This window comes from Mesorhizobium sp. WSM3224 (genome assembly GCF_000427725.1).
Classification (GTDB): Bacteria; Pseudomonadota; Alphaproteobacteria; order Rhizobiales; family Rhizobiaceae; genus Mesorhizobium.
In genome coordinates, this window is record NZ_ATYO01000034.1 from 1 (window position 1) to 56,991 (window position 56,991).

The window sequence follows — 56,991 nt, forward strand, 5'->3', positions numbered from 1 at the left end:
CCTGCAAACGCAAAGCGGTTCTTGATCTTGCAGAGTTGGTCCGGCGATGGGGGCCGGACCAGCCGTGCCTTCACTGGGATCTGGTGAAGGTGATCTTCTGCCATGAATGCCGCGGCGCCGGCCGAGACGACCGCAATCCACGGTTCGCCAGGCCGGCGCTCGCTTCAGGCAATCTCCCCAACGAGAGGCGCCGGCCACCTTAGCCCGCTGCGCGTGTGGGGGCACATCCGCAGCGGGCTATCGGACCGCTGAACTCGGGAGATGCATCATTGCTCCCGAAAATCCTTCAATGACGCGTGCCGAAGCTTTTCCTCGCCTTTGAGGAACTTCACCCGGCCGACAAGTCCAGGCTTCAGCCATTCCGTCTTTTCTTTCGCCAGGCCTTTCGGCGGCGGCGCGCCGGTCTTACCTTGGACGCGATGAGCCACTTCATCCCAGGTACTAATTAGGGTGTACTAATACACGCATGATTTGTCCGACGTACCTCATTGTGCAAGCGTATGAATGGCCATGGCGGGAGTAACAATAGCCTTCAGCCGGCGCCATATGTCGTGAGCCCCCCGCCGCCGGTCAGGCCCGGTTCGTGCTACCCCCCGCAGCCGGCCGGGCCGCTGCATTATGGGCGGCATTCGTATGGTGGTTTGGAGCGGGGTCCAAGTAGGTTCCCGGCGAGCACGTAAGACTGAAGCAATGGGAGAGGTGTCAAGGTTCGCGGACATCGAAGGCCACGAACAGTGCCGCTCCGGTGGCCTCCTCAACGATCATCTCAACCAGTTCACAGTTGGTGGCAGACAGGTCCGGGTAGAGTTCGCGAACCGCCGCAATGGTTGCCTTCACAGACACTATGTCGCCGGGTTGGAAGCCCGTGAGGGCCCCACAAACCAGCTCCCTGGCCGTGCTTTCCGGGCCAAGTAGGTGCTTGAATGTTCATCTCAAGCCTCCCCGAGACAGAACCCCAAGGGCCAATCTTGTGTCGCACTTTCTGGAAAAATCAAGAGGTCGGAAACGTGCGATAGTGGGTCGGTTTGAAATTCAGCGGCTTCGGATTAGCAATCTAGCTTCTCGCAAGAGCGACGCCCAATGGAAGCTGCCCAAAAGGCTGACAAGCTCCCGAGCCTGCTCGTAGGTGACGCCGGTTTCTCTGACCAAGCGTTGAATCACCGGGCCATCCATCGATTGTGGCTTATGAGGCTCGTCGGACATACATGAGTCTCCCCGGCCGGCAACGCCTCTATCTCAGAAAGGGTTCCGGCCCTAGGCTCTTCTGTCCGATCTCGTACAAATCAAACTATCACCGCGCGGCGGAGGCGGGAAACAGGCCTGCCCGGCGTGGGTCAACCGGACAGGCCCGTCTCGGAGTTGGAATGGAGCGAACTCCGATAGCGGTCGGTGAATGCTAAGAACCGTGCCGCGCAGCGAATCAAGGCGCGACTTATAACTTGGTTCCGGAACATTTTAGCCAAAGTGAATGTTTAATTCGTTATGGCGACGGTCGATATCCAAGAGTGCCGAGCAGCGCTCATGCTGATAAGGCGCACGATCGAAGAAAATTGCCCGCCGGGCGTGCTTCCAACCGAAGAAATGGTCAACGGGCTTTATGGGCCGGAGTTGATTCATGAGGCCGAAGCGTTGGCAACGGCGATTGTCGCGACGGTCGACAAGCTCTCTCGCCAAATACCCTCGGCAAGCAGCATCACATAGAGCCTGTCCCACTTCGGGACCAAAATGATGGCATCCGCCTTGCTTCTAATAAATCGCCGGTACTTCTCCACCGGGCTCCTGATGGGGATCGGGAGTAACTTCCGCCGGGCTTGAGGTCTGGGGTTCCTCGCCCGGCGGTCCCGCTCCCAGGAGTCGCTAAAAAAGAACCGGTGTCTTCGCACCAGCCCGGAGATCCGATCTAGAATCGGTCCCATGGAAGCGATCTTCGACGACCTTTCCAGTGCTCTGAGAGCCCCACCAGCACGCTTGCGGGCTCGCTACGGCGCGATTGTGCTGCGCTTGGCTGAAAGCCTCGCTACCGGCCTTGCAATCGGCGTTGGCTTCGCCATCGTCCACGCCTTCGCGGGCTAAACTGCCTTGGCGACGGCCGAGGCCAACAAGCGAACGACAATGTCTGGCAGGGCATCACGCCAGGCCTCTGCATCCTTCGCCAAAATCAAGGTGCGGCGGCCGACCTTGCGGCACTTCAATCGACCGGCCGCAATCTCTTCATAGACCAGCGACCGCCCGATGCCGTGCGAGGCACCGAATTCCAAGATTGTGTGGGCTGCCTTTTCGGCTCCTACTTCTGCGCTTCCGACCTCGTTCATCATTCGCTCCTTTCCGAACTTCGAGGCATAAAAAAAGACCGCGCCGAACCCCCACTTTGACAGGGAATCCGGCACGGTCTTCGGATCTGTTACGAATTCGAATTGTTGCCTCCGCCCCACGGAAAAAGCAGCCTCAGGTCCGTGCAAACCGTATTGGCTCAGCTCAAAGTCGTTATCTAGCGATAGACAGGTTCGGAAGGGGGACGGCTGATCGAAGCTCTAATGAATATACACCCGCGGATGCGCAAACGCGTATCGGCGCTGATCGCCACATTGGGAGAGGAATTGGCAGCTCTCGACGGCAGACCACAGCTAAGAGGACGCTAGCCCGACGCTGGCCTAACAATGCAGGCGGTGATGCATGGCTCTCACTACCGACGCAAAGCTGCTGACAATCTGCCCAAAACGATGACCGTCAAAAAAATACTGACCGAGACATATGCCCATCCGAGCCCGCCCCCCAGCCGCGCCCTTGACGTTGTACTATGCTAAATTAGTTCTGGCTCACGTTTGCAGATTGTTCCCTCTCCGGGCTTTGCTGCAGAGGCGCAGCTTCCATTAGCGGGACGCTGAGCGCCTCCAAAGTGTGGCTATGTTGAGTTCACGCCGTCATCAAAATCAGCTGCATGGCCGCCCTAGGCGTGAAATCGACGGCAAAGGGCGGTGAATAGGCTATTCCGAATTTGCAGGGAAACAACGAAACTTGGCGAATGTCCAAGAAACGCAGCCACCATATTATTGTTTGCCGAGGAGGTGTCCGGCCCGACGAGCTTTGTCCGCATGCCAATCGCCTCGAAGCCGTCCTGCAGCGGTCTGGCCGTAAACTGCGGCTTCAACAAGCGGATACCGTGACCAACTACACTCGCGAACTTATCACAGAATTGCTGGCCGGATGCGCATGGACGAAACGCGGCTCAGAGGTTCGTTCGCTGAGTCGTTCAGAACAGACATTTGACATGAGAAGGAGGTGTCCACGATGACGGACCGTCCACTTCCTAATGGGGCGCACGTCGCCCTCTGCCTCCGCGAACTTCGGAGTCGATTGGGAATCACCCAAAAAGATCTGGCGAAGGATATGGGAACGACCCGGCAAACTGTCTCCCGATGGGAGACAGGAAAGGAACCGCTGAATGTTGAGCAGGTCGAGGGTCTCTGTATGGCTTTGAAATGCACGAGAGATGAATTTCTGGGGTCCAATAGTGACTTTCAGGAGATGCCGAATAATTCATCGAATACTGCAGCAGAAGTCCGATATGGCACTTTCAAGGTAAAGATGACGTCCGGAACACGTAAATATCCAATTGGTGAACAGACGCGCGCCTCTATTTTACATCAACTTAGATTGCTTAGTGCTATTCGGTCGAATCACATCAGCAGGCGCTGGATCCATTTCGCAACGTTCAACAATAAATTGGCGCTTCTCAACTTGAGATACATCCTTTCCGTTGAGTTGATTGGAGATGATGTGGAGGCGATGCCACAATATTATCGTCCAGAGGTATATCAGGCTCTCGACGATTTGGATTCAAACGAGGTGTCTGAAACACTGCAGAACGAATGTGAGATTATCATCGCAGAAATTGGCGAGGAAAAAGCGATGCGGATGGTCTCCTGTGTTCGTGTCACATACGAGAACGGGGAGGATGAGTGGAACTTGCTGGATAATGGATGCGCCGACACTTTCTTCGGATTGGAAGCCGCGAGCTTTGACATTCCCCAATGTACTTTCGCTGAAACTGAGGAGGAGGGCTACTACCGGGCGCGCTACGCCAACTTGGATCATGTCGCAGTGATGGAGGTTCCGAGCGACCGCTACCACAGACTTACCCGTAATAGACCGAGTGCACGTCGGAGAAGGACGATGCCGCTGTGCGGCCATTTTCAACCCAACGCATCAACGGGATAGGCTGGTGCTGCGAGAGAGGATTGAACTCTAAATAGCTCTAATAAAATCAACGGCTTAAGTCATAATTTGTAACATTGTAACTCATAGTTGAGCGTATGAATCCCGTGGCGGTCGCCGAAAATCGCAGCGCCGGGCTCCGCTGGCAATCCGTGGAATGGGAGGATGTCATGGCCGAAGTTGCAATCAGTGCATCCTGTGCGCCAATCCCTCCGCGCCTCATGGCTGCAGCAGAGCGCCACCATATTGCGCCCACAGATGTTCGCAGTCCCATGTCCGTAAGCTTGGCGTTCCAGGCTCCCCATAGAAGACCATTGCACCGCGAACGTCGTATCCAAGCACCGACGCGTTGGCGACGAACTGGATGGCGTGCCCCAAGCTGATGGTGCCTATCCGGGCCTCAGTCTTAATGGTGAGATCGATCACCCCATGGATTTCCGCGTCCGCGCCTCTGCCGGCCAAAACAGCGGTCGAGATCGCATCGTTCAGAGCAAGAAGCATCGCGGAGTCCACGTAAGCAGCGCTTGGTAACTGCGAAACGCGAAATTTGTTCCGCCTCCGTGAAGTGATCTGAGATCAGCTATCCAGTTCAAGCGGCTCATGGTCCGGCTGCCATGCCAAATGACCTGCCGGAGATCGCGCCGGTCAATCGGCGGGCCGCATTTCCTGCAACGGTAAAGCTATCCTGTTCGCGGGGAAGATCTCTCCCATGTCGGCGCCCGATAATGGGTGGCCCAAGCTCCGCAGGCTTCAGCCTCGAATCCTCGCGCTCAAGCGTTTTGCGGTCGTTGCAGTGCTGGTTGCTGACGGCCAACAACGGCCGCTACATGGGCGGCGCGTTCGTCACCTTCAAAGCTGACAAGCGGCAGGCGCTCTGGGACCGTGTGCAAGGCAAGGCAGGAGCACCGCTGCCGAAGGGCTTGGCCAACGAGAAGGCAGAATGGCTGAAGCCGGGTCTGATCGGACGGGTGAAGTTCCTCAAAGGGAGGAGAAGCTGCGGCATGCGTCGCTGAAGGAATTTTCGCGAGGAGGGTTAGGGTTAGGTTCAAAACTCACTCTTTAGGCCGCTGCCAGTGACTGAGTTGCGGAAATAATCTCCCATTGTCAGTGACCCCAATATGCGCGACAATTTCTCCCTCCGAAGGCCGATGATATAGAGCCGGCCGAGAGGCGAAGCTATGTGCCGACTGAGCCTTCCGTTCGCTGTTGTCGTTTGGCTGGTGAGCGTCTTTTCACCCGTGTTCGCCGCAGATTTCACGAAGCCGGGGCCGTTTGCGATTGGTCTCCAGAAGTTCACCATCCCTGACACTTCTGGCAAACATCCCATGGCTACTATGGTCTGGTATCCTGCCGCCGGTCCCGCACCCGATCCCAACGGCGCAATCTTGAAGGTGTCGATAGATGCACCTGCGGCAACAACCGGTCCCTATCCTTTGGTGATCTTGATCCACGGGCTCGACGGTAACGGCAGCTTATACGGCGCGTTGGGTCGGCAACTCGCATCCTACGGTTTCGTCGTCGCCGCCGCGGACTATGACACCGGACTGCGCGGTCCGCTGGATGAAGGAGTTAGCCGAGAAGATCAATGGGCGATCTGGCTGCTTTACGATCACCCTGCCGACGTGATCCGGGTGATTGGGTATGCCGATTTATTGACCGCCCCAGGCGGCAGGCTGGCCGGGCTAATCGACACCTCACGCATCGGTGTTTGGGGACATTCGAGCGGAGGGACCACTGTGTTCCAGGCGGGAGGCGCCAGGGTCAACTTCAAAGAACTCGATGCGTGGTGCGCTGTAAATAAAAATGAGCCATCTGCCAACGATACGTGCCAATTCGTGGGCCACGAGCAATCGGTCGCGACGCAGTATGGTGTCGCTGATCCGTTTGCGGCCCCGATGCCGCCCATCTGGGATAAACGCGTAGCCGCTCTTGTCGCCGGAGCTCCAGGCGGCGACCTGCATGCCCTTGGCGAGACAGGCATAGCCGAGGTCAACGTGCCGACGCTGATTATGTTCGCTACCGACGATGCCTCTGTTTTGCCTAAACACAACGCTCTGTGGGCGTATGATCAAATCAGCAGTCAAGACAAGGCGTTGGCCGTATTCGATAGTGGCGGGCACATGATGTTTATGAACTCCAAGCAAGCGAACGCGCTGACCACGGCGTTTCTTCTCGACATCCTCAAGGGCCGCCCGGCTGGAGGGCACGCGCTGTTGCCCGACGCTGTTTCATTTCCCGGGCTAAGCTATCAAACGACTGTCCGCTAGACCGTTGGCCGTCCAGAGATGGCCGCGCGGCCCGAGGCGCATCGACATTCCTGCGACGAAGAGCAGACTCACACCATCCGCTACAGGCGTCTCGTGGAAATCCGGTGGGAGAACGGGTGATCTGGCGGGATGAGTGACGGTGGTTACGGCTGGACCTGGTCGCCCTCATGAGGAGTTGCTAAAGTAAATCGAGGGGCAAAGGAGGGTAGCATGTCAATCCATGATGAGCTGCTGGAACTTTGGGAGACATATGTCTCGGCATATCGCGCCGGTGATGCTGCCGGTTGCGCGGCCATATTCACAGACGACGCGGAAGTGCATTCCTCCTATGCACCACCAGCCCGCGGGCGCGCCGCAATCGAGACGCTCCATGGCAGTTGGACCGAACACGCCGGTCCTGACAAAACACTTAAGGTAATTGAGGCAGGCAGCTCCGGCGATCTCGCCTGGACTCTCGCAGCCTATTCAGAAGGAGAGCCGACCGTAAACGGAACTTCGCTCAGCGTCCTTTGCGCCAAGCTGGCGGAGGCTGGTTGATCCGCATGTGCAGTCTCAACAGCAGCGACGTGACCGAATAACCGCGACGAGGTTTCTGCTTTTTAGCCATCAGCCTTTTTGACAGATCGAGAGCCGACCGGATGCCAGCGCCGACCGTTGGCCGCGTAGTTCGGCGCCACTATGGGATAAGTCTGCCTGGTGTTCGTGAAAGCCCTGAATCAAGGCGCGCTATCGGGCAATGCGCTTCCCATTTCGAATCGAAATGGCAGATCACCACTTGCAAATCGCCCGCCGCTGCCTTTTGCTCGCGCGACAGTCAGTCCTCCCTTGACGTTGAATGCTTGGCGAACGGATGAACAAGATCGATCGGCGACGGCCAGAATCCGAAATGGGCGGCACCGTGAACGCGGCGCGGCTTGGAACGCGGTTGCGCCTCGCCCGCCAAACGCGTGGCATGACGTTGAAGACGCTGGCCACTGCTGCGAACTGCTCTGAAAGCCTTTTGTCCAAGATCGAGAACGGCAAAGCTTCGCCATCTCTGCCCATGCTGCACCGCCTGGTCGAGGTCCTGGAAACCAATATCGGCTGGATGTTCGAGCAGGTCGATGACGACGAGGCGATCGTATTCCGAGCTGGCGCGCGACCGTTGATCACACTGGACGCGTTGAGACGAGGTGATGGCATCTCGCTGGAACGCGTCATTCCGTATTCGTCCGGTCACCTGCTGCAGTGCAATATCCATCACATCGAACCGGACGGCGAGAGCGAAGGTCCGATCCAGCATGTCGGCGAGGAAGTCGGCTATGTGCTCGCGGGCCGGATCGAGCTGATCGTCGACGGGAAGAACCATGATCTCACTGCCGGCGACGCGTTTGTGTTCCGGTCGGAGCTGCCGCATCACTACCGCAACATCGGCAAGGAGCGAGCAAGCATTTTCTGGGTTAATACGCCGGCGACTTTCTGAGCGATATTCGATCGTTCAAACTCATTGACAAGCATTCAAGTCTCTTGAATTGTTGCCTCGTGCCTGTAGCACCAATGGGCTAGCCAAATGAGGTTTGGTCCGCAAGCAAGGGGAACCGCAAATGCGTCTGTTCAAACTTCTCGTCGGTTGCGCCGCCTTCGTTGCCATCGGCTCGACGGCCGTGGGATCGGCTCTCGCCGACACGTTCGCTCTCGTCAACATCAACCAGCAGGCCCTGTTCTTCAACCAGATCAACGAGGGCGCGCAGAAGGCAGCCGATGCCGCTGGCGCCAAGCTGGTCATCTTCAATGCCAACAACGTCCCGAGCGCGCAAAATGACGCGATCGAGACCTACATCACACAAAAAGTCGACGGCATCATTCTGGTCGCCATCGACGTGAATGGCGTCAAACCGGCAATCACTGCCGCCAAGGCGGCTGGCATTCCCGTGGTCGCTATCGACGCGCAGATTCCTAACGGCGACAACGTTTCGTTCATCGGTGTCGACAACACCAAGGCCGGCGCGGATATCGGCAAATTCTACACCGATTATGTAAAGAGCGAGATGGGCGGCAAAGCCAAGATCGGCATCATCGGCGCGCTCAATTCCTTCATCCAGAACCAGCGGCTCGACGGGTTCAAGAAGGCCGTCACCGACAGCGGCGAGGCGATCACCTTCCTCGACACCGTCGACGGTCAGAACGTTCAGGAGACCGCGCTGAGCGCTTCGGAGAATTTGATGACCGCCAACCCGGACATGACGACGCTCTATGCGACCGGCGAGCCGGCGCTGCTGGGTGCTGTCTCGGCCGTGACCAGCCAGGGCCGCACCGGCGACGTCAAGGTGTTCGGCTGGGACCTGACCAAACAGGCGGTTCAGGGCATCGACGATGGTTGGGTGGTGGCGGTTGTCCAGCAGGATCCGGCCGGCGAGGGCAAGGCCGCGGTCGAAGCCCTGACCAAGCTCAAGAAGGGCGAAAAGGTTGACCCGATCATCAACATTCCGGTGACGATCGTGACCAAGAAGAACGTCGACCAATACCGCGCGATGTTCAAGTAAGCTGCACCGAAGACCAATCCGCGGCGGTGCTCAAGGCACCGCCGCGGTCCCCTTGCCAATTCCGTGGATCCAAGATGAGCAGTGGCGAGACCTATCGGGTGCGGATGAGCGGTATCTCCAAGCGCTACAACGCCATCCAGACGCTCGACGACGTGTCCCTGACACTGAAGCCGGGCGAGGTCCTGGGCCTGGTCGGCGACAATGGCGCGGGAAAATCGACGTTGAGCAAGGTGCTGTCGGGAGCGGTTATCCCCGACTCCGGCACGATCGAGATCGACGGGATCCCGGTGACCTTCAGTTCGCCGGCGGACTCGCGTGCGGCACGGGTCGAGATGGTCTATCAGGACCTGTCGCTCTGCGACACCATCGACGTCGCCGGCAACCTCTTTCTTGGCCGCGAGCCGCGCCGGCACGTCGCCTGCATCTCCTTTCTCGACAAGAAGCGCATGCATGAGCAAACGCGTCAGATGCTCGACCGCCTCGGCATTGTTATCGCCGACACGCGGCTTAAGGTCGAAAACCTGTCCGGCGGACAACGACAGTCGATCGCGATCGGCCGCGCGGCGTCGTTCGAGCCTTCGGTGCTGATCATGGATGAGCCGACGGCAGCGCTTGCCGTCGCCGAGGTCGAGGCCGTGCTGGACCTGATCCGCACCGTGAGCGCCCGCGGCGTCAGCGTCATTCTGATCACCCATCGGCTCCAGGATCTGTTCCTCGTCTGCGACCGCATCCAGGTCATGTATGAAGGACGCAATGTGGCCGAGCGGCTGATCGGCGAAACCAATATCGAGGACGTGGTCAATCTGATCGTTGGCCGCAAGTTCAATGCTCGTTCCGCTGCCAGTCGATTTCGCGATGGAGCGCCAACATGAGCGAAGCGACCCACTCCGCTCAGTCGCGAAGGGTGCGCGAAGCCACATGGCGAGAAGCGATGCTCGCCAATGGCAGTGTCGTGTCGATTGCGCTGTTCTTTGTTGCCGTCTGCATCGTCTTCTCAGTGGCGACAAACGCCTTCCTGACATCGCCCAATCTGTTGAACATCCTGCGGCAGTCGGCGCCGCTGCTGATCGTCGCCGCGGCGATGACCTTCGTCATCACCACAGGCGGTATCGACCTTTCAGTCGGCTCCGTGCTGGCGCTGGTGGCAACGCTGTCGGCGACACTTCTGCAGTTCGACTTGCCTTGGCCGGCCGTCATCCTCGCCATGCTCGCGCTGGGAGCCCTGCTTGGCGCGGTGCAGGGTTATTTCGTGGCTTATGAGGGTATCCCGGCCTTCATCGTCACGCTTGCAGGGCTTTCGGTGATCCGGGGCGTGGCGCTGCTCATCACGGGCGGCTACTCCATCCCCGTCGACCCGGGAAGCTCTTTCACAGTCATAGGCCGCGCCTGGTTCGTCGGTGTGCCGGTGCCGGCGCTAATCGCAGTCGCGATCCTCGCGATCGCCTATCTGGCCTTCAACGAGACGCCGTTCGGCCGCTATGTGACCGGCATCGGGGCCAACGCCGAAGCGGTGAGACGAGCCGGTGTGAACACACGGCTGATGACGCTTTTCGTTTATGTGATTTCCGCCACCGCGGCGGCGCTTGCAGGGATCATCATTGCTGCCCGGCTCGGATCCGGGTCCTCGAATGCCGGGCAAGGCTTCGAGCTTGAGGTGATCGCGGCCGTCGTGCTTGGCGGCACCAGTCTCTTCGGCGGCCGCGGAACGATCATCGGCACGGTGCTCGGCGCACTCACCGTGGCCGTCATCGGCAACGGCCTGATCCTGGCGCATCTGTCGCCTTTCCTGACGCCGATCGTAACCGGAACGATTATCCTGATCGCCATTTGGCTGAATTTCCGCCTGTTCCGCGGCGCTGTGCGAAGCCGTTAAGCTATGAACAGTCTCTTCGACAACGCGCCACCCAAGCAACGGCTGGAGATCGGGATCGAGACCGGCCATGTGATGACCGTGCTCGGCGTCGTTCCTGTCGACGAGATGGGGATTACCCTAATGCACGAGCACATCTTGCTCGACGGCGCGCGCACTTGGAAATGTCCTTGTCATCCCGACGACATGGCGCTCGCCGAGCAGCCGGTGAACATCGAAATCATCGGCGAACTGCGCATGAACCCTTACGTGAACCGCGACAACGTCTCGCTCGACGACAGTGACCTAGCTCTGTCGGAGTTGCAGCGGTATCGCGCGCTGGGGGGCCACACCGTCGTCGACGCGACCAATATCGGTATCGGGCGAGAGCCGGAAAAGCTTGCCCGCATCAGCCGCATGTCCGGCCTGAAGATCGTCATGGGCACCGGCTTCTATCTCGAGCACACCCATCCCGAATGGCTGAAGGCGATGGACGTCGACGCAGTGACCGAGTTCATCGTCAACGATGTCGGCGGCGGCGAGACGCAGCCACCAATCATGGCGGGCCTGATCGGCGAGGTCGGCGTCAGCAAGGATTTCACCACCGAAGAGCGAAAGTCGCTCAGGGCTGCCGCCAGAGCCTCGCGCATCACCGGCGTGCCGCTGTCGATCCATCTGCCAGGCTGGGAGCGCCTGGCGCACGACGTGCTCGACATCGTGGAAGCCGAGGGCGCCGATCTTCGCCACACCGTGCTCTGTCACATGAATCCCAGCCACAATGATCCGGCCTATCAGACAAGCCTTGCCCGGCGCGGCGCGTTCCTCGAATACGACATGATCGGCATGGATTACTACTATGCCGATCAGGACGCGCAGTCGCCCTCCGATGAAGAGAATGCGCGAGCGATCGCGGCACTTGTCGAAGCGGGCTTCGGCGACCGCCTGCTGCTCTCGCAGGATGTGTTCCTCAAGATCATGCTGACCCGCTTCGGCGGCTTCGGCTACGGCTATATCCTGAAGCATTTCATACCGCGTCTGAAACGGCATGGCGTCGAGCAGCCAGCGATCGACCGGATGCTGATCGCCAATCCCAAGGCCGTGTTCGCGCGGCAGAGCGGAGCTGCCTAGACCTGCGGCAGCCAAGACCTACCACGGAGTCCAAATGTCCAAGAAGAAAGTCCTGCTTGCCGGTGAATCATGGGTCTCGACGGCAACCCATATCAAGGGTTTCGACCAGTTTCCGACGGTCACTTACCATACTGGCGCGGACGAATTGCTGACAGCGCTGAAGGCGACCGACTTCGACGTCACCTTTATGCCAGCGCATGAGGCGCAGCGCAGCTTTCCGCAAACGATGGAAACCCTCTTCGCATATGACGCGGTGGTGCTCTCCGACATCGGCGCCAACACGCTGCTTCTGCATCCCGACACCTGGGTTCACTCGAAGAGAACGCCGAACCGCCTGCGCCTGCTGCGCGACTATGTGAGCGCAGGCGGCGGGCTTTTGATGTTCGGCGGCTATTACAGCTTCCAGGGCATCAATGGCGGCGCGCGCTACCGCAAGACGCCGGTCGAGGACGTGCTGCCGGTGAACTGCCTCGCAGTCGACGACCGCATCGAGGTCCCGGAGGGCTTTGCGCCAGTGATAAAAGGTCCGTCGAGCCATCCAATCCTGAAGGGTCTTGGACCGGACTGGCCGGTGCTGCTCGGCTTCAACGAGGTGACGCTGAAAGACGGGGCGGAGGTTCTGGCCACCGTGTCGTCGGAATATGAATCACTGCCGCTGCTCGTCACCGGCCACTACGGCAAGGGCCGCACCGTGGCCTGGACGTCAGATGTCGGGCCGCATTGGCTGCCACCAGAGTTCATTGCCTGGAAAGGCTACAAGACCCTGTTCGAACAGATGCTTGGCTGGGCAACCGGCGGGAATTGAGCGATGCATGTCCACGTCGTGGGCAACGCCTGTGTCGACACGACGTTTCGCCTTGGCCGGTTCCCCGCCGCAGGCGAGACGTTGAACGCCGCTGCCTATGCCGATGGCCTCGGCGGCAAGGGTGCAAACCAGGCGGTCGCAGCAGCGCGCACAGGCACGGCGGTGACGCTGTGGACGGCGCTCGGCAAGGACCCGCTAGGCGCATGGATCAGGAGCCGACTCGACATGGAGCTGTCGGACGTGCAGGTAAGCGATTTCGACCTGCCCAGCGACCGCTCGACCATTGTCATTGATGGTGGCGGGGAGAATTTCATCGTCAGCGGCGTCGCCTGCTGCGAAGCATTCGATCCGATCGCGCAAACGGCGCTTGCGCGCCGGATTACGCCGGGCGACATCCTTGTCTGCCAGGGAAACCTGCGAGGTGCGGCGACAAATGCCTGCCTGAGAGCGGCGCGGGAAATTGGCGCGCGCACCATTTTGAACGCCAGCCCTATCGATGAGGCGGCTTTTCCTGACATCAGCCTGGCGGACATTTTGGTGGTGAATCAATCCGAGGCGAAGGCACTGACCGGTCAGGCGGACATGACGGCGGCGGCCGGCGAGCTCGCGGCAAGAGGCGCCGGGACAGTTGTCATCACGCTCGGCGCCAAGGGATGCCTTATGCTTTGCCGGGACCAGCCTGCAACACTTCCTTTGCCTGCCCCGCACGTCGAGGCGCTCGACACCAGTGGTGCCGGCGACGTGTTCTGCGGCTGTCTGGCTGGCGGGCTCGCCAGGGGCATGCCGGTTATCTCAGCGGTGAGGTTGGCGCTAGCGGCCGCAGCAATCGCGGTGACACGGCCGGGCACTTTGTTATCCTGCCCTTCCGCATCTGAAATAGCGGCGCTCGTCGATCAAATGGAGTTCTCATGACCCAGTCCTCAGGTCCGATCGGACAGTCAGGCGGCGACGCGCTCGTCCAGCTTTTCGGCCGCAGCAAGGTGGTGATTGGCGTCGTTCATCTTGCGCCGCTTCCTGGCGCGCCACGCTATGACGGAGAGGCTATAGAGGCGATCTATCAGCGAGGACTCGATGATGCGCGCTCCTATCTCGATGGCGGATGCGACGGCGTGATCGTCGAGAACCATGGCGACATTCCCTTCGCGAAACCTGACGATATCGGACCGGAGACAGCAGCCTATATGGCTGTGGTCTCCGACCGTATTCGTCGCGAGCTCGGCAAGCCGATCGGCATCAATGTGCTAGCCAATGCTGCGATCCCGGCGCTTGCGATCGCCAGCGCTGCTGGCGCTGGCTTCATTCGAATCAATCAATGGGCCAATGCCTATGTCGCCAATGAGGGCTTTGTAGAGGGCGAGTCGGGCCGCGCAGCACGCTACCGCGCCCGGCTGCGCGCCAACGGCATCCACATTTTCGCCGATGCTCATGTCAAGCATGGCGCGCACGCCATCGTTGCCGACCGCCCGGTGGAGGAATTGGTCAAGGATCTGGTCTTCTTCGACGCCGACGTCATCATCGCGACGGGTCAGCGCACGGGGCACGCCGCGGATCTAACCTACATCCGCATGATCAAGAACGCCGCCGGCCTCCCTACCCTAGTCGGCAGCGGCGTTACGCCTGACAACGCCAACGACATCCTTGGCATCGTCGACGGTGTCATCATCGCAAGCGCGCTGAAGCACGACGGCGTCTGGTGGAACCAGGTCGACCTGGCACGGGTGAAGACTTTCATGGCCGGGCTGAGGCGATGACTGAGCCGCAATCAATGCCGGCCGGAGCCGGACGAGTGCCGTATTGTGAGTCGAGCGATCGACGCTCCGCGCTCTCGCCGCCCTGATCCGCCTCAGCTTGCAACTGCGAGCGGCGTTTTCTTGGCAGGGGGTGGCCGGCGGCGCGTGCGGCGTTTTGTGAAGAGCTTGAGCACAACCGGCGGATCGTTCGACAACGCGCCCAGCAAGGCGTCGACCATGCCGTGCGCCACGAAATCGGCGTCGAGGTCATTGGCCAACTTGGTGGCTGCATCCTTGTCGCCGTTGCCGTCCTCCGACCAGAAAACAATGCCTACCCGTAGAGCCGGCTTGGCGCGCTTAAGCCGACGAACCAGGAAACGGGCGTGCTTTACGGAGTCCCGGTTGAGGAATCCGACCACGACGGTGTCGACAGCGTCGAACTTCAGTCGGCGAATGAGCGCCGGTTCCAGGTCGGCAAAGCTTAGTCTTGATACTGTCGCGCCCTGGACTTCGAGCACCTGCGCCAGCATGGCGGCCGCGGCATCGTCAAGTTCGCCACGCCCGCCGGCGCAAAGCACCGACATGCCAGTGCCGTCAGGCAGTTCCGGCTCGTTCTCGTCCTCTCCTTCCACCTCTTTTGCAGCTTCCGCACTTTTTCCCGCGTCGGCGCTAGCGTCCCCGACCGCGGCCGGGCCATCCTCGTCGGCGGCCTCCTCCTGCGCGCTGTCCTCAAGATTTGCCACCAGCGTCTGGGCGCTGGCGGCCACTTGTCGCCTTTGTGGTTCGCCCATCACGCCGCGAACACGATCCTGTTCGCCGAGCAGAAGGGCCGGGATGGCGACCTTGTCGTAGAATTCAAACAGATACTTCTCCTCAAGGATCTCTTCAGCATGATCGGTGGCTTCCTCCGGATCGCCGGCCAGCAGCCGCTGGTAGAGCCTAGCATGGGGCTCAAGCACGGGCTCGTTTCCGAACAGCACGTCGAGGAACTCGAACTGCGGCACGTGCCTGCCAAGCACCACGAGACAGACCGTGAGCGGCGTCGACAGAACCAGACCCAGCGGTCCCCACAGCCAGGTCCAGAAGATGGCCGCCACAATGATGGCCAGCGGCGAGAGCCCCGTGCGCGAACCGTAAAGCCACGGTTCTATGACGTTGCCGGTGACCAGTTCCATCACCACAAACAGCGCGGCGGTCCAAAGCAGCAAGGACCAGCCAGGCGCCACCGCCAGCGCCAGGAACAAGGGCAGCAGCATGCCGATGACCGGGCCAATATAGGGGACGAAGCGCAGGGCAAGCGCCAACAATCCCCACAGCAGTGCATTGGGTATGCCCAGAACCCAGAGTCCGACCGTAATCGGTATGGCGTAGACGATGTTCACGACGAGCTGCATGAGCAGGTATTGGCCGACCCGCTTGCCGGCATCCTGGAGCGCCTCGGTGGTTCGATGAAGGTCGCCGTAGCCGACAAGGCGTATAAAGCGATCGCGCAGGTCCTCCCGCTCGAGCAGCATGAAGATGACAACGATGACGACCAGGCCCGCTGATGCCAGGGGGCTGATCAGCGGCCCGATCAGATTCTGGAGAACCTGGAGCGGCCTTTCGCGCGCGATGATCTCGACCGGCACCGGCTCGCGCTTCCGGGTTTCGGCGGCGGGCGGCGGCGGTTCCTGCAAGTCGACCTCCTGGCCGACGCGCTCGATCACTTGGCTCATTCTAGCAATGATCCCTCCCCCTACCCCGGTTTCCTTGAGCGAGCGGATCTTGGTCAGGATGTTTGTTTGGTAAGTGGGGATGTTCTGCGCCAGTTCGCTGACCTGCGATGCGGCAATGAAGGAGAACAAAGCGAGCGCCGCGAAGGCGCCGAACACGCTGACCATGACGGCGGGCAGGCGGGGAATGCCGACACGCTTCAACGCCGACACGGCGGGAGCCAGCGCGAAGGTCAAAAGCAGCGCGATGGCGATCGGCAGGAAAACCTCGCGCCCGAAATACAACGCCGCCACCGTCGTCACGATAGTGGCGACAGTGGGCAATGAGGTGTGCGGATGGACGTTGGCGGCGGACAAAATGCCCGCCAGCCCTGGCTCCGACGGCTGAATGCCCTTTCGACGATTTGCCGCCACCCGATGTCTCCCTGCCACCTGCCATGATCGGGTATATTTAGTTGGCGTGCAACGTGCGCCGGTTCGATTCAATTCGCGACAGGTGCCTGGCAAACCGGTAGAAAGAATCAAGGGGAAACGGTCCCTGGATTGGCCTCGAAGCCTATGTTCTACCCAATTGCGAATATCGAAGACGCGCAGACGCTGGCGCAGGCCATCGTCAATACGATCGTCGAACCCTTCCTCGTGCTCGATGAGAACTTTCGCGTGCTGGCGGCCAACCGATCCTTTTATCAGACCTTTAGGGTCGATCCACAGCAGACGCACGGCTCGCTGCTCTATGCGCTGGGCGACGGCCAGTGGGACATTCCAGCGCTTCATCAACTCCTGGAGACGATCATTCCCGAGAAGACCGCCATGGACGGCTTCGAGGTCGAGCATGATTTCCCCGATATTGGCAGGCGCACGATGCTGCTCAACGCGCGAAAGGTGCTTTACGATCACAGTTCCGCCGCGACCATCCTGCTCGCCTTCAACGACATCACGGCCCGCCGTGCCATCGAAAGGGAAAAGGAAGAGCTTCTTGGCCGCACCGAAGACCTGCTGCGGCAAAAGGAAGTGCTGCTGCGGGAAATGGAGCACCGGGTCGCCAACAGCCTGCAGATCATTGCCAGCATCCTTTTGTTGAAGGCCCGCTCCGTCACATCAGAGCAAACTCGTCAGCATTTGAAGGATGCCCACCAGCGGGTTCTGTCGGTCGCCGAAGTGCAGCGCCACCTCCACACCACGACCGGCGTCGAGGAGATCGACGTCGTATCCTATCTGTCGAAGCTGTGCAGCAGCCTTGCCGTCTCGATGGTTGGTGAAGACCAGCCGATCGCGGTTAACGTCACGGCACATGGCGGCAGGATAGACTCGCAGAAGGCGGTGAGCCTCGGGCTGATCGTCACCGAGCTCGTTCTCAACGCGATCAAATATGCCTTTCCGATAGAGAAGGCCAAGGCGCTGATCCAGGTGGCTTACGAAACCGACGGCGGCGGCTGGAAGCTGACGGTCTCGGACAATGGCGCCGGCAAGCCTGCCGGGGCGCCGAATGCGGGCCTTGGGACGGCTATCGTCGAGGCTCTCGTGAAACAACTCGATGCGCGGATGGATATCATCAGCGACAGGCACGGCACCAGCGTGTCGGTGACCAGGGCGACATTCACGTCGCGCATACCGCGGGCGGCCTGAGGAAGCTCCCTTGGCAAACCAGCATTTTGGAGGCTTCCGTGGTTCGTGCCATTCCGCCGTCTGCCGAATTCAAGACCGATAAGTAACTCGTCGGGCTCGTTCGTCCCACTCTGGAACAGTTCTAGGATCCGGCGGCCAAGACGCTCCCTGGCTTGATGGCCAGCCGCTATGCCGGCCTGGCAGCAATAATCGTCGAGCACTTTGGCACGTAAAAAAGCTACTGAATCCGCTGACCTGTTGAAGGTTCATCTCGCTTCTCCCACAATATTGTGGAAGATCGTGGTAAACTCTTTCAAAATGCCAGCTTTCTGGGAAGATATGGTGACCCTAAATACATAGTAATGTCTCTTTCGTATACGATTCTTCACTCACTAATTTTTTACGTGCATGGTTGTGCCGATCGCAGAAATATCGCTATCGTCGCTCTAACGACGAGACAATAGTTAATCGTCCGGAGATCTATTCAAAGGTCTATTGATTCTTCTTGAACGTTTCGCAAGCACGAACGGAACAAAAGTTCGGTTAAATCGTTTTATATTTCTAAGGGACGTCAACCCCTTGAGGAGAAGATTATGAACAATATCGTGTCGGGTTTGCTGGCGGCCACATTGTCAGTGTCGTTCGCGGCCGCCGCCGCGCCCGCCGGCGCTGCCGGGATAATGCTACCCCGAGTGCCATCCGCTTCTTTGGATGTGCAAGCGGCCGATTACAAACCATGGATGAAGCACCAGAGCGTCAATCGCAATCGCAATTTTTCGCAAAATGATGGCACCTACTGGAATGGCCATCGCGGCTCTCGTGACTACCATCGCGGATATCGCCGGCACGGCGACTACTGGTTCCCGCTGGCGGCCTTCGCCACCGGCGCTTTGATCACCAGCGCGATCATCAACAGCAATCAGAACCGTGTCCATCGAGGCGATTCCCATGTGGAGTGGTGCTACGACCGATACCGCAGCTATCGCGCTTCAGACAACACGTTTCAGCCCAACTACGGCCCTCGTCGGCAGTGCAATTCGCCCTACTGATAAAGTCTGAGCCCGCGCTGGCGACGGCGCGGGCTGATCCATGTGGATTAGGAGTCCGTGATCGCATCACGGAAACCCGCCTTCGAGCGGGTTTTTCGTTGGTGATCTGCGATCGGACGCGTCTGACTTTGCGCCCAGTCCACCATCTTTTCTGTAAGTTGGTCCACAAAACCCGCCATCGGCAGGAACCGTTTGCCGTCGGAATTTATGGAAATGTCTGCAAGTGTCCTACACGCCGCCAGTGAAGTTGCCCGCCAGCCGCGTTCGCCGTCGCCCGCACTGGTGACGATCCAAGCCCTTGTCACCACACAGTGCCGAACCTTTGGCAGCAATGTTGCTGATCGGCCTGGCGAAGAATAACACGATCAAGTCAGCACGCCGGAGCCGGTTTTGATTCACGAGCCCTTATTGCAGATGACGGTCTAGGTTCGCATGGAATCCTACGCCCTTCTCCTCGCGGCCTTCGGAGCAGTCGTCCTCCTAACGGCATGGCTGCCCATGGTTCTGAAGAAGCTTCCTATTTCGCTGCCGATGGTCTGCATTGGGATCGGGATTCTCCTGGTCTGGTCGCCATTCTCTCCATTCTCGGGAGTAAACCCGTTTGAGAACCGTTATCTCATCGAGCGCGCCACCGAGTTCGTTGTCATCGTCGCGCTTATGGGGGCCGGTCTGAAGCTGGACCGGCCGGTGAGTTGGCGAGGGTGGGAAACCTCGTGGCGGCTGGTGGGCATCGCGATGCCTCTGACCATTATCGGAACCGCACTTCTCGGCTGGTCAATTCTCGGGCTGGGCGTTGCTGCCGCACTTCTGCTTGGGGCTGCTCTCGCGCCAACTGATCCCGTTTTGGCAAGCGACATACAGGTGGGTCCTCCTCAATCCGGTAAGGAGGACGAGGTGCGTTTTGCACTTACCTCCGAGGCTGGCCTCAACGATGGAGCCGCTTTTCCGTTCGTCTATCTAGCCATCGCCGTTGCGCTGTCGACCGCGTCGGGAGAACCGTTCTTCACCCACTGGCTTCTTGTTGATGTCGTATGGAAAATTGCCACGGGTTTGGGCATCGGATGGCTGGGCGGCAAGGTTATGGGCTACCTAACCTTTCGCTTGCCGAAACGGGCCGGGTTGTCAGAGACCAAGGACGGCTTTGTCGCACTTGGAATCACCTGCCTCGCCTATGGCTCGACCGAAATGATACATGGCTACGGCTTTCTCGCCGTGTTCGTGGCAGCCGTGGCTCTACGATCGGTCGAGCGGCAGCATCACTATCATGAGAGCCTGCACAATTTCGCTGAGCAAATCGAGAGATTGCTAATGATGGTGCTCCTGGTCTGTTTTGGCGTGGCCATTGCTAAAGGCTCAATCTTCGGCGCTTTGAACTGGGAGGTGATCGCCACCACCGTCCTGATGCTGTTTGTAGTGCGACCGCTCTCCGCGTGGGTGGGACTAATTGGATTTCCAGCGCCCTCATATGAAAAGGGCGCTATTGCTTTTTTCGGAATTCGCGGCCTCGGATCGTTTTACTATCTCGCATTTGCGCTGGGCCAAGCGCGGTTTGAGGGTGAGACAATTCTTTGGGTCACCGTCTGCTTCGCCGTCTTGAGTTCAATAGTCATGCACGGTGTGGCGGTCACTCCGATCATGCGACGGCTGGACCGCCATCGACGCGCAGGGATTCGGCACTGATCTGCCAGAACCCTCGCGCCTCAACGACCTAGATGGTTTCGATGGGATAGGCTGGGGCTTGAACTCTCAGTAAATCTAATAAAATCAATGTCTTGCATAATGTTCTGTAACGTAGTGACGGCCGCCGAAACGACCTCCCTATCACTCGAAGCCAAGGCTCCTGAGCATATCTCCCCCGCCTTGGCCTCTGACACTTCGTGCGTTAGCATAGCCGCAAATTAGCTATGCCTGACGAATCGGATTTCGCTGAGGGGGCGAAAATTCATGGAAATGCAGCAGGTCCGCTATTTCCTGGCCCTGTCCAGCACTCTGAACTTCACCAGGGCCGCCGAAGAGTGCAACGTCACGCAACCTGCATTGACGCGCGCGATCAAGACACTTGAAGACGAGTTGGGCGGCGAGCTCCTTCGGCGCGAGCGCCAGCATTCCCACCTGACAGAACTCGGCCGGCGCATGCTGCCTTTGCTGCAGCAATGCTACGATGCCGCCACTTCCGCCAAGTCGCTCGCCAAGGCCGTGCAGAGCAGCGACGTGGCCCCCCTCAACGTCACCATCTCGAACAGCGTCAACATCGCGCTGCTGGTTTCGCCGTTCACGGAGCTTTTCCGGGCCTATCCCGGGGTTCATCTCAAGATCAGTCGCGGTTCGCCAAACGCTGTCGTCGATGCTCTCAAGAACGGCGAGGTCGAGCTGGCCGTTGCCGGCCCGCTGGGACAGGCCTGGGATCGGCTCGACACCTGGCCGCTCTTCCAGGAGAGCATAGAACTCGTCGTAAGTTCCGATCATCCGCTTGCCCGCCGCAACGAGGCCGACGTCGCGTTAAGCCAGTTGGCTGCGGAACCCGTGCTCAGCAGGATTGATTGGGAAACCAGCGAGGAGCTGACGCGCTGCCTTGCTGCGAAGGGTCTGGCGCCGCGGACCGCGCATGAGGTGGAGACCGACCATGATCTTCTGGCGTTGCTGGAAGCCAATGCCGGAGTTGGGTTTGTCTCAGTGACCGCTCCGCGTTCGCCTAACGTCCGCAGGCTCAAGCTGCGTGACTTGGACATTGCGCGGATCGTCGCCGTCTACGCAGTCGCCGGTCGACATCGCTCGCCGGTAGCGATGACCCTTCTGAACTTGCTGCGGTCGACGGACTGGTCGACGTTCGGCGTCAGCGAGCCCGCCTGAGCGCCGCGACCAAGTCATCGATATCCATGCGCCGACGGTAGTCGGGATCGACGAAGCGATCCGTGATCACTCCGTTCGTGTCGACGACGAAAGTCGCGGGGATCGGCAGAAACCAGCTGGCGTTGCCTTGGTAGTTTGGCAGATCATACGCGACGCCCATCAACCGTTCCATCTCGGTCCCGATCCAGATCGCTAGATTGAGCGAGAGGGCATAGCCATTGTCCATGTCGGTCAGGAACGGAAAGTCGGCACCTACCGCCGCCTTCATGGCCTTCGCAAATCTGCGCCGCTCCGGCATGATCGCCACGACCTGGCCGCCCAGCGCGGCAATTTCCTGCTGAGCTTCGACGATGCCGATCGCGTTCAACCGACAATAGGGACACCAATGGCCGCGCTGAAAAGTGATCACGGCAGGACCTCGCAGGAGGATGTCGCCAAGGCCAACCAGCCTGCCTTCATCGTCGGGCAACAGAAATGCCGGCATGATATCGCCAGGCGCCGGCGCCATTGCTCCGGCCTCTTGTTGTTCCAGGCGCGCAACCAGGCGGTCCACCGCATCGGCGAAGCCCGGATTGAGGCGACGCACCGCCGCGGCGATCACCGCCAGCCGCTCGTTCAGGGGGGCATCGAGTTCTATGGCAGCCTGGACAGACTGTTCAAATGTCATTGGCTGGTCGTCGACGGCCATTTCAGTGCTTTCATAGGTCGCATGCAGCCTATCATTGAAGCCCCACCGCCCCGGCCATGTTTTTCTTGCATGGTTTCGATGCCCAACGTGCACCGAATCTCGCAAGACCCGTATTCCATTCGCTACCTCTGCGCGGTTCGTTACATCATGTTCCTGATGTCCGAGGCAAAGGTCGGGAAGCCGTAGACCGTTTCGGACAGCTGCGATGCGGTGATGCCATGTTTCATGGCAAGCGCGAAAATATGGATCAGCTCCTCGCCGGCATGGCCCACCATGTGGGCGCCAACGATCCTGTCGGTGCTCTCCTCTACAATGACCTTCGACCAGGCCACCGTCTCGGCATAGGTTTTCGCTGACAACCAACCCAGCATGTCGTTGACATGGGCCTTTATGCCAAGTCCTTGCTCCTTGGCTTTGGCCTCCGTCAGCCCGACGCCGGCCAGGGCCGGGACCGTATAGAGACAAGCCGGTATCTGGCCATAATCCGGCCGGTGTCTCGGTCCATCGACAATGTTGCGGCCGACGATACCGCCCTCATAGGTCGCCACCGGCGAAAGCTGCGGAGAATTCCACACGGCGTCGCCGCAGACATAGACGTCAGGATTGGAGCGCGAACGTAGCTGATCGTCGATCTCAATGCGGCCTTCGCGATGCACGATGACGCCGGCGCCGAGATCGAGCCCGTCGACATTGGCCACGCGCCCAGCGCAATTGATAACCCTATCCGCATCAACGGCACACTCGACGCCTTCCACCGCAAAGGTGACGCGCAACCGTCCGCCGAATTTGTCGATCCTGCGGACCCAGGCGGTGGTGCGAACGCGAATGCCTATGCGTTCGCTCTCGCCACGGATTCGGGCGACGGCATCGCCGTCGAAACCTCCAAGGAGATGCGGCAGTGCTTCGAGGATCGTCACTTCGACCCCGGCGCGCGCGTAGACGTGGCCCAGTTCGAAGGCGATGACACCGCCGCCGACGAATACCACTGCGCTTGGCAGCACCGGGTCGCTCAGGACATCATCGGAAATGGTCATATGCTCGGCGCCCGGAATCGGCAGTGGACGCGGCTTCGAGCCCGTTGCTATGACGATGTTCCTTGCTTCGAGTTCGCGGCCGCCGACGCTGATGGTATTGCTGCCGACGAACGCGGCCTCGCCGACGATGACATCGACGCCGCGCCTGGCCATCAAGTCGGACAAGCGGGACGGAATGTCCCTGATCATGTCCTTTTCCCGTTCGATGAGGGCCCGCCAGTCCAGGCTCGGCCTATCGACCATGATCCCGTGCCGGTCGGCCCGTTCGATCTCATGAAGCGCATGCGCTGCCGCGACGAGGACCTTCTTGGGCGTGCAGCCACGATTGGGGCAGGTGCCGCCGAGATCGCGAGCCTCTATCATCGCCACCGACAGGCCGGCAGCACGCGTAGCGACCGTCACCGCCATTCCGGCATTGCCGCCGCCGAGGATCACGACATCATACTTTTCCACCGCCCTGCCCTCCCGGGATTCAATGCAGTTTGACTCGCGGTTTGGTGCGTTGCGCCAGGATCCCGGCGACCGTATCCAGCGCGGTCTTGAAGGTCCCTTGCACCGCCTTGAGATGCATCTTGTGGAGCGAGCGATACATCAGTCGGGCCAGCAGACCTTCGATCTTCAGCCCGCCGATCAGGCTGCCGAACGAACCGTAGTCGGCCAATGAAACAAGGGAGCCGAAGTCGCGATAGCGCAACGCCGGCGCGGCCCGCCCCGCCAGACGCGCGACAATCACCTTGACCAGGTGATCCGCCTGCTGATGGGCTGTCTGGGCACGCGGCGGCAAGGCGTTTTCTTCGCCAGGCAGCATGCAGTTCGCGCAGTCGCCGATCGCAAACACGTGTTCGTCCCCCCTCGCCCGCAGCGTCTCATCCACGACCAAGCGGTTGATGCGGTCTGTCTCCAGGCCATCGAGCTTTTTCAGAAAATCCGGAGCCTTGATTCCGGCGGACCAGACGACGAGCTCCGCCGGCACGAACAGCTTCTCGCCAAGCCTGATGCCGTCCTCGGTCACCTCGGTGACCTTGATCCCGCAACGGATCTGAACACCCAGATCGATCAGCAGGCGCGCCGAATCGCGTGCGAGGTGTTCAGGCAAGGCCGGCAGGATGCGCGGGCCCGCCTCGACGATCGTGATACGGATCAGTCTTCCGAAATCGATGTTGTCGAGATTGTGCGACGCGATTTCCCGCATCGACTTGTGCAACTCGGCCGCCAGCTCGACGCCGGTGGCTCCGGCACCGACGATGACGCAATGGAGCTGCCCCGGCGACAGCTGCTCGTATTGCGCATTGGCGCGCAGGCATGCGTCGATCATGCGCCTGTTGAAGCGGGCGGCCTGGCCGGCGGTATCGAGCGCGATGGCGTGACGCGCGGCGCCCGGCGTGCCGAAATCATTGCTGATGCTGCCTACGGCCATGACCAGAGTGTCGTAGCCCAGAACGCGCGGCGGGATGACCTGCCTGCCGTCATCGTCAAAACTGGGCGCGACAAAGACCTGGCGTTTGGCTCGGTCGATGCCGACGACCTCACCGATGCGGTATCGATAGTGGTGGCGGCTGGCATGGGCAATGTATTCCACCGCATCGTTCGACGGGTTCAACGTCCCGGACGCTACCTCGTGCAGAAGAGGTTTCCAGACATGGGTGCGATTGCGGTCGACGAGCGTTATAGACAGCCGCCGCTTGCCGAATTTTCTGCCGAGCCGCGTTGCCAACTCGAGTCCACCGGCACCTCCGCCGACGATGACGACGCGGTGCCGTGAACTGTCGGGATGGGATGGCGTCTCCGGTATCGCACGGAAAATCGCGGCGTTGTTGGCGAGCACGGCTTCCGGAACCAGCCGCATTCCCGGCGTGATGATCTGCATCGGTATTCTCCGTCTTACTTCTGGGCGTCGCGCTCGAACCGGTCATTCTTGCGATTCGTGGATGACGATGCCCTGCAGCATGTCGACGTCGCATTCCCACGGCTTTTCCGAGAGGACGCGCTGCCCGTGCTCGTATCCGGCCTGCCAGCGCGTGCGGATGCCTGCGCGGGTGAAGTCGATGTCCTTGGTGTGGTCCTCGCCGTCGAGGCGCGGTGAAAGCAGCCGCACAAGGTGCATGACCGACGGGCAGCCATAGGAAGCAAGTTCCTTGAACATAGGATCCTCACGCCGCTCCTCGGGAACCAGCCTTCCCATTTCACGCACGACGTGCCGCAGACGGTGCAGTTGCTCCTGCCTGGCAACATGGCTCCGACCCCGGCTGGCGTATTGAAGGTCCTTTTGCCGGCCCATGACCTGCCAGATCGATTTCGGCTCAGTGGCGCGAGGCTGCCACATGTTGACGGCAAAGATCAGCGCGTCGCGCCGCGGGCGCGCGTCGAGCACGACCTCGATGGGAGTGTTCGAATAGATGCCGCCATCCCAGTAGGGCTCGCCATCGATACAGACCGCCGGAAACGCCGGCGGCAAGGCGCCCGACGCCATGATATGCGCCGCCGACAGGGTCATCTCTCGGGTGTCGAAGTATTTGAGTTCACTGGTGTTGACGTTGACCGCGCCAACCGTCAGGCGGGTATGGTGGCGGTTGAGATAATCGAAGTCGATCAGGTCATTCAGCGTCCTCTTGAGCGGATCGGTCGTGTAGTAGGAGGCGTTCTCGACACCCACTTCGCGGTTCACTGCGAACATGGCGCTTGGATTCGGTTCGAAGAATCCCGGTATGCCGCGCATCACAGTGCCCATATTGGCAAAGACATTGCTTGGCATCATCATCCGGAAAAACTCATCGAGTGGGCTGATACGGCTGACGCCTTCCCAGAATTCCTGAAGTCGGGCCAGCCGAACCGTTGGTTCGTTTCCGGCAATCAACGCCGCGTTGATGGCGCCGATCGAAGTGCCGATGACCCAATCCGGCTCGATCCCGCCTTCGACGAGCGCCTGGTAAACACCGGCCTGATAGGCGCCTAGAGCGCCGCCGCCTTGCAATACCAACACTGTTTGCCGCTGGACGGCAGCATCGGCCGCGTGGGCGTCCTCAGACAAAGGTTCAGCGGTCGGAGGATGTCGGGTGATCTTGTTCATGGTCTTTGCTCCTCGTTGCCGGTTCAATGAGCGGTCCAGCCGCCTTCGATCGGGATGATGGCGCCGGTGATCGAGGCCGCGTCGTTCGAGGCCAGGAACAGGCATAGCGCCGCGACCTCGGCGACGGTCACGAACTGCTTGGTTGGCTGGGCCGCCAGAAGCACATCCTTGATGACCTGCTCCTCGGTGATACCGCGGGCCTTGGCCGTGTCCGGTATCTGCTTTTCGACCAGCGGGGTGAGCACGTATCCCGGGCAAACCGCATTGACGGTGATGCCCTGTTCGGCAACCTCCAGCGCAACCGTCTTGGTCAGGCCGGCAACCCCGTGCTTGGCCGCGACATAGGCGGATTTGTATGGTGAGGCGACAAGGGCATGGGCGGAGGCAACATTGATGATGCGGCCCCATTTGCGCTCCTTCATCGCCCGCAGCGCGCGCCGGATCGTGTAGAACGACGACATCAAGTCGATCGCCACGACCGCTTCCCATTTCTCGATCGGGAAGTCGTCGATCGGCGCGACGTGCTGGATGCCGGCATTGTTGACCAGGATGTCGATCGCGCCGAACTCGGCAATCGCCTTGTCCATCATAGCGGTGATCGCACTCCCCTTGCTCATGTCCGCATTGTCGTAGCGGACGATCACCCCGTGGTCGGCGGCAAGCTTCGCCCGCAGCAGTTCGATCTCGTTGGCATCGCCGAAGCCGTTCAGAACAATGTTGCAGCCCTTGGCCGCGAAGGCTTCGGCGATGCCTTGGCCGATGCCGCTGGTCGAGCCTGTGATGAGTGCCGTCTTTCCTCTGAGCATCGTCGTTTCCTTCGGTTGGAGCCGTGGCCGGAAGGCTGGCATTGGCTGCGAGCAACGGGTTTGCGTGCCCAGGTCTGGATTTCTGAGGCAAGTATGGCGAGCGGCTCCACGCAGTGGAAATGCCGTTGAGACATGGAATTGATAGCCGACGGTCAGATCGCCGCCTCCGCGCCAGCGACGACGCCATCGACGGCGGCGCCTTGGCTTGTTTGACGTTGGGGCAGCTAGTAAGATCGCCCGCAATACGGCCATGCCGTACGCCAGCCGCTGGGGGAGCGTGCAGTGGAGATCAGCCAGGTCAGATATTTCTTGGCCGTCGCCAAGGAATTGAATTTCACCAGGGCGGCCGAGCAGTGCAACGTCACCCAGCCGGCGCTTTCGCGTGCGATCAAGCTGCTTGAGGATGAATTCGGCGGCGCGCTTTTTCATCGTGAGCGCCGCTTCACCCATCTCACGGAACTCGGCCGCATGGTCGAAACCTATCTCGAAGGTGTTTTCGAGAACTCTCGCCAGGCAAAACAGATTGCCGAGCAATATGTGCACCTGAAGAAGACGCCGCTCAGGGTCGGCATCATGAGCACGATCGCACCGGACGAGATCATCGAGCTCATTTCGTCAGTCCGCTCCCATCACCCGGGTGTGGAGCTCCACCTTTGCGATGCCGATGCGCCGAGCTTGCGCAGGCGGCTGCTCGAAGGCGACCTCGAGGCAGCAATCTATGCATTGCCATCGAACGTGGCTGACGACGAAGTGCACTCGTTGCCGCTTTTTCAGGAACAGATGGTGATGGCTGTTCACCTCGCTCATCGTCTCGCCAACCAGCGCTTCGTGCGGGTGACGGATATGAGCAATGAAAGTTACATTCATCGCAACAACTGCGAATTCGCCGGCTATGCGGATGCGATACTGGCCGAGAAAGGCGTCACGGTCAGCCCCGTTTACTGGAGCGATCGTGACGATTGGACACTCGCGATGATCGCCGCCGGGCTTGGCTTCGGCTTCATGCCTGAGCATACCGCCAAGCACCCAGGCGTGGTGCCGTTGCCGATCACCGATCCGGAATTCTGGCGTGAGGTCAATCTGGTCACCGTGCGCGGCCGCAGGCATTCGCCGGCGGTTGGCGCGCTTGTGCGCGAGGCCACGCAGAAGAAGTGGTTCGGCGAGCGGGCGAAGGCGTTGTCCGCTGCCGAGTAGCCCGGCGCCACCAGACAACCTGCCTCGCATGCCCGGGCGGCGGATCTCCGGCACATGTGTGCGGGCTCAGTTCTTTTTGATCGTCGAGGTCACGGACTGGATCACCTCGGTCGCCATCTTGAATTGGGCCTCGCGGTCGGTGATGCCATGCCGCTTGGCGATCCAGTCGAAATCGCTGTAAGCGGCATAAACCGCGCCATCCGCTGTCTGGTAGACCAGCACGCGCACCGGCCAGTCGAGGCCGGCCTCGGGATTGGAGGTGATGAAGGTCGTGCCGAGTGCCGGGTTGCCGAACATCACCAGCCGCGACGGCCTGACGTCGTTGCCAGCGTTGTTGCCAAGCTTTGCCTGGTCGATAACGCCGAAGAACTTGATGCCCTTCTTGAGGACATCCTTCTTGATGCGGGCGACGGTTTCGGCGACCGAATAGTCGCTCTTAACGGTGACGACGCCATCCGAAGCGGCAGCCGGGACGACGACCGCAATAAGCATGGCGGCGCCGGCGATCATGGTTTTCAGGTAATTGGTCATGTCAGTCTCCTTTTTTGGATAGCCAAGTTTTCTTTAGTTTCAGGTCTTTGGCGTCTGCAGCACGCGCGCGACAGCGATCGCGCCGGCGAGAACCACGGCGAGCACGGCCACGCATGCGGTCCAGCCGACCCGGTCGTAGATCTGTCCGATGACGAAGCTGCCGGCGAGCCCACCCGCATAGTAGGAGGCGAGATAAATGCCGCTTGCAGCGGCCCGGTCGCGCGAGGCGGTCCGGCTGACGTGTCCCGTGGCTATCGCCTGCGCCAAAAACGTGCCTATGGCGACCAGCGCCATCCCGGCAAGAACGATCGGAAGGCTGGTCGCGAGCAGCAGCAACAAACCCAAGATCGCAAGCGCAAGCGTTGCGCCGATACCCATCCTTGGGCCAAGGCTCGCTGCGACACGCCCCGCGAGAGGCGTGGTGAGCATCGATGGCAGAAAGACAAAATAGACCAGTCCAAGCGCCATCGGTGACAGTGATACCGGTGCGGCGACGAGCTGGAAGTTCACATAGGTGAAGGTGCCGATGAAAACGAAGAGGATGAGGAAGCCGATCGCGAAACAGGCGCGCAACTCGGCGTTTTGCAGCGGACCCTTCCAGGCCGCTCGGGCAGGCCCGCCTGTCGCATCGGCTCGCATCATTGCGGATGTCTTCTGCAGCGTGAACCAGACAAGAGCTGCGCCGACCAGATTGAGGGCGGCGAAAGTCAGGAAGTTGGTCGAGATGCCAAAGCTGTCAGCTACGGCGGCCGACATCAGCCGGCCGAAGAAATTGCTGGCGACATTGCCCGTCACATAGGCCGCGAGCGCACTCGTCGTCTGCCGTGCGGAGAAATGTTCGGCCAGATAAGCCATCGTCAGCGTGAAGGCGGTCGACATGCACAGGCCTTGCGCTACGCGCAGGAAGGCAAAGACGACTATGCTGTCGGTCTGCGAAAGCAGTGTCGTCGGGATCGCCAATATGGCCAGGCTGATCCAGATGCCGTTGCGGCGATCGATACCGCGCCCGAACAGGGCTACAGCAATACCTGCCACCGCCATGCCGAACGTGCTGGCATTGACGGCGAAGCCCATGGTCGCGCGGCTGACACCGAATTTTATCACCAGCGAGGGCAGGATTGCCTGGGTGGCGAATAGATCGACAAGCGTGAGAAACGCGATCAGGGCAATGAGGCTGAAGCGCCAGCTGTCCGCGGCCACCATGCGCAGCCGCGTCGGTTCGGTGTGTTCATTGGTGGTCATGACGAGGCTCCGTGGCCAGAGGTCCCCAGGCGATCGCCTGAGGACGCAACTTCAGTTGCTGGGTGCTGATCTGCTCGCCGCGATCAGCGGCTCACATCATGTGGTCGTCGTGCATCGCCGGCGGCAGGACGTCGGCCGAGTAGAGTACCGCAGGCACCTTGCCGTTGTTCTTCCACCAATGGGCGAGCTGGCCGAACTCGGCGGTCACGTCGCCGGCCGGATGCTCGATGCCCACCTTGCAGGTGCTCGCGTATTCAGTGATCGATCCCTCGACGACGATGATGTTGGCCGGGCGAACATTGTGCTCATGCCACGGCACGACGCCGCCCGGCTGAACTACGAGCTTGCGAAGGCGCAACATGTTGCCTTTCCAGGCCTCGCCCTTACTGCTCAGATCGATCGCCGAGAGAACCGTGTCGGTCACGCCGACAGGCTTGCTGGGATGTTCCTGGATGTCGGTCGTGGCAGCCTGGCCGGCCGGGCAGTCACCAGCGAATGCCGGAGCAGCGGAAAATGCCGCGGTTGCGGAAAGCAGGCCCAGCGCAAACGCCAGATTGAGACTTTTGGTAGCCATATCGTATTTCTCCTTTGTCGGTGCCCAAACGCGGGAGGCGGGGCATGAGCAGGAGAGTGACCGGCCCAACGACGAAAGAGAAATGCTGCCTGGCTCTCAATTCGATACCTGAAAACTATCATCGACTATCGCAACTGCACAAAAAAACGCGTGACAGGACTTGCCACGCGCCGCTAGAGTTTTCAGTCTTTGCTTCAGGCTGCGGTCTTTCGGATCGCTTGAACTATGGGGCTTTCCGGCCAGCCATGCGCCTTGACGCTGTTGACGAAGGCCGATGCCGCGGGCGAGAACCTGCGTCCCGCGACGACTACCAGGGACACCTCCCGCCAGACTTCTGGGTCGATGACGGGGCGGACCTGCAAGCCAGGGATCACCGCGCTGAACTCGGGGATGAAGCAGATGCCGAGCCCTCCGGAAACCATGTTCTGGATCCAATCCTCGCGCTCGCTGGCGTAGGAGATCCTGAGCTTCACGCCGCGATCCGTGCACAATCCGGCGAGGTGATCGCGATACTCGCAGTTGAGCCGCCTGAGATAGTTTTCGCCGTCGAGTTCGGAGATGGCGACATTGTCGTTGCGGGCCAGGCGATGGCCGTTTGGAAAGGCAAGGACAAAGCGTTCGCGATACAGTGGAGTCACGTCGAAGCGATCCGGGAAGCTGTCGCTGGACGCCATGATGGCGACGTCGATTTCACCAGATTCGAGCAGCTGGGAGAGCGATGCGGGCACGCCCTCGACCAGTTGCAGCTGGATGCCCTGCTGGCGCCGGTTGAAATCGGTCAGCAGACCGGTGAAGCGACGGGGGCCGATTGTGCACATGACCCCGACCTTGAGGTTGGCATTTTCCAGGCACAGGAATCTCGAAGCCTCCTGCCGAACACCCGTCAGCTCGTCGAGGATCTGCTGGAAGCGCGGTCGCAGCAGCACTCCCAAATCGGTAAGGTGGGTGAGATTTCGTTCGCGGCGAAACAGCAGGCCACCGACCTCGTCCTCCAACTGCTGGATGGCGCGCGAAAGCGCTGGCTGGGTGACATTGCACTTTTCACCGGCGCGCGTGAAGTTTCGCGTCTCGCTCACCGCAAGAAAATAGCGGATGTGATGAATGTCCATGCCGATTTGTCCCGATTGCAAACGAGGCTTTTCGTAGCCTCGGAGCCTGCCGCAAAGCTTGTCTCGGCGCCAATGCACTGCGGCTATAAAGTCGATAGCGGTCCGTCATGGCGCGGCGATCGCGCGTGGCACATCGTGTGCGGCGCGACGGCTGGATCCCGCCGAAAAGATGATGGCGAGCAAGCCGCTCGCCATCATGTCGGTTCCGGTGTTGCCCGGGACGGTCGGCGCAGGTCAGTTGGCGCCGCCAAGCGCCTGCAGGTTCGCGCAGAATTCGGCGTGAGGCTTGCTCATCGCGGCATCCTGACATTCCTTCATCATCGCGCCCTGCTTGTCCTTCGCCATTGCGTCCCAGGCGGCCTTGAACTCGGCCTTGGGCTTCATCGTCTTCATGCTGGCGTCGGTGAAGAAGGGCTGCATGTTGGACGGCTCGTCGAGCGCGCCGGCGAACGAAACGCCGCTCAGAACGGAAAGTGCAAAAGCGCCGAGGCAGATAGCTTTGATATTCATGGTGTGATCCTTCTCTGAGGTTGAGCAATCGTCCCATCGACGACTGCGGTAATGATCGGCAGCAATTTAGAGCTCTGCGGTTCCTCCTTGCCGAGATGGACTTTGCTGCAATCGGCCGCCTACTTGCCAATGCCATCTACGTATGGAGTTTATGCCGGTTCTGCATCCTGCGGTTGCTTGGCTGCATAAGGGCTAATTAGCGCCACCCAAAGCCAGCACGTTGGCGCAGAATTCAGCATGAGGCTTGCTCATTGCCGGGTCGTTGCATGCCTTGGTCATCGTGACGCGATCATGCTTCGGCATGGCGAACCAGGCCTTCTTGAACCCAGCCATCAGCTTCATCGTCTTCATCCCGGCGTCCGTATAGAAGGTGGGCAAAGCCGCCAGGTCGCTGAACGGATCGGCGCAGGCCGCCCCGGCAAGAAGACCCAGGGCAAGCGCCCCCAAACAGACAGTTCGTATTTTCATGACACGCTCCTCTTTTGTGCCGAAGACTTGCCGGCGACCGTCGTGGTGCTGGTTCTAAGCAAAAATCGCGGGATCCGTGCCCGCCTGGCAAACCTTGCGATGCGCGATGCATTGCAGCCAATGCAATCTGCCTATGGACTCCATGCCACCTTGGCATTTCGCCAGCAGGAGATGATGCGGCAGTCTCTCCATCAACGCCCCACCTGGCGTTTTGGGATGGAGACTGAAAGATGCATGTCCAGACCGGAACCGAAATCGACCATGCCGTCATTGCAAGACCTGCGGTGGAAGCGCGGCAGCGCGTCGACATTGTCCTGGCAAGCGACGCTCGCGGCGCCTTTGTCTGGGGCGTGCTTGACAGGTTGCTGGATGAGCCCGGCCTTTCCTTCGGCACCGTCACCGCATCCGGCTTTGGAGCGGTGGAAGCAGCGGTCTTTGCCTATGGGCTGGGCCTGGGCGGCCGGCGCGGAGCGCGGACAGCACTCGCCAATTTCTGGCGACGCGTCAGCCACGCCTCGATTTTCGTCATCGACAGAGCCAGCCTGCTTCGATCGATACTGGAACAGTCAATCGATATCGAGCAAATCCGCGACGAACGCTGCCCGGTGAAACTCGGTGTCCTGGCCGCTAACGCCCGCACCGACGCCGTGAAGATTTTCACCGGTGAACAGTTGTCGATCAACGCGATCGTGGCGGCAGCCACTGTCCCCTTCCTCTCCTCGCCTGTCGAAATCGACGGCGATACCTATTGGGGTGGCGAGTTCTCGCACTTGCCGCCTATCCGATCAACTGACGTTCGCCATCGCCTGATCATCGCCGGCAGACCTTCAGTGTTCGCGACACCATGTCCGGATCGCACCTTCGCAGCCAACCATTGCGCGACCAAATGCGCGCCGGTTCACACCATATTCGACAGTCGACACCGTGCCGGGGCTCCGCTGCTTATGAGGCCCTGGATCGACTGGGGTGAGTTGACAGACATGCGCGACAGGGGGCGGCAGGGTGCGGCAGACTGGCTTGCGGCCGATCCTCTCCGCACTGACGAGCTTCCGGTCATCAACTGCGAAAAACGATACATCTAGGCGCCTCCCTCCCGCCTAGCCGCGCCTGTTTCGCATACTCCCGAACGCAGGCGCCAAGCCCTCCGGTTCCCCGCCGGAGGGCTTTTTGCGTATGGATCCGTCAACATAGTGACCGCGTATCAAATCCATGCCGAGACAGCATTTCAGCTCGGCCGCCGGATCGGGGACACTGCTTGTAGACAGGCCGCAAGGTCAGTCTTTCCCTCGAAACGCAAACAGGAGACACGACCGTGATCAACACCAAGACCCTCATCGGATCGGCCCTCGCGGCTGCCACCACGCTCGCCGCGACGGCGGCATACAGCGGCCCGGCCGCCAAGCCCGGCTTCGCCTTCGAGAAATGCTACGGCGTCGTGAAGGCCGGCCAGAACGATTGTCAGACCGCGACGCATTCCTGCGCCGGCACCTCGACAACCGACAACCAGCCGGATTCCTGGCTCTACGTGCCTGCCGGCAGCTGCGCCAAGATTACCGGCGGCAGCGACAAGTCGAAAGCCTGACCGACCCAGACTTCGAGCCAACCACCTTGGAAAGGAGCAGACCGATGTCCCGTGCATTCCAGCCCCTCACGATCCCGGCATCAGCGGGTATCGGTCTGCGCTCTCCTCACATCAGCGAAATGCTGAGCCGCAGGCCCTCCGCTGGCTGGCTCGAAGTGCATGCCGAGAACTACATGGGAGACGGCGCCGGCGTCGAGGCGCTGGAACGGCTGCGCCAAATCTATCCGTTATCGGTGCACGGCGTTGGCCTGTCGCTGGGCAGCGCCCGAGGAGTGGACCGCGATCATCTGGAGAGGCTGCGCAAGGTCTGCGAGCGCTTCCAGCCCGATCTGGTCTCCGAGCATCTCGCCTGGAGTGTTGCCGACGGCGCCTATCTCAACGATCTGTTGCCGCTGCGCTATGACGAAGAGGCGCTGGCGAAAGTGGCGCGCAATGTCGAGACTGTCCAGGACACGCTGAAGCGGCAGGTGCTGATCGAAAATCTGTCGGCCTATATCGCCTTTGCGGACTCCTCGATGAACGAGGCTGAGTTCCTGGTCGAACTCGTGGCGCGGACTGGTTGTGGCCTGCTGCTCGACGTCAACAACGTCCAGGTCTCGGCGCACAATTTGCAATTTAATGCGAAGACTTTCATCGATGCGCTGCCGGCCGCCTCCATCGGCGAGATCCATCTTGCCGGCCATGCGATCAATCAGGTCGGGGCCGACACCGTGCTCATCGACGATCATGGCTCACGCGTGCCGCCGGTCGTCTGGGCGCTCTACCAGCATGCCATAGAGCGGCTCGGACCGCGCCCGACGCTGATCGAGTGGGACACCGATGTTCCCGTTCTCGACGTGCTGCTTGGCGAAGCGATGTGGGCCGACATGCTCACCGCTTCGATCATGTTCAGCCGCAAGCAAGCAGCGCGAGGCCAACAAACGACCCACGCCCGAGCGACGCCGATCTGCCTTTCTGTCGAAGGCGAAACGACGACCAGCATGCCAGTCCTTGCGGCGTTTGCGGCTGCCAGGGCCGCGAGACCATCCACCCCCTTGGCGCTGCCCTCGCTCGAGGAGGAATACCATGCTGCCGCTTGAGCACCTGCAGACCTCCTTGGCGCGGTCGGTGCTGGCCATGGAACCACCGATCGCCGCGACATTGCTGACCGCGGGCAAGGCCGATCCGTTGGCCCGCCTGCGCATTTACCAGAACAACACCCGCAGCTCGCTGACCGCGGTGCTGATGGCGGTTTTTCCGGTCACGGTTCGCCTGGTAGACGAGCGCTTCTTCCGCTACGCAGCGAGCGAGTTCATTCGACGCCATCCGCCGGCGGAATCGCGGCTGGCGCGCTATGGCGCCGGCTTTCCACGCTTTCTCAAATCGATCGACACGCTATCCGACATGCCGATAGTTGCCGAAACGGCGCGGCTCGAATGGGCCATCGCCGAAGCGCTCGACGCGGCTTGGTTGCCACCCCGCAGTCTTGGGGACTACGAAAATATTGAGCTGGGCACTTCTCCCGATGTCCTGGTGCAGCCATCGCTCAGGCTGATCGTTTCGCACTGGTCGATCCTGTCCGTATGGTCGGCGCATCAGCAGGGTGCTGAGGCCGACCGGCACAGCGCTTGGGCAAGGCGAGCGGAACGCGTGGCGCTGTGGCGAGCGGGAGACAGCATCCGCCTCGTTCAGCTCGATCGTGCAAACTTCGCGTTCCTGCACTCGCTAAAGCACGGGCTCGGGCTGGAACACGCCATAAGCCGCGCCCTTGCTCTCGACCCGTCGTTCGACCTCGTGTCCGCGCTCGTGCGTCTATTCGGCGACGGGCTCGTCACTGATGTGCGGATCCCGATACATCCCCTTGCAAACTGATGGAGACAATCATGACTGCGATACCTGAATATGCTTCGCCTGCCCCGACCGGCCTTGTCGGCCTCTACAGGCGGCTTATCAAGCTGCCCGAACGCGTACCGTTTTCAATCATCCAACTCGCGGCCCGCGTGGCGGTGGCGCATGTCTTCTGGCAGTCGGCGCAATCGAAGCTGGCATCCTGGCCGGTGACGCTGCAGCTGTTCGCCAGCGAATACAATCTGCCGTTCATCGACCCGTCGATCGCCGCGCCTTTGGCGACCACCGCCGAAATCACCGGCTCGGTGTTGATCTTCTTTGGACTATTCTCGCGCCTTGCGGCCTTGATGCTGCTCGGCGTCGTCTCCGTGATCCAGATCTTCGTCTATCCGGAAAACTGGGCCGAGCACCTGCTCTGGGCCTCGTTGCTGCTTATCGTGTTGACACGCGGCGCCGGCGTCTTCTCGCTCGATCGTTTGGCAGACAGGGTCTTGAGACCATGAGCTGACGCGACGGAGCGGCAGCTGACCTTTGGTCACGCGCACGAGTGGCCATCCGCAGATATGCCCTAGTTGCCGCATGAAGGCCCGAACGCCATCAGAAGAATAGCGATTTCAATGGGATAGGCTGGTGCTGCGAGAGAGGATTGAACTCTCGACCTCTCCCTTACCAAGGGAGTGCTCTACCACTGAGCTACCGCAGCCTGCGATGGCGGCTTCTGCCATATCGAACCGGCAAGCGCAAGGCCAAGAAAAACCCAAAGCGTCGCATGTGATTCTCGCCGGCAATTATGCGGTTTGAGGCGCCATGCGCGGCTGATACACACGCGAAACCGGCTCTCGGTCTGCTTTCATGACATGGCCGCTCTAAAATGCTAGAGCGTTTCACCGTTTCATGGAAACGGCGAACCGCTCTATCTTTTGTTTTGACGCAATTCCGGACGGAAGGCTGCGGCAAAGGCGCCGAGGCCAACCGTTTCACACTTTTCCTGGAATTGCCCGGGCCATTGCGGAATCGCGGCCGGCTGACCGCTGGTCGGGGACTGATGATGAACGACAAGGCAAATCGACCGAAAAAAGGCGACGGCGAGCGCAAGGACCGGCTGGCCGAGGCGCTGCGCGCCAATCTGCAGAAGCGCAAGGCGCAGGCCCGTTCGCGGCGGGTTGGCGACGCTGACGATCAGCGCGCCCGCAATGCTGACGATCAGCCGGAGGGATTGCCCGCTGCTGGAAAAATGCACAAGGACTAACCGAAATCAGCCACACTGGCCGCCCACAGTCGGTCGGGGTTCGGGGGAAATCCTATTTCTTGAACCAAGCCGGCCAATGAGCTAAGCCGGGCGCATCAACCGATTGAAACCGGCCTGTTCTGGCCGAGGGGACGTTTTCTTATGGATCGCATCAGAATTGTCGGCGGCAACCAGCTTGCCGGTACCATTCCGATCTCGGGCGCCAAGAACGCGGCATTGCCGCTGATGATCGCCTCGCTGCTCACCGACGACACGCTGACGCTCGAAAACGTGCCGCATCTGGCCGATGTCGAGCAGCTGATCCGTATCCTCGGCAACCACGGCGTCGACTATTCGGTCAATGGCCGCCGCGAGAAGCAGCAGGAAGGCTATTCGCGCACCATCAATTTCTCCGCCCGCAACATCGTCGACACCACCGCGCCCTATGAGCTGGTGTCGAAGATGCGCGCCTCATTCTGGGTCATCGGGCCGCTGCTTGCCCGCATGGGCGAAGCCAAGGTGTCGCTGCCCGGCGGCTGCGCCATCGGCACGCGCCCGGTCGACCTGTTCCTCGAGGGCCTGCAGGTGCTGGGCGCCGAGCTTGATGTCGACAATGGCTATGTCATCGCCAAAACCAAGAACGGCCGCCTCATCGGCAACCGCTATGTCTTCCCAAAGGTCTCGGTCGGCGCCACCCATGTGCTGATGATGGCGGCCTCGCTCGCCAAGGGCGAGACGGTGCTGGAGAACGCCGCATGCGAGCCGGAAATCGTCAATCTCGCCGAATGCCTGATCGCCATGGGCGCCAAGATCCATGGCGCCGGCACCTCGACCATCACCATCCACGGCGTCGAGGCGCTCTCCGGCGCCCGCGTGCGCGTCATCCCCGACCGCATCGAGACCGGCACCTACGCCATGGCCGTCGCCATGACCGGCGGCGACGTGATGCTAGCCGGCGCCCGGCCCGATCTGTTGCAGACCGCGCTCGATGTGCTGGTTCAGACTGGCGCCGAGATCACGCCGACCAATGAAGGCATCCGCGTCAAGCGCAACGGCGCCGGCATTGCGCCGGTCGACGTCACGACAGCCCCCTTCCCTGCCTTCCCGACCGACCTGCAGGCCCAGTTCATGGGCCTGATGACGATGGCCGGGGGCAAGTCGCGCATCACCGAGACAATCTTCGAGAACCGCTTCATGCATGTGCAGGAGCTCGCCCGCCTCGGCGCCCACATCACGCTTTCCGGCCAGACGGCGATCGTCGACGGCGTCGCCAAGCTGAAGGGCGCGCCTGTCATGGCGACCGACCTGCGCGCCTCGGTGTCGCTTGTGATCGCCGGCCTTGCCGCCGAAGGCGAAACCACGGTCAACCGCGTCTACCACCTCGACCGCGGCTTCGAGCGGCTCGAAGAAAAGCTTTCCGGCTGCGGCGCGGTGATCGAGCGGATTTCGGCTTAACGACTGCTGCCCTCCGCGCTGCTGATTGGCAAAAGCTGATGCGCCAGCCGATCTCCCCCTTGCGGGCAGGCAATCGCGTATGGCGGTGCCAGCTCCGCTGACGGCGGCATCCGCGTCGCGGTTGCATGGATCGGCAAGACCGCCTAACAGAAGGCTGAAACGTCAACCTTAGGTGCGAAATTCCGCATGGCCCTCAAGCTCATCGCGCTCGACGACCAGGATCTGAGCATTGTCTCGGCGCATGTCCAGGACGCCGTGATGAGGATCTCCGACCTCGAATACCTGCCGGCGGCCAAGCGCTTCGTGCTGACCATGAACCGCTTCGTCTGGGAAGCGAAATCCGGTCTGTTCCGCCAGCACAATGAGCGGCGGCAGAGCGTTCTGCATTTCGACCGCGTGCTCGGCGCCAAGACCAGCGGCATTGCCCGCGACAAGCCGGCCGAGGTGCTGTCGCTGCTGGCGATCAGCTTCATCGCCATCAGCAAGCCGGCCGGCATAGTCGAGCTGGTGTTCTCGGGCGGCGGCGCCATCATGCTCGACGTCGAATGCGTCGAAGCGCGGCTTGCCGATATCGGCGGCTCCTGGGAAGCCACGTCGCGACCTGTGCACAGAGGCTAAAGCGCAATGGCTATAACGCTCCGCCAGCAGGACGCCGATTTCGAACGGCGCTTTTCGGCCTTCCTCACCACCAAGCGGGAGGTGTCGGCCGATGTCGATGCCGTGGTGCGCGACATCATCGGGCGCGTGCGCGCCGAGGGCGACAGGGCGCTCGTCGACTATACGCTGAAGTTCGACAAGGCCGATCTCGATACACTCGGTATCGCCGTCTCGAAGGACGACATCGCCAAGGCTTATGAAGCGGCCGATGCGGCGACCGTCGAGGCGCTCAAATTCGCGCGCGACCGTATCCGTTCGCATCACGAGCGGCAGAAGCCGAAGGATGACCGCTATACGGATGCCGCCGGTGTCGAGCTCGGCTCGCGCTGGACGGCGGTCGAGGCGGTTGGCCTCTACGTGCCTGGCGGCACGGCGAGCTATCCGAGCTCGGTGTTGATGAACGCCGTGCCGGCCAAGGTCGCGGGCGTCGAACGTATCGTCATTGTCGTGCCGGCCTCGGGCGGCATCATCAATCCGCTGGTGCTGGTAGCGGCCGATCTTGCCGGCATTTCCGAAATCTACCGCGTCGGCGGCGCGCAGGCGATCGCAGCACTTGCGTATGGCACCGAGACGATCAGGCCCGTCGCCAAGATCGTCGGACCCGGCAACGCCTATGTCGCGGCGGCCAAGCGGCAGGTGTTCGGCACGGTCGGCATCGACATGATCGCAGGGCCGTCGGAAGTGCTGGTCGTGGCCGATGCAGACAACGATCCGGACTGGATCGCGGCCGACCTTCTGGCACAGGCCGAGCACGACATATCGGCGCAGTCGATCCTGATCACCGACAATGCAGCGTTCGGCAAGGCGGTCGAGCAGGCGGTCGAACGTCAGATGAAAGTTCTGCCGCGCGCCGAGACGGCGGCCGCAAGCTGGCGCGACTTCGGCGCGATGATCCTGGTGCCGACGCTCGAAGCCTCACTGCCGCTGGTCGACCGGATCGCGGCCGAGCATGTCGAGCTCGCTTTCGACGATGCCGAGGCGTTCCTTTCCAGGATGCGCAACGCTGGTGCCGTCTTTATCGGCCGGCATACGCCGGAGGTCATCGGCGATTATGTCGGCGGCTCCAACCATGTTTTGCCGACAGCACGGTCGGCGCGTTTCTCTTCGGGTCTGTCCGTGCTCGATTTCGTCAAGCGCACCTCGATCCTGAAGCTCGGACCAGAACAGCTCAAGATGCTGGCGCCAGCGGCGATCGCGCTCGCCAAGGCGGAAGGGCTCGACGCCCATGCCCGCTCCGTCGCGATCAGGTCGAACATGTAGCGATGTCCGGCCATGACCAAATCCGCAACAGGCTGATCGACGTCGAGCTCGACGAATCGATCGGACGTTCGACGCCCGACGTCGAGCACGAGCGGGCCGTGGCGATCTTCGACCTCATCGAGGAGAACAGTTTCCGGCCGGTCAATGACGACGGCGCCGGTCCTTACAAGCTCAAGCTGTCGCTGGCCGAGCAGCGCCTGGTGTTTGCCGTCAGCCGCCAGGATGGCGCCGAGGTGGTTACCCACATCCTGTCGCTGACGCCGCTGAGGCGCATCGTCAAGGACTATTACCTGATCTGCGAAAGCTACTACGAGGCCATCCGCTCCTCGACGCCCAGCCATATCGAAGCGATCGACATGGGCAGGCGCGGCCTGCACAATGAAGGCTCGCAGACCCTGATGGACCGGCTGGCCGGCAAGATCGAGATCGATTTCGACACGGCGCGCCGGCTGTTCACGCTGGTCTGCGTTCTGCACTGGCGGGGCTAGATCGGGATGACGTTTCGTTGAACCGCCATCCTGATCTAACTCTTTGTTGTAGCATGGTCTTTTCCGAAAACCGGTTCCCACTTTTCGGGATCATGCTCTCATGCCGGAGCATGATCTTATCCGAAAACCGGTTCCCACTTTTCGGGATCATGCTCTAGTGCTGGCCGCCTTGCCCCACTCGATCCTGTTCCTGTGCGGCATGAACGCCGTCCGCTCGCCGATGGCCGAGCAGTTGGCTCGGCGGATCCTGCCCGCCACCACCTTCGTCGCTTCGGCCGGCGTGCACGCCGGCGAGCGCGACCCGTTCGTCGATGCGGTGCTGGCCGAGGAGGGCCTCTCGCTCGGCGAGCGTCGACCTAAGGCGCTGGAGGAGTTGGAAGACGATTATTTCGACCTGATCGTCACGCTGGCGCCGGAGGCGCATCATGCAGCACTTGAGCTCACCCGTTCGCTCGCCGTCGAGGTCGAATATTGGCCGATGCCCGACCCGACCGACGCCGGCGGAACGCGCGAGCACATCATGGCTGCCTATCGCGACGTGCGCGAGCGGCTGAAGGCGCGCATAAGCCGACGTTTTTCGCTTCCGGAAGCAAAAAACGCGACGGATTAAGCATGTTCACAAGCGGGCGATTATCATATAGGTTCCGCGCAAATTCCGGGGGTCGCCGGAACCGCAATCCAAGCAAAGGTATCGAATGCCGAAGGAAGAAGTCCTCGAGTTTCCAGGTGTGGTCACCGAACTGCTGCCCAATGCGATGTTCCGGGTGAAACTCGAAAACGAACACGAAATCATCGCCCACACGGCCGGCCGCATGCGCAAGAACCGCATCCGCGTGCTGACCGGCGACAAGGTCCTGGTCGAGATGACGCCCTACGACCTGACCAAGGGCCGCATCACCTACCGTTTCAAGTAACAGCCCGGCGCGAACCCTAGAGCCGGATGATTTCAGGTCTGTCGACCTGAAATCTGAATCCAGCTCTAAATCAAAGAGTGGAGCATGATGTCGTCCGAAAACCGCTTCACACTTTTCGGCATCATGCTCCTATGAGCATCCTGCAGAAGCTCGTGCTTGCCTCGGGTTCGCCGCGCCGCATCGAGTTGTTGCAACAGGCAGGCATCGAGCCGGACCGTGTGCTGCCCGCCGATGTCGACGAGACGCCGCTTCGCGCCGAACATCCGCGTTCGCTGGCCAAGCGCCTTTCCAAGGACAAGGCCGAGAAGGCGCTCACTTCGCTGAAAAGCGAGGACGACTATGCACCTACCTTCATCCTCGCCGCCGACACGGTGGTGGCGGTCGGGCGACGCATCCTGCCCAAGGCCGAGACGATAGACGACGCCATCAATTGCCTCGGCCTGCTCTCCGGCCGCTCGCACCGGGTCTATTCCGGCATCTGCCTGATCACGCCGGGCGGCAAGCTGCGCCAGCGGCTGGTGGAGACCAGGGTGCGCTTCAAGCGGCTGCCGCGCGAGGAGATCGACGCCTATGTCGCCTCGGGCGAATGGCGCGGCAAGGCCGGCGGCTATGCGGTGCAAGGCCTGGCCGGCTCCTTCGTCGTCAAGCTGGTTGGCTCCTACACCAATGTGGTCGGCCTGCCGCTTTATGAAAGTGTCGCGCTGCTTTCGGGCGAAGGTTTCAAAGCGCACCAGAACTGGCACGCCGCGCGCTCATGAGCCTGGACGACAAGATAACGCCGCTTCGGCCGAAGCGGCCCTGCCCCGAATGCGGAAAACCTTCCTCGCGCGAGCACTATCCGTTCTGCTCGGTGCGCTGCAAGGACATCGACCTCAATCGCTGGCTGAAGGGCGCCTATGTCATTCCCGGCCGCGACGGCGAAGAGGAAGACGATGACAGCCCGAAGCCGGGCCCGGCGCCCAAGGACGAGGGTTGAGCGTGGCGGCAAGTTGCCGGTTCACGGCGATTTTTCATTCCTGATGAAATCAACCGCTAAGCGCTTGTTTCGACGCAATTCCGGGGCGGAAAACCGCTGCGCACTTTTCCTGGAATTGCGCTTGTTTCCCGCAATTCCGGGCGGAAAACCGCTGCGCACTTTTCCTGGAATTGCTCTTGTTTTCCCGCAATTCCGGGGCGGAAAACCGCTGCGCACTTTTCCTGGAATTGCTCTGGACAGTCAGGATACCCGTGCTATAACCCACGCGCTTTCAAGGGGCGCCGCTCGGCGCTATCGTGAAACCCGGCGGGCGGTCCCGTTGGCCGGCGCAGGCCCAGATAGCTCAGTTGGTAGAGCAGCGGACTGAAAATCCGCGTGTCGGTGGTTCGAATCCGCCTCTGGGCACCATTTCCCTTTCTCCCGACGTTCCCTTCCGCCGAAGCCTCTACGCCCACGCCTCCATAAATTGCTGAAGTCGTTTATTTTTTTGGCGCGCATGGCGTAGCGGGGCGTGTTATCCGGATTTTCCCGCGTATCTGGTCCAACGAGCCGGCGGGTTGGTATTTTTGTTGGTATCGGACAACCTGTTGGTATCGAAGCAGCCAATAGGATTTTCCAGAAATGGCCTTATCCGACGTGAAATGTCGAAACGCACGCCCGGCTTCCAAGCTCTCGAAATTGTCCGACGGTGGCGGGCTCCAGCTTTGGGTGCAGCCCACGGGAACCCGCCTATGGCGCCTTGCCTATCGGTTTGATGGGAAGCAGAAACTTCTGGCGCTGGGAAGCTATCCTCTCGTCTCCCTCGCCGAGGCACGCCAGGCGCGCGATGACGCTAAACGTCTCCTGATAGCTGGCACCGACCCCGGGCAGGAACGCAGTTTGCGGAAGGCCGACTCGTCGAGCGTGGCCGGTTCTGATCGCATTGATCGGGATCGAGGTGCTTCGGCAAAGAAAGCACTGGTAAGGGAAGCCGCCTGCATCCCATTGATCTGTGCCCGCGAATGCGAGGCGGACGGCACCGCCTTAGGCCGTTAATCCGAAAGGCGTAGCTGAGCTGTCGACGGCTGGCCTAAACATGAGGGGTAGGCTGCCGAAAAGCACATGAATGCGTGAATCGATTGCACCGAAATAGCGCCTAAAATGCGCAAGGAGCCGAGCGGACTCAATTTCCAGCGCAGAGACAAATGGGGAACACTCTCGTAGAAATCATGCCTAAAAAGGCGCGCAAGTTTAGTCGCGAGGAAAAGGTTGCGGCGGTCATGCGCATGCTCGCCGGCGAGAATGTCACCACCCTTTCCGCCGAATTGAATGTTCTGCGCAAGGACCTCTACAGATGGCGCGCGACCTTTATGGCCGGAGGGCCGCCAGCACTTCGCGGGCCGGGCCGCCCTCCTGCACCACCCAGGCAGGCGAAGTCCGGGGCCGGTGCTGCGGAAGCATTGCAGTCCAACGCGCATCGACGGATCGCTGAGCTCGAGCGCAAATTCAGACGGCAGCAATTTGAGTTGAAGGCGATCCGGAAAGCCCTCCAGCAGTTCAGGCGTCGGCGCAATGACCTCGGCTGAACTCAGCTCCGCAGCTAAAATGCTGCCACGACTTGACCGCCGCCGTGTCTGCCAGTCGAGAGAGATCGCAACAACTACCTGCCAACATCTGGCTGCCGGCGGGAACACATGAAAGGCCGACAGGTGATTCGTCGCGCCGGCCCAGCTTAGCCGTGCAGCCACCCGTCTAGGCTTGGCGCGGATTGTGGATAGATAAATTGATCAATCAGGTGTGAACGCTTTCTTAAGCAGTTCCTGGAAAGTCACGATTTCGCCATGGACGCTTCGTGCGTTCACGATCAGCGTCGAGACGTGCGGGACGCGCTACCAAAAATGTGGGACAGGCGGTGGCACTCCGGCGTCGCGGTCAGGCCAGCGAGAGCCAGCCGCGGCGGCCCGAATGCCGCAATGCTCATGTGCTACCTGTTGGGCCCTAAAATCCAAGGCCTGCGATCGAGATTGTGCGGCTGGACCGCCCTGCGAGCTGCCCCCCGTTCCGCGTGGACTGATTGTGGTCATTCGCCGTCGCATACGATCCTGCTGTGCTCGTGGACTGTGCCTCCAGGCGACGCGTGAGAGGGCAGACGGCTTAGTGTTTAGGGGGATCGCTAGGCCAGCAACGCCCGCTGGTGCGTGCCCCTCCACCCCCGCCAGATCCGGGCGAGTCCCGGCAAAAACCGTAAGCGCCAGCGATCCGGATCTTGCGTCCCGCCCACCCGACTCGCGAACGAGCGCTGCGCCCCTGGCGAGCATGCGCCTGAACCGCCGCCACCTGATACCCGACTTACCAGCCGAGTTGCCCTGGGGGTATCGATTTTTCTGGGAAGACTGTCCCCAGTATCGGAGCAATAATTTAAGGGTCAACACTAAGGACGAGCCTGCGCAGCTGGCGCTTATACGGCAGAGTCGAAACTAACGACATGCGCATTTTGACGAAGTTGTGACGGCCAACTGTAATAGTCGGTTACTTCTTGTGAGTTGCGGGTCGAAACAACCGTTCGTTAGTGGGGTCGGCAGTTGGACGACGCCTTTCGCGTTGACCTCTGTTACCCCATCAGGCGCACCCCACGACAAAATTGGGCGGGGAAAAATCAAGAAAGAGGTAGTAGCCACATGGACACCCCCCCATCAATCACTTCCTTCTCGCCCGACAGCGCGATTATCGGCGATGGCATCACAAACAAGAACACGCTCACGCTGACCGGCACGGCTGCGGCCAATACCACGGTGAAGGTGTACGACGGCACGACGTTGCTGGGCAGCGCGACCACGAACTCCAGCGGGGCATGGGACTTCACAACCGGCAAGCTGTCGGACGGCGGTCACAGCTTCACGGCTGCAACCACTGTGGCTAGCAGCAGCACGACTTCCGGATTTCCCAATGCGTCAACAACTGGCGTGCGTGATGGCGTGACTCTCACGCCGTCTGGCGACGTCACGATCAACACAGCCGGGGCTGTTGTCAGCGGCCTTGATATTACCGGCGATGTGGTGATCACCGCCCCGAATGTGAAGCTTGTGGACTGTCGAATCACGGGAAACGTTTCATTCGAGTCCACCGGCGCCACGATGGAGTATTGTGATGTTATAGGCCACAATTCATTGAACGCGGTCGATATCAACCCTAATGGTCGCGTAGGACAGGGTGATAATACAACCATTCGTTTCAGTGATATCAGCAACGCCGAGAATGGTATCTGGCTTGAAGGGCAGCATGCCATAATTGAGGGCAACTATATCCACAACCTCTCTAATAATATGGGTGTCCCCCCCGACGTTGCGCATATTGATGGAATTCAGGTCCCCGGTAGTAATATCGGGGCGACGCCGCTCACGAGCGGAACCATTATCCACAATACCATCGACATGACCTCTTTCCCGTCTACTTCGGCTTTCATATCGCGTGACGCGAGCAACATTGAAATATCCAACAATCTTCTCAAAGGCGGGGCCTACACTGTCTATTTTTTGGGCCACGGCAGCGGCAACGAGGTATCGAATAACACATTCGACCTTGCAGGCGCATACGGATATGTCGAAGCTGACCCGGGGACAACGACGCTTGGCGGAAACATCGACACGAGGGGGGCTCTGCTCCCGATCAACACTGATGGTGCAGCGATTGCGGGCTCGCAGGTGGCGACCTCGACGGCCACCGAAACATCGGCGCCGCTGCTGGTAAAAGTCGATACCGCCGTACCATCGGCCCCGACGATTGTGGCATCGACTTCCGCGGCCGACCTGGCGAAAACGCATGTGGAGGCACTGAAAGGCACCGCTGAAGCCAACAGCACCGTGACGGTCTTCGACGGTACGACCAAGATCGGCACTGCCACTGCCGATGCCAATGGCGCCTGGAGCTATAGCACCAAGGCGTTGTCCGTCAGGAGCCACAGTTTTACGGCCACTGCGACGGATGTCGCCGGTAACACCGGTACGGCTTCCTCGGCAGCGGCGGTTACTGTCTCGGGCTCGACGCCTACGCAGCCGCCATCTCCGGACCCGACGCCTTCGCAGCCAACACCTACCGATCCGGGCCACTCCGGTTCAGAGCATAGATCCCAGGCCGATGGCTTCGATTTCACGAGCCTTTGGCAGAGTAGGTCTGGTTTCACCAAGATCCACGGCACGGCTAACGCCGGCGATGCGGTCAAGTTCTACGACGGCTCGACATTCCTCGGTTCGGTGACTGCGGGGGCTGATGGATCGTGGACTTTTGCCAAGTCCCTGTCGAAGGGCGTCCACACCATAACGGCCAAGGAGGTCGACAGCTCGGGGCATGTCGTTTCAGAAAGCTCCGGGGCGGCAATAACCGGGTCGACTCGAAGCGACACCCTGACAGGCACCACGGGCAACGATCGGCTCTTGGGAAAAGGTGGTGATGACACGTTCGTGTTTGCCGCGAACTTCGGCAAGGACGTCATCAAGGACTTCGATGCCATCGGACGTCACCATGATACATTGCAGTTCAGCAAGAGCGTCTTTGACAGCTTTGCGAGTGTCCTTGATCATGCGACCCAGGCTGGCAACGATGTGGTCATCTCATCGGGCTCTGACACCCTTACCCTGAAGAATGTCAAGCTAAGCGCTCTGGACAGCCACGACTTCCACTTCGTGTAGAGCCAGCCCCAGGAGCCATCGAGGCGCGATCTCGCGATCGCGCCTCTCCAAAGTAAGCACCTGGCAAAGGCAAGAGCCATGACTGTCTCTGAGGGGCGGCGGGAAATTCCGCCGGCGGCAAATCTCAATTCGATCAAACTTTCGCGCCTGCGGATGGCAGCCACAGCATTGGCCGCGTTGGCTGCAGGGGGGCGCTCGCGCCTTGCAGAGACCAAGACCTTTTTCGTTGGGGCCCTCGAAGCCCTCCGCCGCCGGGTATTCTCCGGCGACGGCTGGTCGAATGCGAAGTTCGAGGAGCCCCGCTCGGAAATCTCGACATTTCTCGTGTCTTGTCGCCGAATCTTCTGGGCTCTCGCCCTGTTCAGCGGCCTCAGCAATCTTCTGATGCTGAACGGCTCTTTTTTCATGCTTCAAGTATATGATCGTGTCCTGCCGGGACATAGCGTTCCGACGCTCGTCGCGCTCTTGGTCCTTGCGACGATGCTGTACCTGCTGCAAGGCGGGCTCGATCTGGTCAGGAACCGGATCAGCGTGCGTATCGGCCGCTATCTCGACGAAAGGCTGGGGCTGCGAGTCTACGACGCGCTCGTCAGGCTACCTCTGAAGACGCGCGGCGACGGTGATGGCCTGCAGCCGCTGCGCGATCTTGATCAAGTCCGCAGTTTCCTGTCCAGTGGCGGTCCGACTGCCTTATTCGATCTGCCGTGGATGCCGATCTACCTGGCCATCTGCTTTCTCTTCCATTTCTGGATCGGTGTGACCGCTCTGGCAGGCGGCGTCGTCCTTGTAGGACTGACGGTTCTCACGGACGCGCGAACTCGGGGACCGGCCAAGGCATCTTCACGACACGCTGTCTTGCGGAACGCATTGGCCGCGGAAGGAAGGCGTAACGCAGAGGTCCTGCAGGCTATGGGCATGCGGCGTCAGGCGGCATTGCGCTGGCAGGACGTCAATCAGAAATATCTCGCGGCTCACGAAACATCGAGCGATATTGCAAGCGGGCTTGGCTCAGTCTCGAAGACCTTCCGCTCGCTTCTCCAATCGTTGGTCCTTTCGGTTGGTGCTTACCTGGTCATCAACCAGGAAGCGACCGCCGGCATAATCATAGCGAGCTCAATTCTGACGGCTCGCGCGCTCGCCCCGGTTGAAATTGCGATTGCCAACTGGAAGGGATTCATCGCCGCGCGCCAGTCCAGCGAGCGGCTGGATCATCTGCTCAAACTCCTACCCCGCCAGGAGGAACCGCTTGCATTGCCCCAGCCCACTGGGGCGCTGGCGGTCGAGAACCTCTACGTCGCAGCTCCAGGTTCCGAAAAACCACTGCTGTCCAACGTGTCGTTCTCGATGCAAAGCGGCGAGGCGGTCGGCGTGATAGGCCCAAGCGGTGCCGGTAAATCCACCCTTGCGCGGGCGCTGGTAGGGGTCTGGCCGCATGTGCGGGGCAAAATCAAGCTCGATAATGCCGTGCTCGAGCACTGGTCCTCCGAGTCGCTGGGCAGGCACATTGGCTATCTGCCTCAGGACATCGAATTGTTCGACGGCAGCATAGCCCTCAATATCGCTCGTCTCGACTTGGCTCGTTTCGATGCGAACGCGACTGCAGCGGCGATCCTGGACGCTGCGAAGGCCGCGGGCGTGCACGATCTAATTCTCTCATTGCCCGATGGGTATCACACGCGCGTCGGGGAGGGGGGAATGGCCTTGTCGTCAGGCCAACGCCAGCGCATCGGTCTGGCCAGGGCATTCTACGGGAATCCGTTCTTGGTCGTTCTCGATGAGCCGACGTCGAACCTGGATTCCGAGGGCGAGGAAGCGCTGACGGAAGCGATCCTGAGTGTTCGGCGTCGTGGTGGCATCGCCGTCGTGGTCGCCCATCGGCCAAAGGCACTTGAAGGTGTCAGTCACGTCCTGGTCGTCAGCGATGGCAATGTGCAATCATTCGGGCCAAGGGAAGAGGTACTAACAAGGGTCTTGCATCCGGCCGTACCGCTGAGGGTGGTTGCCGAGGGCAAGGGAGGGGCGCAGTGGAAGGCGAACTGATACCCCCGGCGCTTCGATCTATCCAACGGTACATAATCGTCGGCATGTTGATCTTTGCCTTTGTGACGTTCGGGATCGGCGGTTGGGCGGCGACTTCGCGGCTGTCTGGCGCCGTAATCGGCCAGGGCATTGTCGTCGTCGATTCCAGCGTCAAGAAAGTCCAGCATGCCACGGGCGGCATCGTGGGAGAATTGCGCGTGCGCGAAGGCGATCACGTCAATGCCGGAGATATCCTAATTCGGCTCGACAAGACGCAGACGCTGGCCAACGCCACAATTGTCACCCAGAGCGTAGATGAGTTGCTCGCAGGTGAGGCCCGCCTCGAGGCGGAGCGGGACAATGCCGAACAGATCGTGTTTCCGGCGGCATTGATCGAACGAAGCCACGACGCCGCCTCGGAGGCGGAGGCAGCACATGCTATCACTGCGGAAAGGGCTCTATTCAAGATGCGTCTGGAGGCGAGGGCCGGCCAAAAGGCCCAATTGAAGGAGCGAGTCACACAGCTGCAGGATGAAATCAAGGGCTACACGGGACAGATCGAAGCCAAGCAGAAGGAAACCGATCTGATCCACAAGGAACTCGATGGAGTCCGCACGCTGTGGCAAAAGAAGCTTGTTCCGATCGAACGGCTGACGTCGTTGGAACGCGAAGCGGCTCGTCTCGAAGGCGAGCGCGGCCAACTGACGGCAACGATCGCCCAATCCAAAGGCAAGATCGCGGAAATCCAGCTTCAGATCATACAGATCGATCAGGACCTGCGAGCCGAGGTCGGCAAGGATTTGATCGAAACGCGCTCCAAGCTTTCGGAGCTATCTGAACGGAAAACGGCTGCCGTGGACCAGCTTAATCGGATCGACATCCGGGCACCCCAGAGCGGTCGTGTTCATGAGTTAGCGGTGCACACCGTCGGGGGCGTGATCGCGCCAGGCGAGCAGATCATGCTGATCGTTCCGGACGCGGATGCGCTTGCGATCGAGGTCAAGATCGCGACGCGCGACATCGATCAGGTCTATCCCGGTCAGATTGCGACGATGCGGTTTCCCGCTTTCAATCAGAAGACCACCCCCGAAATCGAGGGTTCATTGACCATGGTTTCCGCCGATCTCACCCAAGATCAGCGGACCGGAGCCAGCTATTACACGGTTCGTGTTGCCCCCAAGCCTGGGGAGTTGGCGAAGTTGGGATCTTCCAAATTGGTGCCTGGCATGCCCGTCGAGGTATTCATCAAGACGTCGGTAAGAACGGCATTGTCGTACTTGACCAAGCCGCTGATGGACCAGGCAGAGCGAGCATTCAAGGAGCGGTAGAAAATCCCTCGCTGACGAAATCACGCATCTGCAATCCCTTAGGAGTATCCGGCCATTCTCTACCCGGAGGATTTCATCCCAGGTGCATTCGACTATGTGCTCGAACGGGGAATGACGCTGTGCGTGGAAGCCTATATTGGCGCCGTGGGCGGCCGCGAAGGCGTGAAACTTGAAGAGCAGGTGCTCATAACCGAAAATGGAATTGAAAACCTTACAAAATGCCCGTTTGGCCCGGATCTACTGAGCTAGTCTCCCGCCTTGCGGCGGCACCTACGATGAGCGCGCCGACTGCGACCACTCCAGTAGTTGTAACGACAACAGGGTTGACGTCGACTTCTGAAATACTCGTCGCCATGGCGGCGCAGAGGCGCGAGAAGGTACTCAGTGCGCGCGCTCCTGGCCTCCTTGCTCATTCGTGTGGACGAAACGAACGGCAGCATTTCCACCCTGAGCTGCCCTACGCGTCGGGTACCGAGCGTCAGGCTTTCACCACAAGCGATCCCGGTGATGTCTGCCTTCGGCGGAAACACGAATGAAACTCACCCACTGCAATTGCACAAAGAGTGGAATGGCTCAACTTTCAAGGGATTTTGGTGACGGTACGACTGACGGTATCTGCGTTTGATCGGGAATAAAAGACTCGTAGAAACAGCGGGATAGCTTGCATGTCGGAATCCGCCTCTGGGCACCATCCCCTATTTTAGCAGTATTTATCCATATTTTTCAGATACTTGTAATGTCAATTCGATTGCTATTTCGTCTTCCCAGCCCTTTCTTCAAAGGGCGAGTTGCAAAGCTTCACCTATCATACGCGCTGAATTCTCTCGAACCCTCGACCCAGGCGCTTTGAACATCTTCGTTAGGCGCTGGACCTAGTCCAATGCAGGGAGCCAAGTGTTGGTATTTGTTGGTATCTAGCAGCCCGTTGGTATCGGCACGTCAGCCAGATCTCTGACTGACCAGAATCATGCCGTAGTGGCGTCGCCTTCCTGATACTACTTTTGCCGGAACGCCGTATGCAGCGACGTCGACAGGGGGCCGAGGATGTAATCCAGTGCGGTGCGTTCCTCGGTCACGATCATGACGGACGCCGGCATGCCGGGATAAAGCTGGATTTGCGGTGCGGCGGCGAGTTCCTGCTGATCCACCGCGATGTCGGCGACAAAGTAGGGAAAGCCGGTCTTGGCATCGGTGACACGGTCCGCCGAGATGCGGGTGACGCGGCCGTGGATGACTGGTGTGGTGCGCTGCTTGTAGGAAGTGAAGCGGACCTCGGCCGTCATGTCGGCGCGCAGGCTGGATATGTCCTCGACCTTGACCTGGGCTTGGACGATCAGCGAATTTTTGCTTGGCACGATATCGAGGATGGTCTGGCCGGGGGCGACGATCGCGCCGGTCGAGAAGACGGTGAGGTCCATCACCTGGCCGTCATAGGGCGCGTGCACCTCGGCGCGGTCCACGGTCGCCTGTGCGGCGAACATCTTCGGCACCAGATCGGCGAGGCTCGACTGGGTCTCGATCAGCATGGCCGAGAGTTTTGCGCGTCGCTCGTTGGTGAGCTGCGCAATCTGGCTTTCGAGCTCGGCCTTGCTCTGGCGGTTTCCCGCGATCTCGCCGAGAGCCTGGTCGATGAGGCCCTGCAAATCGGAGGCGGAGCGGTCGAGCTCCAGGATGCGCGTGCGCGTTGTCAGCCCGGCCTTCAGCAGCTTGTTGAGGCCTATTTTTTCGTCGATCGTCGACTTGAGCTGCGCGCGAAAAGACTCGACGCGCGCCTGCTTGCCGTCGATCTGCTCGTCGAGTTCGGCTATCCGCTTCTGCAGGATCTGGCTGGCGCCAGCCATCGAGGCGCGCTGACTCTCGAGGTCGGCAATCTGGTTGGCCATCGCGTCCTGCAGATAGGCCTGGTGTTCGGCGGTGATGTCCTTGGGAAAGGCAACCGCCTCATGGCCCTCGAGCTCCGCACGGATGCGGGCATCGGTGGCGCGCAGCAGCGCATATTGTTGGGAATAGAGGTTGAACTCGGAACGGGCGCGGGTGTCGTCGAGAACGACCAGCACGTCGCCCGCCTTGACGATGTCGCCGTCCTTGACCCGGATTTCCTTCACTGTGCCGCCGTCGAAATGCTGGACGCTCTTGCGGTTGCCCTCGACCTTCACAACCGCGTCGGCAAGCACCGCGCCGTTGAGCGGCGCGATCGCCGCCCAGCCGCCGAACACGCCGAAGAAGGCAACGATGATGAGCACACCGACCCAGACCGGTCCTCGGATCGAATCCGGGTTAGCGTCCGCACCTTCGGCGCTGGACAGGCTGCGATAGGTGGCGGCGATATCGGTCATTGGGTCGCCACCGCCATGGGTGCCGCGCGCTGGTTGAGCAGCGCTACGATCTCGTTCCTCATGCCGAAGGCCTCGACCGCGCCATCCCGCAAGAGCAGGATCTTGTCGACATTGGCCAAGGTCGAGGGCCGGTGCGAGACGATGATCACCGTGCTGCCGCGGCGCTTGAGCTCCAGCGCGCATTCGGCTAGCGCGCGGTCGCCGTCGGCATCGAGGTTGGAGCTCGGCTCGTCGAGCACGATGAGGTTCGGCGTTCCGAACACCGCGCGGGCGAGCGCGATCCGCTGCCGGTAGCCGCCGGACAGCACCGCCCCGCCCTCGCCGATGTGCGTCTCATAGCCTTGCGGCAGGCGGATGATCATCTCATGCACGCCTGCCAGTCGGGCGGCCTCGATCACCTCACGGTCGACATCGCTCTTGAAGCGGCCGATATTGGAGGCGACGGTGTCGGCAAACAGCTCGATGTCCTGCGGCAGGTAGCCGATATGGTCGCCGAGCGCCTCGCGTCCCCATTGCGTCAGATCGGCGCCGTCCAACCTGACCGTGCCGCGGCTGGGCTGCATGATGCCGGCCAGGTGCCGGGCGAGCGTCGACTTGCCGGCGCCGGAAGGGCCTACGATGCCGAGCGCCTCGCCGGCCTCGAGCCTGAACGAGACATCGCGCAGCAGCACCTTCTGCAGGCTGGGAATGGCGAAGCTGAGCTGCTCGACGGCAATCTTGCCAGTGGGCTTGGGCAGGTTGAACGAGCGTTCGCCCTGTGCGCCAGCGTCGAGCAGCTTCTCGACCCTGCCAAGCGCTGCCCGCGCCAGGATCAGGCTGCGCCAGAGGCCGACGATCTGCTCGACCGGTTGCAACCCTCGGCCCAGAAGGAGGCTCGCGGCGAACATCGAGCCGCCGGTGATCTGTCGCTCTATCACCAGATAGGCGCCGAGGCCGAGGATCAGCGACTGCATGGTGAGGCGCAGGAAGCGGATCAGCCCGGACATCAGTGCTGCCCGGTCGCTGGCCTGTCCTTGCTGCCGCAGCGCCAGGCCGCGATCGCGCCCCCAGCGGCGCACAAGGCCGTCGATCATGCCCATGGCGCGGACGACTTCCGCGTTTCTCAGGCTCATTTCGGTGAAATTGTAATTCGCGGTGGCCAGATCGTTGGCCTGCTTCAGCGGCACTCGCACGATGTATTCGTTGAGCACCGCCATAGTGATGAGAAGCAGCGAGGAGCCGAGCGCGAAGAAGCCGAGCCAAGGATGCAGAAGGAAGATGATGCCGATGTAGATCGGCGACCACGGCAGGTCGAACAGGGCATGGACGCCGCTGCCGGTGATCACCTGCCGGAACGTATCGAAATCCCGGATCGGCTGGCTTTGCGAGGCGCCCAGCGATGGGGTTTCGACGGAGGCCGCGAGGACCTTGGCCGAAAGCAGCCGGTCGAGCCGGGCGCTGGCGCGCGTCAGGATCGCGGCGCGCACCAAGTCGAGACCGGCCAGCGCCAGGAAAGCCGCCAGAAGCACGAGCGTCAGCATGACCAGCGTCGTCTCGCTGCCACTGGTGACCACCCGGTCGTAGATCTGCAGCATATAGAGCGGCGACGCGAGGTAGAGCAGATTGATTGCCAAGCTGAATGCCGCCGCAAAGAGGAAATAGCGGCGGCAGGCGCGAAGTGCTTCCCTCACAATTCTAGGCTTGTTCTCGAAACTCACATACCCAGCGGCGAACCGCCCCCTGTCCAAACTGCTTGCCCGGAAGCGATACTACTCTCGATCCCTCAACTGGCCATGCGATCTGCTCGTAAACCTGCTGTAAACCTTAATTCGTAAGCTGAATCCTCGGCCGGCAGGGAACGAAATGAGTTACACGTGACCGCCGGCTCTCCTTCTTCACACGGCGAACTCACTTGTTCCGCCGTTGATGCCGGTCAGCGTGAATTCAGCCGGATTGTAGGTCACCACGGTGTGTCCCTGGCCATCATCGGCGAGCTTGAAGCCGTTGGCGTCGTAGGATCCAAGCAGATGCAGAGCGGCGCCGTGCGTGCCGTCGGTCACGGTCAGAGTGCCGCCGCTGCCATCCTGGCTGGCCTGGTAGCTGACCGTCGTGCCGGTGCCGAACAGGATGTCGTTAAGATCCAGCTTGTCGTCGTTGGTGATGCCGCCGATCAGCCCGCTGAAGTCGAAGGAGTCGTCCAGCTCCAGCGTGCCGGCCGCATCATGCGCAAAGGTGACATCCGTCGATGACGCGCCGCCGAATTCCAGCTTCGACAGGTCGCCGATCGTGGCATCGCCCTCGCCGGTGACCGCGCCGTGGATGGTGATGTTGCCGCCATTGGCCAACAGCATGCCGGAATTCGCAACCCCGCCGGCGACGACCAGGCCGCCCGAGCCGGTCGCCTCCAGCGTGCCGGAATTGGTGATGACGCTGCCGCCAGTATCGATGACGAGCGCATTGGTGCCAGAGGCGATGATGGTGCCCCTGTTGTCGACGCCGAGCATGCCATCGCCCAGTTGACCAGCGCCCGAGATCGTGTTGTCGACGTTGATCAGCGTGACGTCCGGACCCGTACCGGAGATTATATTGAAGGCGCTGTCGGACAGATCGATCTGCCCGCCGCCCTGCAAGGTCGCGCCATGCTGGATGACCTGCAGCAGTGTTTCGCTGCCGGTCGAGTTCAGCGAGATGATGCCGCTGTTGTTGACTGTGCCGCTCAGCGGCAGCAGCGCGCCGTCGCCGATGGTCATCGCGCCGGTGTTGTTCACCACCGGCGTCTGGTCGAAGGCGAAGTTGCCGGCGCCCAGAGCGGAGGAATGCACTCCTTCCAGCGTGATCGACTGCCCGTCTCCGAGCGTGATCACGGCGTTACCATGTGCGTCGTCGACGGTATGCGCCTGAACTTCGGCAAAGCTTTGGAAGCCGGAGTAACCGACGAGGTCAATCTGGTCGGCCGCCGCGTCGAAGCTGTGCACGGTGTCGTTGCCGATCGGCTGCGAGAACACGAACAGATCGGTGCCGCTTGAGCCGGTGAGCACGTCGTCGCCCGACCAGGCGAAGATCGGCGAACCCGGCGCATAGGCCTCGACATTGTCGGCGATCGATGCGCTGCCGGTAGTGCCGTCGGCGTTGGTCCAGGTCAGGTGGATGTCGAGCACCGCGGCGCCGGCGAAACTGGCAGGGGTCGTGACGGTTAGTTCGTGAACGGCATTGGTCTGGACAGTCCAGGAGCCGTCGGCGTTGTGCGTGGCGCCGTCGATGGTCCAGCCTGAGGGTAGATCCTTCACCGTGACCGTGACGGCCTGGCCGCCAGAAGGGTCGGT

At 60.8% G+C, this 56,991-nt stretch carries 55 protein-coding genes, 2 tRNA genes and 3 pseudogenes (1 of these 60 only partly in view); 40 read left to right on the forward strand and 20 right to left on the reverse strand.

Annotation, left to right across the window (positions count from 1 at the left end; all coding sequences use genetic code 11):
- Positions 1-266 precede the first annotated feature (266 nt).
- Positions 267-419: pseudogene (locus tag YU3_RS41910) on the reverse strand (ATP-dependent DNA ligase); the annotation flags it as partial.
- 283 nt (positions 420-702) lie between these two features.
- Entirely contained in the window at positions 703-837 is a 135-nt protein-coding gene (locus YU3_RS42185) for a hypothetical protein (RefSeq protein WP_280798433.1), read from the reverse strand.
- Positions 838-1,482: 645 nt separating this feature from the next.
- Here YU3_RS42185 and YU3_RS39900 point away from each other — a divergent pair.
- Complete coding sequence (locus tag YU3_RS39900) at positions 1,483-1,701, forward strand: hypothetical protein (RefSeq protein WP_084508421.1); 219 nt, start codon at positions 1,483-1,485, stop codon at positions 1,699-1,701.
- Positions 1,702-1,914: 213 nt separating this feature from the next.
- Positions 1,915-2,073, forward strand: a complete 159-nt coding sequence (locus YU3_RS40940) for a hypothetical protein (RefSeq protein ID WP_156913654.1) — start codon at positions 1,915-1,917, stop codon at positions 2,071-2,073.
- On the opposite strand, the gene YU3_RS37860 is transcribed toward YU3_RS40940, so the two are convergent.
- Entirely contained in the window at positions 2,070-2,315 is a 246-nt protein-coding gene (locus YU3_RS37860) for a helix-turn-helix domain-containing protein (RefSeq protein WP_245273707.1), read from the reverse strand. The two genes, YU3_RS40940 and YU3_RS37860, sit on opposite strands and share 4 nt — an antisense overlap.
- Before the next feature lie 973 nt (positions 2,316-3,288).
- On the opposite strand from YU3_RS37860, the gene YU3_RS39905 reads away from it, so the two are divergent.
- On the forward strand, positions 3,289-4,218 hold the full coding sequence (locus YU3_RS39905; RefSeq protein WP_084508423.1) for a helix-turn-helix transcriptional regulator: 930 nt from the start codon (positions 3,289-3,291) through the stop codon (positions 4,216-4,218).
- 216 nt (positions 4,219-4,434) lie between these two features.
- On the opposite strand, the gene YU3_RS0130690 is transcribed toward YU3_RS39905, so the two are convergent.
- On the reverse strand, positions 4,435-4,716 hold the full coding sequence (locus tag YU3_RS0130690) for a hypothetical protein (protein ID WP_027169786.1): 282 nt from the start codon (positions 4,714-4,716) through the stop codon (positions 4,435-4,437).
- Positions 4,717-5,015: 299 nt separating this feature from the next.
- Here YU3_RS0130690 and YU3_RS37870 point away from each other — a divergent pair, with 299 nt between their 5' ends.
- From YU3_RS37870 to YU3_RS0130745, 11 genes are all read left to right on the forward strand, one after another.
- Positions 5,016-5,228 (forward strand): hypothetical protein, encoded by a 213-nt coding sequence (locus YU3_RS37870; RefSeq protein ID WP_036259942.1) that lies wholly within the window; start codon positions 5,016-5,018, stop codon positions 5,226-5,228.
- A 165-nt stretch (positions 5,229-5,393) separates the two neighbouring features.
- Positions 5,394-6,482 (forward strand): hypothetical protein, encoded by a 1,089-nt coding sequence (locus YU3_RS0130700; RefSeq protein ID WP_027169788.1) that lies wholly within the window; start codon positions 5,394-5,396, stop codon positions 6,480-6,482.
- 210 nt (positions 6,483-6,692) lie between these two features.
- The gene (locus YU3_RS39910) at positions 6,693-7,019 is read left to right on the forward strand and encodes a nuclear transport factor 2 family protein (RefSeq protein ID WP_245273708.1); all 327 of its coding nucleotides are present in this window, start codon (positions 6,693-6,695) and stop codon (positions 7,017-7,019) included.
- A gap of 313 nt (positions 7,020-7,332) precedes the next feature.
- Positions 7,333-7,944 (forward strand): cupin domain-containing protein, encoded by a 612-nt coding sequence (locus YU3_RS0130710; RefSeq protein WP_027169789.1) that lies wholly within the window; start codon positions 7,333-7,335, stop codon positions 7,942-7,944.
- 121 nt (positions 7,945-8,065) lie between these two features.
- Complete coding sequence (locus tag YU3_RS0130715) at positions 8,066-9,004, forward strand: substrate-binding domain-containing protein (protein ID WP_027169790.1); 939 nt, start codon at positions 8,066-8,068, stop codon at positions 9,002-9,004.
- A 74-nt stretch (positions 9,005-9,078) separates the two neighbouring features.
- Positions 9,079-9,876 carry an ATP-binding cassette domain-containing protein gene (locus YU3_RS0130720; protein ID WP_036259944.1) on the forward strand — a complete coding sequence of 266 codons (798 nt, stop codon included), beginning with the start codon at positions 9,079-9,081 and terminating at the stop codon, positions 9,874-9,876.
- Positions 9,873-10,877, forward strand: coding sequence for an ABC transporter permease (locus YU3_RS0130725; protein ID WP_027169792.1), 1,005 nt, complete (start codon positions 9,873-9,875; stop codon positions 10,875-10,877). Before YU3_RS0130720 ends, YU3_RS0130725 begins: the two co-directional genes overlap by 4 nt.
- Positions 10,878-10,880: 3 nt before the next feature.
- Positions 10,881-11,981: a phosphotriesterase gene (locus YU3_RS0130730; protein WP_027169793.1), complete on the forward strand. Its 1,101-nt coding sequence runs from the start codon at positions 10,881-10,883 to the stop codon at positions 11,979-11,981.
- Positions 11,982-12,015: 34 nt separating this feature from the next.
- Positions 12,016-12,786: a glutamine amidotransferase gene (locus YU3_RS0130735; RefSeq protein ID WP_027169794.1), complete on the forward strand. Its 771-nt coding sequence runs from the start codon at positions 12,016-12,018 to the stop codon at positions 12,784-12,786.
- 3 nt (positions 12,787-12,789) lie between these two features.
- Complete coding sequence (locus YU3_RS0130740; protein ID WP_027169795.1) at positions 12,790-13,698, forward strand: ribokinase; 909 nt, start codon at positions 12,790-12,792, stop codon at positions 13,696-13,698.
- A complete protein-coding gene (locus tag YU3_RS0130745; RefSeq protein WP_027169796.1) occupies positions 13,695-14,537 on the forward strand; it encodes a BtpA/SgcQ family protein in 843 nt (280 codons plus the stop codon). Before YU3_RS0130740 ends, YU3_RS0130745 begins: the two co-directional genes overlap by 4 nt.
- Positions 14,538-14,629: 92 nt before the next feature.
- Here YU3_RS0130745 and YU3_RS0130750 read toward each other — a convergent pair whose 3' ends face one another.
- Positions 14,630-16,642: an AI-2E family transporter gene (locus YU3_RS0130750; RefSeq protein ID WP_027169797.1), complete on the reverse strand. Its 2,013-nt coding sequence runs from the start codon at positions 16,640-16,642 to the stop codon at positions 14,630-14,632.
- A 144-nt stretch (positions 16,643-16,786) separates the two neighbouring features.
- On the opposite strand from YU3_RS0130750, the gene YU3_RS0130755 reads away from it, so the two are divergent.
- From YU3_RS0130755 to YU3_RS0130775, 4 genes are all read left to right on the forward strand, one after another.
- The gene (locus YU3_RS0130755; RefSeq protein WP_027169798.1) at positions 16,787-17,854 is read left to right on the forward strand and encodes a histidine kinase dimerization/phosphoacceptor domain -containing protein; all 1,068 of its coding nucleotides are present in this window, start codon (positions 16,787-16,789) and stop codon (positions 17,852-17,854) included.
- A 572-nt stretch (positions 17,855-18,426) separates the two neighbouring features.
- On the forward strand, positions 18,427-18,882 hold the full coding sequence (locus YU3_RS0130760; protein ID WP_027169799.1) for a BA14K family protein: 456 nt from the start codon (positions 18,427-18,429) through the stop codon (positions 18,880-18,882).
- A gap of 432 nt (positions 18,883-19,314) precedes the next feature.
- Positions 19,315-20,562, forward strand: a complete 1,248-nt coding sequence (locus YU3_RS0130770) for a cation:proton antiporter (protein WP_027169800.1) — start codon at positions 19,315-19,317, stop codon at positions 20,560-20,562.
- Between the two features lie 264 nt (positions 20,563-20,826).
- Entirely contained in the window at positions 20,827-21,732 is a 906-nt protein-coding gene (locus YU3_RS0130775; protein ID WP_027169801.1) for a LysR family transcriptional regulator, read from the forward strand.
- On the opposite strand, the gene YU3_RS0130780 is transcribed toward YU3_RS0130775, so the two are convergent.
- The 5 genes from YU3_RS0130780 to YU3_RS0130800 all read right to left on the reverse strand — a co-directional run bounded on the left by YU3_RS0130780 (position 21,716) and on the right by YU3_RS0130800 (position 27,327).
- On the reverse strand, positions 21,716-22,420 hold the full coding sequence (locus tag YU3_RS0130780; protein ID WP_051334153.1) for a peroxiredoxin-like family protein: 705 nt from the start codon (positions 22,418-22,420) through the stop codon (positions 21,716-21,718). The genes YU3_RS0130775 and YU3_RS0130780 overlap by 17 nt on opposite strands.
- Positions 22,421-22,560: 140 nt before the next feature.
- The gene (locus YU3_RS0130785) at positions 22,561-23,907 is read right to left on the reverse strand and encodes an NAD(P)/FAD-dependent oxidoreductase (RefSeq protein WP_036259946.1); all 1,347 of its coding nucleotides are present in this window, start codon (positions 23,905-23,907) and stop codon (positions 22,561-22,563) included.
- A gap of 19 nt (positions 23,908-23,926) precedes the next feature.
- Positions 23,927-25,321, reverse strand: coding sequence for an NAD(P)/FAD-dependent oxidoreductase (locus tag YU3_RS0130790; RefSeq protein WP_084508425.1), 1,395 nt, complete (start codon positions 25,319-25,321; stop codon positions 23,927-23,929).
- Between the two features lie 42 nt (positions 25,322-25,363).
- Positions 25,364-26,521, reverse strand: coding sequence for a patatin-like phospholipase family protein (locus YU3_RS0130795; RefSeq protein ID WP_036259948.1), 1,158 nt, complete (start codon positions 26,519-26,521; stop codon positions 25,364-25,366).
- Between the two features lie 23 nt (positions 26,522-26,544).
- Positions 26,545-27,327, reverse strand: coding sequence for a 3-hydroxybutyrate dehydrogenase (locus YU3_RS0130800; protein WP_027169806.1), 783 nt, complete (start codon positions 27,325-27,327; stop codon positions 26,545-26,547).
- Between the two features lie 282 nt (positions 27,328-27,609).
- Between YU3_RS0130800 and YU3_RS0130805 the strand changes: the two genes are divergently transcribed.
- The gene (locus tag YU3_RS0130805) at positions 27,610-28,521 is read left to right on the forward strand and encodes a LysR family transcriptional regulator (protein ID WP_027169807.1); all 912 of its coding nucleotides are present in this window, start codon (positions 27,610-27,612) and stop codon (positions 28,519-28,521) included.
- 66 nt (positions 28,522-28,587) lie between these two features.
- Here YU3_RS0130805 and YU3_RS0130810 read toward each other — a convergent pair whose 3' ends face one another.
- The 6 genes from YU3_RS0130810 to YU3_RS0130835 all read right to left on the reverse strand — a co-directional run bounded on the left by YU3_RS0130810 (position 28,588) and on the right by YU3_RS0130835 (position 32,955).
- Positions 28,588-29,031, reverse strand: a complete 444-nt coding sequence (locus tag YU3_RS0130810) for a DUF302 domain-containing protein (RefSeq protein ID WP_245273709.1) — start codon at positions 29,029-29,031, stop codon at positions 28,588-28,590.
- Positions 29,032-29,091: 60 nt separating this feature from the next.
- Positions 29,092-30,294: an MFS transporter gene (locus YU3_RS0130815; RefSeq protein ID WP_027169809.1), complete on the reverse strand. Its 1,203-nt coding sequence runs from the start codon at positions 30,292-30,294 to the stop codon at positions 29,092-29,094.
- 91 nt (positions 30,295-30,385) lie between these two features.
- Positions 30,386-30,868 carry a cupin gene (locus YU3_RS0130820; RefSeq protein WP_027169810.1) on the reverse strand — a complete coding sequence of 161 codons (483 nt, stop codon included), beginning with the start codon at positions 30,866-30,868 and terminating at the stop codon, positions 30,386-30,388.
- Positions 30,869-31,062: 194 nt separating this feature from the next.
- Entirely contained in the window at positions 31,063-31,977 is a 915-nt protein-coding gene (locus tag YU3_RS0130825) for a LysR family transcriptional regulator (protein ID WP_027169811.1), read from the reverse strand.
- Positions 31,978-32,211: 234 nt separating this feature from the next.
- Positions 32,212-32,487 (reverse strand): hypothetical protein, encoded by a 276-nt coding sequence (locus tag YU3_RS0130830; protein ID WP_027169812.1) that lies wholly within the window; start codon positions 32,485-32,487, stop codon positions 32,212-32,214.
- Between the two features lie 192 nt (positions 32,488-32,679).
- Positions 32,680-32,955: a hypothetical protein gene (locus YU3_RS0130835; protein ID WP_027169813.1), complete on the reverse strand. Its 276-nt coding sequence runs from the start codon at positions 32,953-32,955 to the stop codon at positions 32,680-32,682.
- A 230-nt stretch (positions 32,956-33,185) separates the two neighbouring features.
- Here YU3_RS0130835 and YU3_RS0130840 point away from each other — a divergent pair, with 230 nt between their 5' ends.
- From YU3_RS0130840 to YU3_RS0130860, 5 genes are all read left to right on the forward strand, one after another.
- Positions 33,186-34,037, forward strand: a complete 852-nt coding sequence (locus YU3_RS0130840; RefSeq protein WP_027169814.1) for a hypothetical protein — start codon at positions 33,186-33,188, stop codon at positions 34,035-34,037.
- 230 nt (positions 34,038-34,267) lie between these two features.
- Complete coding sequence (locus YU3_RS0130845; RefSeq protein ID WP_027169815.1) at positions 34,268-34,537, forward strand: DUF2282 domain-containing protein; 270 nt, start codon at positions 34,268-34,270, stop codon at positions 34,535-34,537.
- Between the two features lie 44 nt (positions 34,538-34,581).
- Entirely contained in the window at positions 34,582-35,616 is a 1,035-nt protein-coding gene (locus YU3_RS37875; protein ID WP_051334154.1) for a DUF692 domain-containing protein, read from the forward strand.
- Positions 35,603-36,388: a DNA-binding domain-containing protein gene (locus tag YU3_RS0130855; protein WP_027169816.1), complete on the forward strand. Its 786-nt coding sequence runs from the start codon at positions 35,603-35,605 to the stop codon at positions 36,386-36,388. The genes YU3_RS37875 and YU3_RS0130855 overlap by 14 nt, the downstream gene beginning before the upstream one ends.
- Before the next feature lie 11 nt (positions 36,389-36,399).
- Positions 36,400-36,867, forward strand: a complete 468-nt coding sequence (locus tag YU3_RS0130860) for a DoxX family protein (protein WP_027169817.1) — start codon at positions 36,400-36,402, stop codon at positions 36,865-36,867.
- A 125-nt stretch (positions 36,868-36,992) separates the two neighbouring features.
- Here the strand turns inward: YU3_RS0130860 and YU3_RS0130865 are convergent.
- Positions 36,993-37,067, reverse strand: a tRNA-Thr gene (locus YU3_RS0130865).
- Between the two features lie 345 nt (positions 37,068-37,412).
- On the opposite strand from YU3_RS0130865, the gene YU3_RS0130870 reads away from it, so the two are divergent.
- From YU3_RS0130870 to YU3_RS40945, 16 genes and pseudogenes are all read left to right on the forward strand, one after another.
- Entirely contained in the window at positions 37,413-37,613 is a 201-nt protein-coding gene (locus YU3_RS0130870; protein ID WP_027169818.1) for a hypothetical protein, read from the forward strand.
- A 141-nt stretch (positions 37,614-37,754) separates the two neighbouring features.
- Positions 37,755-39,047 (forward strand): UDP-N-acetylglucosamine 1-carboxyvinyltransferase, encoded by a 1,293-nt coding sequence (gene murA, locus YU3_RS0130875; protein WP_027169819.1) that lies wholly within the window; start codon positions 37,755-37,757, stop codon positions 39,045-39,047.
- Between the two features lie 186 nt (positions 39,048-39,233).
- Positions 39,234-39,665, forward strand: a complete 432-nt coding sequence (locus YU3_RS0130880; RefSeq protein WP_027169820.1) for a DUF2948 family protein — start codon at positions 39,234-39,236, stop codon at positions 39,663-39,665.
- A gap of 6 nt (positions 39,666-39,671) precedes the next feature.
- Positions 39,672-40,964, forward strand: coding sequence for a histidinol dehydrogenase (gene hisD, locus YU3_RS0130885; RefSeq protein WP_027169821.1), 1,293 nt, complete (start codon positions 39,672-39,674; stop codon positions 40,962-40,964).
- A gap of 2 nt (positions 40,965-40,966) precedes the next feature.
- Complete coding sequence (locus YU3_RS0130890) at positions 40,967-41,452, forward strand: UPF0262 family protein (RefSeq protein WP_027169822.1); 486 nt, start codon at positions 40,967-40,969, stop codon at positions 41,450-41,452.
- 157 nt (positions 41,453-41,609) lie between these two features.
- A complete protein-coding gene (locus YU3_RS0130895; protein ID WP_280798459.1) occupies positions 41,610-42,062 on the forward strand; it encodes a low molecular weight phosphatase family protein in 453 nt (150 codons plus the stop codon).
- Positions 42,063-42,147: 85 nt separating this feature from the next.
- Positions 42,148-42,366 carry a translation initiation factor IF-1 gene (gene infA, locus YU3_RS0130900; protein WP_006200926.1) on the forward strand — a complete coding sequence of 73 codons (219 nt, stop codon included), beginning with the start codon at positions 42,148-42,150 and terminating at the stop codon, positions 42,364-42,366.
- 131 nt (positions 42,367-42,497) lie between these two features.
- Positions 42,498-43,124 carry a Maf-like protein gene (locus YU3_RS0130905; protein ID WP_027169824.1) on the forward strand — a complete coding sequence of 209 codons (627 nt, stop codon included), beginning with the start codon at positions 42,498-42,500 and terminating at the stop codon, positions 43,122-43,124.
- Positions 43,121-43,342 (forward strand): DNA gyrase inhibitor YacG, encoded by a 222-nt coding sequence (gene yacG, locus YU3_RS0130910; protein ID WP_027169825.1) that lies wholly within the window; start codon positions 43,121-43,123, stop codon positions 43,340-43,342. Before YU3_RS0130905 ends, yacG begins: the two co-directional genes overlap by 4 nt.
- A gap of 332 nt (positions 43,343-43,674) precedes the next feature.
- A tRNA-Phe gene (locus YU3_RS0130915) sits at positions 43,675-43,750 on the forward strand.
- 213 nt (positions 43,751-43,963) lie between these two features.
- Positions 43,964-44,233, forward strand: a pseudogene (locus YU3_RS0130920) (Arm DNA-binding domain-containing protein); the annotation flags it as partial.
- A gap of 293 nt (positions 44,234-44,526) precedes the next feature.
- Positions 44,527-44,907, forward strand: a complete 381-nt coding sequence (locus YU3_RS0130925; RefSeq protein ID WP_027169827.1) for a transposase — start codon at positions 44,527-44,529, stop codon at positions 44,905-44,907.
- A 1,092-nt stretch (positions 44,908-45,999) separates the two neighbouring features.
- The gene (locus tag YU3_RS0130930; protein WP_027169828.1) at positions 46,000-48,006 is read left to right on the forward strand and encodes an Ig-like domain-containing protein; all 2,007 of its coding nucleotides are present in this window, start codon (positions 46,000-46,002) and stop codon (positions 48,004-48,006) included.
- Positions 48,007-48,084: 78 nt separating this feature from the next.
- Positions 48,085-50,046, forward strand: coding sequence for a type I secretion system permease/ATPase (locus tag YU3_RS0130935; protein ID WP_027169829.1), 1,962 nt, complete (start codon positions 48,085-48,087; stop codon positions 50,044-50,046).
- Positions 50,031-51,353 carry an HlyD family type I secretion periplasmic adaptor subunit gene (locus YU3_RS0130940; RefSeq protein ID WP_027169830.1) on the forward strand — a complete coding sequence of 441 codons (1,323 nt, stop codon included), beginning with the start codon at positions 50,031-50,033 and terminating at the stop codon, positions 51,351-51,353. Before YU3_RS0130935 ends, YU3_RS0130940 begins: the two co-directional genes overlap by 16 nt.
- Before the next feature lie 90 nt (positions 51,354-51,443).
- Positions 51,444-51,602, forward strand: a pseudogene (locus YU3_RS40945) (aminopeptidase P family protein); the annotation flags it as partial.
- Positions 51,603-52,348: 746 nt separating this feature from the next.
- On the opposite strand, the gene YU3_RS0130945 reads toward YU3_RS40945, so the two are convergent.
- The 3 genes from YU3_RS0130945 to YU3_RS0130955 form a co-directional block, all read right to left on the reverse strand.
- Positions 52,349-53,689, reverse strand: coding sequence for an HlyD family type I secretion periplasmic adaptor subunit (locus YU3_RS0130945; protein ID WP_027169831.1), 1,341 nt, complete (start codon positions 53,687-53,689; stop codon positions 52,349-52,351).
- Positions 53,686-55,386 (reverse strand): type I secretion system permease/ATPase, encoded by a 1,701-nt coding sequence (locus YU3_RS0130950; RefSeq protein WP_027169832.1) that lies wholly within the window; start codon positions 55,384-55,386, stop codon positions 53,686-53,688. Before YU3_RS0130950 ends, YU3_RS0130945 begins: the two co-directional genes overlap by 4 nt.
- A 177-nt stretch (positions 55,387-55,563) precedes the next feature.
- Positions 55,564-56,991, reverse strand: part of the annotated coding region (locus YU3_RS0130955) for a VCBS domain-containing protein (protein ID WP_027169833.1) (this coding region is incomplete at its 5' end). The annotated region continues 2,280 nt past the right edge of the window; 1,428 of its 3,708 annotated nt are in view.

Bases quoted from the DNA above. Each gene is read 5' to 3' on its own strand.
- YU3_RS39900 (WP_084508421.1), top strand. From the start codon at position 1,483: ATGGCGACGGTCGATATCCAAGAGTGCCGAGCAGCGCTCATGCTGATA.
- YU3_RS40940 (WP_156913654.1), top strand. From the start codon at position 1,915: ATGGAAGCGATCTTCGACGACCTTTCCAGTGCTCTGAGAGCCCCACCA.
- YU3_RS37860 (WP_245273707.1), bottom strand. From the start codon at position 2,315: ATGATGAACGAGGTCGGAAGCGCAGAAGTAGGAGCCGAAAAGGCAGCC.
- YU3_RS39905 (WP_084508423.1), top strand. From the start codon at position 3,289: ATGACGGACCGTCCACTTCCTAATGGGGCGCACGTCGCCCTCTGCCTC.
- YU3_RS0130690 (WP_027169786.1), bottom strand. From the start codon at position 4,716: ATGCTTCTTGCTCTGAACGATGCGATCTCGACCGCTGTTTTGGCCGGC.
- YU3_RS0130700 (WP_027169788.1), top strand. From the start codon at position 5,394: ATGTGCCGACTGAGCCTTCCGTTCGCTGTTGTCGTTTGGCTGGTGAGC.
- YU3_RS39910 (WP_245273708.1), top strand. From the start codon at position 6,693: ATGTCAATCCATGATGAGCTGCTGGAACTTTGGGAGACATATGTCTCG.
- YU3_RS0130710 (WP_027169789.1), top strand. From the start codon at position 7,333: ATGAACAAGATCGATCGGCGACGGCCAGAATCCGAAATGGGCGGCACC.
- YU3_RS0130715 (WP_027169790.1), top strand. From the start codon at position 8,066: ATGCGTCTGTTCAAACTTCTCGTCGGTTGCGCCGCCTTCGTTGCCATC.
- YU3_RS0130720 (WP_036259944.1), top strand. From the start codon at position 9,079: ATGAGCAGTGGCGAGACCTATCGGGTGCGGATGAGCGGTATCTCCAAG.
- YU3_RS0130725 (WP_027169792.1), top strand. From the start codon at position 9,873: ATGAGCGAAGCGACCCACTCCGCTCAGTCGCGAAGGGTGCGCGAAGCC.
- YU3_RS0130730 (WP_027169793.1), top strand. From the start codon at position 10,881: ATGAACAGTCTCTTCGACAACGCGCCACCCAAGCAACGGCTGGAGATC.
- YU3_RS0130735 (WP_027169794.1), top strand. From the start codon at position 12,016: ATGTCCAAGAAGAAAGTCCTGCTTGCCGGTGAATCATGGGTCTCGACG.
- YU3_RS0130740 (WP_027169795.1), top strand. From the start codon at position 12,790: ATGCATGTCCACGTCGTGGGCAACGCCTGTGTCGACACGACGTTTCGC.
- YU3_RS0130745 (WP_027169796.1), top strand. From the start codon at position 13,695: ATGACCCAGTCCTCAGGTCCGATCGGACAGTCAGGCGGCGACGCGCTC.
- YU3_RS0130755 (WP_027169798.1), top strand. From the start codon at position 16,787: ATGTTCTACCCAATTGCGAATATCGAAGACGCGCAGACGCTGGCGCAG.
- YU3_RS0130760 (WP_027169799.1), top strand. From the start codon at position 18,427: ATGAACAATATCGTGTCGGGTTTGCTGGCGGCCACATTGTCAGTGTCG.
- YU3_RS0130770 (WP_027169800.1), top strand. From the start codon at position 19,315: ATGGAATCCTACGCCCTTCTCCTCGCGGCCTTCGGAGCAGTCGTCCTC.
- YU3_RS0130775 (WP_027169801.1), top strand. From the start codon at position 20,827: ATGGAAATGCAGCAGGTCCGCTATTTCCTGGCCCTGTCCAGCACTCTG.
- YU3_RS0130780 (WP_051334153.1), bottom strand. From the start codon at position 22,420: ATGGCCGTCGACGACCAGCCAATGACATTTGAACAGTCTGTCCAGGCT.
- YU3_RS0130790 (WP_084508425.1), bottom strand. From the start codon at position 25,321: ATGCAGATCATCACGCCGGGAATGCGGCTGGTTCCGGAAGCCGTGCTC.
- YU3_RS0130795 (WP_036259948.1), bottom strand. From the start codon at position 26,521: ATGAACAAGATCACCCGACATCCTCCGACCGCTGAACCTTTGTCTGAG.
- YU3_RS0130800 (WP_027169806.1), bottom strand. From the start codon at position 27,327: ATGCTCAGAGGAAAGACGGCACTCATCACAGGCTCGACCAGCGGCATC.
- YU3_RS0130810 (WP_245273709.1), bottom strand. From the start codon at position 29,031: ATGATCGCCGGCGCCGCCATGCTTATTGCGGTCGTCGTCCCGGCTGCC.
- YU3_RS0130815 (WP_027169809.1), bottom strand. From the start codon at position 30,294: ATGACCACCAATGAACACACCGAACCGACGCGGCTGCGCATGGTGGCC.
- YU3_RS0130820 (WP_027169810.1), bottom strand. From the start codon at position 30,868: ATGGCTACCAAAAGTCTCAATCTGGCGTTTGCGCTGGGCCTGCTTTCC.
- YU3_RS0130825 (WP_027169811.1), bottom strand. From the start codon at position 31,977: ATGGACATTCATCACATCCGCTATTTTCTTGCGGTGAGCGAGACGCGA.
- YU3_RS0130830 (WP_027169812.1), bottom strand. From the start codon at position 32,487: ATGAATATCAAAGCTATCTGCCTCGGCGCTTTTGCACTTTCCGTTCTG.
- YU3_RS0130835 (WP_027169813.1), bottom strand. From the start codon at position 32,955: ATGAAAATACGAACTGTCTGTTTGGGGGCGCTTGCCCTGGGTCTTCTT.
- YU3_RS0130840 (WP_027169814.1), top strand. From the start codon at position 33,186: ATGCATGTCCAGACCGGAACCGAAATCGACCATGCCGTCATTGCAAGA.
- YU3_RS37875 (WP_051334154.1), top strand. From the start codon at position 34,582: ATGTCCCGTGCATTCCAGCCCCTCACGATCCCGGCATCAGCGGGTATC.
- YU3_RS0130855 (WP_027169816.1), top strand. From the start codon at position 35,603: ATGCTGCCGCTTGAGCACCTGCAGACCTCCTTGGCGCGGTCGGTGCTG.
- YU3_RS0130860 (WP_027169817.1), top strand. From the start codon at position 36,400: ATGACTGCGATACCTGAATATGCTTCGCCTGCCCCGACCGGCCTTGTC.
- YU3_RS0130870 (WP_027169818.1), top strand. From the start codon at position 37,413: ATGAACGACAAGGCAAATCGACCGAAAAAAGGCGACGGCGAGCGCAAG.
- murA (WP_027169819.1), top strand. From the start codon at position 37,755: ATGGATCGCATCAGAATTGTCGGCGGCAACCAGCTTGCCGGTACCATT.
- YU3_RS0130880 (WP_027169820.1), top strand. From the start codon at position 39,234: ATGGCCCTCAAGCTCATCGCGCTCGACGACCAGGATCTGAGCATTGTC.
- hisD (WP_027169821.1), top strand. From the start codon at position 39,672: ATGGCTATAACGCTCCGCCAGCAGGACGCCGATTTCGAACGGCGCTTT.
- YU3_RS0130890 (WP_027169822.1), top strand. From the start codon at position 40,967: ATGTCCGGCCATGACCAAATCCGCAACAGGCTGATCGACGTCGAGCTC.
- infA (WP_006200926.1), top strand. From the start codon at position 42,148: ATGCCGAAGGAAGAAGTCCTCGAGTTTCCAGGTGTGGTCACCGAACTG.
- YU3_RS0130905 (WP_027169824.1), top strand. From the start codon at position 42,498: ATGAGCATCCTGCAGAAGCTCGTGCTTGCCTCGGGTTCGCCGCGCCGC.
- yacG (WP_027169825.1), top strand. From the start codon at position 43,121: ATGAGCCTGGACGACAAGATAACGCCGCTTCGGCCGAAGCGGCCCTGC.
- YU3_RS0130925 (WP_027169827.1), top strand. From the start codon at position 44,527: ATGGGGAACACTCTCGTAGAAATCATGCCTAAAAAGGCGCGCAAGTTT.
- YU3_RS0130930 (WP_027169828.1), top strand. From the start codon at position 46,000: ATGGACACCCCCCCATCAATCACTTCCTTCTCGCCCGACAGCGCGATT.
- YU3_RS0130935 (WP_027169829.1), top strand. From the start codon at position 48,085: ATGACTGTCTCTGAGGGGCGGCGGGAAATTCCGCCGGCGGCAAATCTC.
- YU3_RS0130945 (WP_027169831.1), bottom strand. From the start codon at position 53,689: ATGACCGATATCGCCGCCACCTATCGCAGCCTGTCCAGCGCCGAAGGT.